The sequence below is a fragment of the Borrelia coriaceae genome (assembly GCF_023035295.1).
Lineage (GTDB): Bacteria > Spirochaetota > Spirochaetia > Borreliales > Borreliaceae > Borrelia > Borrelia coriaceae.
Genome location: NZ_CP075081.1, coordinates 1 through 48,229 on the forward strand (window position 1 = coordinate 1; position 48,229 = coordinate 48,229).

The window sequence follows — 48,229 nt, forward strand, 5'->3', positions numbered from 1 at the left end:
ATGAGGAGCATAAAAAAATCTACAAACAAACACCAACACAAATTAATCGTTTTAATATCTACACTAAATTACATGAACTTAAATCTTAAGCAGTATACCCAAAGCAACATACTTTATTACTTTAATAACAATATGAAAAAAAATGGCCAAAAACCTGTTAAACTTAAAACTCTACAAAGTTATCTCTATAAATTAGAAAAAGTATTAGGTGTTACAATTAACTATTACAAACATTTGGGCGTTAACATGGGAACTGAGGTCCATTACAAACTTAAATACAACAAAAAAGAATGTTACCGCATAATCAATAAACACTTTAGAGAAAAAAAAGAGGAAAGGTACAAAAAACGAGCTAATGCATATATTGAAAAGACTTGCATTAAAAATAGGAGTGTAGAAAAATGGGAGTGTTCTAATAATTCTTATAATAAAAAAGAAGAAAAAGAAAATGACAAAAAATCTATAGAAAAATCACAAGTAAAAAAGTACGCTAAGAAATGTAATTTTAAATCAAATGCTTTCCTTTCGATTTTAAATTTAGAGGCAGAAAAAGATTTTAAAATTGAAGCATTGAAAGCTATTAAGAAAGCTGAAAACAATAAATACAAAAGGATAAACGACATAAAACCAAATAATAGCAAACTTGAAAATAAACAAAAAGAATTAATCAGAATGTTAAATGAGATAAAAGCTAATTTAAAAAATGAGGGATATAGTAGTAAACAGTTAGAGATCAAAATACAAAATGTGTATGAACAATATAAAAACAAACCCCACTTTATCATAGAAAAAGATAAATACAGTGATCTGGAAAAAATAATAGGAAAACTTAAAAAAACAGTTGAATATACTAATAGAAGAACACAAGAAAATGAGATAGACATTAGGAATAATATATTTAGCATACTTCTTGAACAATTAAAACATAAAACAGACATGTCTGTTTTGGTACCAATATTAAAAAACTATTTAAGCAAACAGAACAAATTAGAATATAGCAAGGTATTTAGTAACCATTACTATTACGAACTTTTAGAGTTAATGGAAGATAATAAAAACTATTTACAATTAAGAGAATCTAAAAAAGTTACAAGTTAAGGATTAATTATGAAGCATGTACTAGAACGCCTTAAAAAAAAGGAATTAGAGATTAAAGATAATAAAAATAAATCTATTTTTATTAAAATAGAAGAAGCCAACAATAGAAAAATATATCATACAAAAATTGTAATGGATTTCTACGCATTTGGGGTAGACAAGAAAAAAAAGAACAGATTTTTTGTTACATTGAGAGAATTATTAAATCAAGAAAGAATAAAATCATTTAATTTATTTTTGGTAGGAGATGATGATAAATTTTTAGGCATTTATTATGGTTATAGGAAACCGATACAGAATGTGGTTAGAAGATATGAAGACAATGGAATTGTCAAAAAACATACATTTTCAAAAGTTTATTATATAGAGTTTAAATTTAAGAAAGGTAGTGTTCGCTGTTACATCAAAGGGATATCTCGTTTACTTAAAAAAGATAAAATTGACACAAAATATTACAGTTCTTTAATGACAACACTTTTAACTTTAGAGAGAGAAGTATATGAGTTTTACAATAAAAAACTGCCAGAAGGAGGCATTATAAGCAAATGGATAGAAAAAAACCTAAAGTAATTACGATCGCTTCTATTAAAGGAGGGGTTGGGAAAAGTGTTTTAACTATTATTTTCAGTTATATTTTAAAAAAAATGGATAAGAAAGTACTTTTAATAGATTTAGATCCACAAAATAGTATAACTAGTTATTTCATTGAATATATAAAAAATATAGAAGAGTTTAATATTTATGCTTTATTAAAAGAAGAGTTTAATACTAATTTTGATAAATATTTGAATAAGATAAATAACAATATGTGTATTATCGCATCTCATCCTATACTAAGAAATTTCGAACAAGAGTTAATTGAATATAAAGAATTATTGTTAGAATTTTGTTTAAATGAAAATTTATCAAATTATAATTTTGATTATGTAATTATTGATACAGCTCCAAATTCAAAGACTTTATTGTATAACGCTTTAAATATCACAGATAATCTTGTCGTTCCTATTGAAGTTGAAAGGTGGTCAGTTGAAACATTTCCACAGATTTTAAAATCAGTAAAAAAAACAGAAATTATTAAGAATAAAAAAATAGAAGTATCAATAATAAAAAATAAATTTATTAAAAATAGAAATACCTTAAAAGATATAGAAAATCTTTTAAATGAGCATTATGAAAAGCTTATTAAGGGTAAAATCCATTTTTCGAATGGAATAAGAGTTTTTATTAATGAATTGCTTGTTCCAAATGAAAGTGAGAATTATTATAAAGAAATAAAAGAAGCTTTAAGTAACATACTATTTATATAAATCAGTACACCCGGTGTACTGATTTATATAAATAGTATGTAAGGAGGTTTTATGCAAAAGAAAAATATCATTTTAAATGATAGAGAGCAAAATTTAAGTACTAAGGACAATAAGATAAAATATGAAGCTTATAAAAATCAATTAAGAGCTATTCTGTTAAATGAGATAGAAGATAGAATTAAGATAATGAAAATTTTATATGAAATTAAAGAAAATAAATTGTATAAAATTGATGGGTATATTAATTTTAATAGTTTTTTAGAAGACTTTGTCATAGCAAGGACCCAGGCTTTTAAATATTTAAAGATATATAAGGAAATATTAAAAGGAACTTTAGATTTAGAAGAGCTTAAGAAAGAGGGCATAAAAGGTGTTCTCAAGAAGATTAAGATATCTCAAAAGTCAAAAGAAAATCCAATAAAACCATTAAGATTTCAACTTAAAAGTCAGGACAGTTACGATTTTTATAAGCGAAATGCCAAGTTTACAAGCTTTTTAATGGATAAGCTTTTTTCAAATAAAAGAGATTTGATTGAAGAATTTATGAAAGAATTTAAAAGTTTAAAAGGTTGATAATAGTATAGATTATTACTTTTATTCTTGTAAACAAGTTTTTTAAATCATGTACAGTTAAAGTGTAAAAATTACGTGTATGTTAAGTTTTTTATATTTGAAATAATAGTTGATTTTATCCTAACTTTATTATATACTAATTGCCATCAGTAGTACTATCATTTAGAACTACCTGTTTTATGTTCGTTTAGGATAAGCCTTAGAGCGTGATTAAGCATTCTATTTAAGAATTCTTAATTAGGTTCTAAGGATTTTTTTAATACTTTTCATACAAAAATTACTGAAAATGCTGCAATAAAAATTGACAAATTTAGTTTTTGATAATATTATATATATTTATAACATAGAAACAGGAGTTTAATATGATAAAAAATACTATAAATGCAAAAACTAAAATGCGTAAAACGGTTAAGAAACTAAGTAAACAAGCAAAAAGAAAAGTAACAGATATAATAATAAATGATCAAAGTTCAGTAGTAAATGAAAATCAATCAAAGATAGACTTTCTAAAATCATTACACAGTCTACAAATGGGTTTAAGTGGTGTTGCTAAGAACCTTAACGGATATGGATATAAATATCAAGATTTTAATGAGATAGTAAGGGAAATTAAGAATGTTATAAAAACTAATAATTTAGATATTGGTTTTGTACAATGCCCAACTTTAAAAAGTTTTGATGGGCGTTTGATTAATGTTATTACAACAACATTTTATAGTCCTAGTAGTGGATATAGCCAGTCATTTGATACACCAATATATACAGAAGAATTAACCTCAGCAGGAGTAAAGAATCAGAATACACTTCCACAACTTGTAGGTTCATGTATAACATATTTTAAGAGGTATGCACTTGTAGCGTATCTTTCAATTGAAAGTGAAGTTGATACTGATGCATGTTCTTTAGAACATAGACAAGAAGATAATAAAGAACAAGTTAGCATTGCAAATAACACATCTATAAAAGTTGTCAAAGGAAGTAGAACTGTTAATGTTAAAAGTACTAATGCTAAAAAAACTCCTATTAAAGGATCAGTGAAAACACAATCTATTGGTTGTAAATCCGTTAGAGAGGGTGATGAGCTTCCTAAGCGTGTACCTTCTAAGTATTATTATTACAAGAACTTACTTCAAGCATCTAAGAAGATGCATTCACAATTAGAAGATACTCCTTTTGATAGTCTAGAAATGATAGATAAATTTTTATATCAATTACAAGAGGATGATGATTCTAATATACTTAATTATTTTGAGACTAAACCGGAGCTTAAAACAGTAGAATATTGGACAAGTTTACTTAATAACTATTTAACAAGGACCCAGTCTGATCCAGAAGTTGTAGAAGGGTTTTCTAAATTTTTAGTGTATAGAGAACCTAAATATGGTCAAAGTCCATTAAAACTTTTTGGATATATAGCAAGTGATGAGAATTTTAGGTATCTTTGTGAATAAAGATATACCCCTATTCTGTTAAAAGATAAGCCTTGAGGGCTTATCTTTATTTAATTTTTTAATTTCGAATACTTATTGTACACTATTTGTACAATAGGTTTAGTGACTTGAATGTACTTTTTAAACAAATTTATATTAAACATTAAATCATCAACGGTATGATTTGATTTAAGTGTAGAAGCATCAAAGTAGGTAAACTTAGGATACTTTGGGTCATTAACCTTTTTCTTTGTTCTAGTTAAAAATACTTGTAAATACATAACATAATCAGATAACTTTGCTTCATATATATTTAACTCTGTAAGAGTTTGTTCCTTAGGTGGCGTTGGTTCTTCTGTTAGTGATGCTATCGTTGTACATGATAATATCAGTGTTAAAAAAGTTAAATTTATAAGCTTTTTCAAATTAGGCCTCCTTTAACATTTTGATGTAAGTACTCATTATTTTGTTGCGTTTAGCTCTGAGTTGAGATATGTATTTTGAAAGCTCATCATACTCATCAGTAGTTTCTATTCTTTCAATATTAATTCTTAGTATTTCTTCAATTTCAGATAATAGTTTGATAGCTTCCTTTTGTTCCATTTGATATACACTAGTTTCATATAGACAGTAAAAATAATTGACTACTTTAGTAAAAATATTAATGTATGTAGCAGTGTTTTTATTTTGGTTATTGTTTTTGATGATATCTGTAAATTTGTTTAGAATCTCAACACTTGTTTTAGCAGTACTTAATTTCATTTTGTCTCCTTTTCATGATATGTAATTTGTGAAGGCAATTTCATATTATTTGGGTTGCTATTGACTTTGTCTATAAATGCTTTTATTTTGGTTTGGATAGGTTCAAGATCTAACTTTATTTGTGGAGTTAATGCATTATCTAGTATTTCCATATTTTTAGTGTAGATTTGTTCGTATTCTAAATAAAATTCACACAATAGTGAAAATGCTTTATGAGCATTCTCATTGAAACTGCCGTCTTTGAAGTTTGAAAGTGTATCAATTAAATTGGATATTGACTCTAAAGCAGTATCTAGATGTTGCTTTTCAAGTATCATAACCCCTCCTTCTCATCTTTGTCTTTTTGTTTGCATTGTGTTTTAAATTTATCTAATAAGATATTTAAAATATCTTTAAGTACTGGTTTTAATAAAAATGCAAGTCCTAAGATTAAACCTGAGATAACAAGTAACTTATTGCCATCAATACCAAGTAAAAGCTGTGTTAAATTATTTATATTTGTATCATTCATTTATGCTTTAACCTCGCTTTAAAAATTATGTAGCTACAACTATATATCAAAAAATAGTTTTTGCTATTTAATTTATAACTTTACTAAAGCAGGTACATAGCTACCACTTTTATATAAACGTTTTTGAATATACCAACCTCTAAAGAGAGGAGAATAATCATTTAAAGTCATATTGCTACCCCCACGTTCATAGATAATTGACTTTTGTGATTCACTAGAATATTTAAGATACACATATTTTTTGACACTGCTACTTCCAGCATAAATTGAAACATCAACATATATATCTAAGTAAATAGGCTTGTCATCATCAGAGCTGTAGAAAACAAGAGTTACATCTTGATTTGAATACTGTGATGTCATGTCTAATCTGTAAGCTTGCCTTCTAAGTGAAGATTCATAAATGGATGAACTTGTGGTTCCTTCTCTTGTTGAATTGAACCCTGAAGGGATTCATGTTAAGTATTCGGGTATTTTTGCTTTTTGTAGTGAACTGTAATTTGAAGTAACAAAGTAATCATCTTTGCTTAAGCTATATGTTGATAGTCCACTTCCAAGTTTATCTTTAACTTTACTATATGTATTTGAGATACTACTAGATTCATCATTTAAAAATTTGTTAAGTATTTTACTGTAAACTTGATTTATGAAATCATCATATTGTTGTAATTCTGTAGCAATAGTGCTTTTAATAATTTCTTTAAAATAAGTCAGTCCTTCACCTTTAAAAGTTTTTTCTTTAGCAGTTTTAAGAAAATTTTCAAAAGTAATAGCATTACAACTTGAAATACCATCATCGAGTAGTAATAGATCAGTATTTTTAACTGATTCAAGTCTATTTAAATCTTTAATTTGAATACAATCGTCTTGGTCACTACTCATTTATATAAACTCCTTTTAAATATTAAATTTAGCAATTTCCTTATTTTCCATGTCATATAATTTTAAGGCCCTTCCAATTGGTATTAAGTTTTTTAGGAATGTGTAAATAGACTCAGCATATCCTTTAGGAAGGAAGTGAAAAATTAAGATTTTACATTGGATATTTTCATTTTTATTTTTATAGCATAATTTGATTTTTCTATTTCTATTATTAGTAGAACTAGGTGAGATTTTAGCAGTAAAGTTTGTTTTAACAGCACCTAGTAATTTTATATTAATAACACCATCACTCGGTATTGTAATTTCAATATCAACATTAAGAAAAGTTTTAAATAACTTAGTAAAAGATGCGTCAGTACCAATGTGTTTTAAGGCATAAATAAAATCAGTTAACAAACTATAGATTTGAAGCATGGTGTAATATGAATCCCTATCTTTAGAATCTATAACTTGACTTAAAATAAATATTTGAAAATGCAAACTAAACTCATTTACATTAGAGTAAAATTCACCGCATCTTGAATTTGGTATTAATAAGTTATCTATATTTTCAAATTTAACTGCACATATATTTTCAGACTTGGTAGTGTGTTTAGAGATGTATGGATGATTATATGTATGAATTATGTCTAAGCTTATTCCTAATTTCTTAATGACTTCTTTAAAACTTTTTAGATAATCTAGTAGGCAAGTATGTATAGCCTTAATATTGAGTATCATTGGTTTATCCTATAACTAATAGAATTAAGCATGTTTGCAGTATCAATTAATGTTGATGTTGAATAAGATGATCCTTTTCTTTTTTTATATGCAATGGTTTTAGCTTGTATTTGAGGTTTTACTTTATTTGATACAACATAATTAGTGTAATAAGTAATAAAAGCCTTTGCTATGGCTTGCATACCTTTTTTAGGATTTTCCATGAAGCAATTTCTTATATAAATTGTGTCTATATAATTCTTAAATCCCATTTCATTAGCAACAGCATATAAGTGTGATCTTGAAGGTAATTTGCTATTACCAAATTCATGCATACGAGCAATTTTTGCATTTCTTTTATCAAACCAACCAATCTCAATCTCTATTTCCATTCTATTACCTTCAAAATGATAGTAAGATAGCCAATACTAGAGTCAATACTGACTATTTCATAAAACATATTAGAATCTGATATTCTATCTTTAAGTTCAAACTCTAAATTGGATGTAGTATAAAGTTTATGAAGTGACTTTATATAGCTTAAGTGTCTCTTCATTCTTAAAGTAAGAGATTACTCTTGATGCTAAGCTTGCTAGTCTAGTTCTAATACTATTATTATGTGTCATCATTTGAGGATTCCTATACAACAAGGTGGATTAGTTGTTTGGCTTTTAAGACTACTAAGTAAAGATTCAAACTGATTACAAAAGCTTGTGTTTGCATTAGCTTCATTACCAATAGGATGGTATGAAATTTCAAGATCATTAATCTTCTCATTTTTGATACGGTTAAAATCAAATTCACGTATCAGACCAGTCTGATTTAGTTTACAACCTATATAGTAATAAAGTAGTAATATCAGATGTGAGTGGGTAAGCATGTCAGCATTAATTCCTTTGGTAGTTATTATCATCTCAAGTAATTCTGTATAAGTTTCAAACTGAGTAAATGACAATACTTCTTCACTTAAATTAAGTAAACTTAATATCTTACTATGAAGTGTTTGCAATTCTGATGACATATCTAACCCCTCTTCTATTAATAATTAACTTTGCTTAATATTAACGTGTAAAATAGTATTCTGTGTTGCTATGAGGCCACCTAAAACAAAATCAATGTATGAATGTGCAATATCAGTTGAATCTTTATCAACTTGTTCATTTGGCATTGGTAACATATACTTACTTGGTTTGAATTTAATTAATTCTGAATTTAATGGATAAATTAATATCTGATTTGAGAGTAAATTAGATGTTTGAATATATACTTCTTGTCTATTATTAACAGCTTTAATAGTCTTGATAAGGAAATCTTCCCATGAATCAGTTGAAGAATAAATATGAGAGTTAGATGATGTTGATGAATCACTTGGTATTGCATATGGTTTAACTAGTTTTAAACTTGTTACGGGATCAACTAGTACCATAAATGGAGTAGAAAACTCATCACCAAGTTCTAATTTTGCAAGCCCTGCTTCAATTTTTTCAAATATCTTATCCATTTTATCTTTATTAGATGACTCAACATCTTCTTTTACTTGATCAGGCATATTAAGTAGACCATACATATTAGGAAGCATACGTTTTTGATTCTTACCATCTTTTTGAATTGAGACAGTACCGGTTAATATAAAGTGATTTATAAGTTTAATAATCTCATTACTTGCAAGTTTATATGCTTCCCTAAATGGAAGTAAATTATTATTTACATCACCTGCATAATCATTATTTTTATAAAATCCTTCAGAAGTTTGCTTTAAATGTCTAAACTTATATTGTAATTTAAGATAATTAAGTCTAACTGCTTCTGAACGAAAACCAATAGTAGCAATAGTATTAACTTCATTTACTAATGTTGTTGGATTGGCATTAAGAAATGCATCCCATTTTATTGTTTTTAAGTACCCTGTCTTTAAATCTACATCTTCAATTTGTTCACTAGAAAACCAATTATAAAATACCGGTAACTTTACTTCATTAAATATATTTGCTATCTCTTTAGCATAATAATTTTGATCATATAATTCTGACATCTTTAACCCCCTTTAACTTACTTATTAACTTGGTTTACCTTTATTACCATAAATAGCTACATGTACTATGCAAAGCTTTTTTTCAGTATCATCAAGCTCAATAGCATCTGATAATGCCATGGCATTAATTTTGCCATCACTTGAGTTAACCTTTTCAAGCTCACCATCTGAATTAAATTTAACTTTATCTTTTCTTTTTATATTGGCATCTTTTGCTACTAAATATTCTTGGAAGTTATTTGTAATAGGAATTACTGTCGCAGTTTGTGTAAATTCATCTATATCTGTACATATGCCGTAAAGGTCATCCTCACCACTAACTTCAACATGAGGTTCATAATGTGGATTATTATCTGATGTTGTGTTTACAACTAGCTTTACTCCTCTTTTATATGGATATCCTTTAAAGAAGTAATTCTCTAATTTGTCATGACGGCTAGTTACAGTACCGCCTTGATTTTGTAAATGTCTATTTTTATCCTTAAAATCAACTTTATTACTAAAAGTACTAGCATCACTAGTAGGGTTCTTCATTTGTTTTTTAAGAGCTTTAGCTTTTTCTTCATATTGCTTTACTAGTTCAGTTACATTTGTTGTTGACACTTTAACCTCCTAACCTTTTGCTTTATTTAAGAAACGACCTTATTACCATAAATGGCTATCTTTATTAAATACAGTTTATATTCATCACTATTTTTTTTAGATGTGTCATCAGTAAGGTACAAAGTATGTATACTTGATAATGCAATTGCTTTAATTGATGATTGTGAATCACCAGTTGATTTAATAACTTCTCCATCTGAATCAAAATCTAATTTATCACCAATCTGAATACTAGAAGAGCTTTTAGCAATTACATAACCTTCAAAATTATTTGTTATAGGTATTACTGTTGCTACATTAGTATGCTCATAAATGTCTATGCATATTCCATACATATTTTTACCATCAGATACTTCAACTTGAACTTCATCAGATTTTGAAGTTTCAATTTTTAATTTAACCGCACGCTTGTATGGGAATCCTATAGCAGGATATTCTTCTAACTTATCTGTACTACTTGATATAGATTGAGATATAGCATCAAATGTTAAGTTTTTATCTCTAAAATCAGTTTTAGCTTTAAATACTGACCTTTCATCATAATTAAAACTTTTAGAGTATTTTTTTAACTTTAATATAGCGTCCTTCAATGACTTACCCTCAGTAGTTTCAAGTACTGCTGCTTGCCTTTTTCTTCTACTTCGTCCTCTTGTTCTAGAAGGTTGTTGTAATTCTTCTCCTTGTTCTTCGTCTTTTTGTGCATCATCATTGTCTTCATCATCTTCTTTTATTTGTTCTTGTTGTAACTGTTGTTTTAAAGTCTCAATCAGTTCATTATCATCCATGCCAGCATACATATCGGGTTCAAGTGTTCCATGTCCCAAATTAGGTACTAAGCTTGGATTGTGATTACCCTTGTTACTCACTATGAATTAAGGCCTCTGTTCCCAAATATACTTACAAGTGCTATGTAAAGGTTATCATTGATTTTAAATGCACTTGATAAGGCAATTCCATTAATAGTACGAGAAGCTTCACTTAATAATTTATTTTCTTCTTCTAAACGCGCTTGTGACTCTGAAAGTTCTTTTGATATCCTCTCATTAATAGTTAAATTCTTACCTTCAGATTCTTTTGATGCTTTATATGCTTTATACTCTTCATATTCTTTTAAACTTAAAGTAATACTGTCTGTATTCTCTTTACTACCCTCTGTATTTTGAATTAAAGTATCTTCTTGTGTACTGGCTACGTTTTCTTGTATTTCTTGGTTCATAAACTCTCCTTCTAGCTTTCATAAAAAAATAATTTTGATCTTAAAGACTCAAGTTCACTTTTACTTAATGTATTACTTGCTTCTAATTCCTTGTATTTAAGGGTTAATTCTATAAGTTTGGAATCTCTTTCATACTTTTCTTCTTCAGTGAGAATATGCAATGAGTTAAATCTAATGTCTAAATAATAATATTTATTAAGTTTACTATTGCAATTAATTTCTAACTCTTCTTGAACACCTTTTAAAAAGTCGTAATAGTTAGATCTGTCCCCTTTACCATCACTACCAAGCCCCTTAACTTGTTCATTAAAGCTTCTAGTTAAAGGCTCCTTAGTATCAGCTCCTATCTTTGCTTTTACTAATGCTAAAGCCTCTTTTAAATAGGTTATGTCATACTTAATAACTTCAAGTGAAGCATCTGATGTACCACTATAAAATATGCCGTCATTATTTAAATTATTTCTAAGTCTATATAGTTCTCTTTCAAGTTCATTATTTACACCTTTAAACTTTCTTATATGCTCATCATCATCATTCCTTCTGAAGATATTAGTAAATAAACTTCCCTTATCAACACCCTTAGTTAAAAGATCTAGAGACGTTTTAGCATTAACTAAAGCATCTTGTAATTCTACTAATGACTCATCTTTATAAAATAAAAAATTATGACTCTCTATTCTCTTTTCTATTTCTTTATATATTTGTTCAAAAAGATATATATTAAGCAAAAAGCTTTGTGTATAACATGGACTGTATGCTTTAAGTATATAGTCATAATTAGAGTGTATTATCACTCTACTCTTATGAATCTTTATTTCCTTATAAGATATATTATCATTTTCATTTACTTTCAAATTGTATGTTATATAAGTAGCATCAGGCCCCTCATCACGAACACTGTTATAATCAAGATACATAAATCCAGTAGGGAATTCTTTATTTACTTCTAAGTGTAAATCTTGTAGTTGGTCTTCTGTTTTAACTAAAATATACCCAACACCATTGAAACGATAACTGATTATGCACTGCAATAATGTTGCTTTTAATTCTATTTTTAATGCATCTAAAGCATCTTCAATAGACAAAGAAGTTGGAATTACACTATTTAAAGTGATCCCATTCTTAAGAACGTCCTCTGCTACATTTGAGATGTAGTTTCTAAAGAATATTGAATACTTGTATAGATCTTTAGCATGAACTTTGAAATCTAATCTCATTTATTCTTCTAACCTTTAACCATAAAAAATATAACTCAATACTTAGTTTTTGCTAATTATTTTTAACAAAAAAATAATGGTTAGGAAAAAAAATTTGTTGTTTAAATATGACTTTAAGAAGGGGATACTTAATTTACATTTACTTATTTAACAATGAATAGACTATTGATATTAATGTTAATAAAATTCCTACATTAAGAGTAATAATTGTTCCAAACATCCAATTATGTAGATTAAACCTTCCTTTAAACTCAGTCACTATCTTATCTATCTTATTATCTAAATCTTTGATATCTGATTTTAATTCAGTTTTGACTGATGTGATTTCAGATCTTAAGCTACGTTCTGTCATCTCTATTTTTAAATTCAAATTACTCTCAACACTATTAATTCTGTCCTCTAATCTTTTTTCTACTCCGCTTATTTTCTCTTCTAGTTTTTCAAATCTAAAATTAAAATTATTTTCTAAATACTCAATATCTTTGTAAGTAAGTTCATTACGGTAATACCTTTTAGAAAGATCATTTGCTACAAAATCTTGCATACCCATCTTCACAAATTCTTGGTATATTATATCTTCGGTTACATGACCACTAAAAACTTGTACGCTTCCAACAGACTGTAATGATGATTCTTGCATAAACTCTCCTTATTTAATTATTATATAATATTTTATGCATTATAGGAACCTTATTTTACTAAAATGGGCTTTAAGAGAGCGCATATTTAAATTTAGTAACATATATGATGCTGAAAGACTATCTAATGAATCATCATCACTCTTACCATCCCCTTTATATTTATACATATCTGATATACTTGATTTACTTGAATAATCCAAAATACTAAGCTTTGAGCTTGCTAAAGGTTCTATTAGTGTAGCAATTCTTGTAAATTTATTACTTATAGGTTTTATCGGTGCAATCCTAAACTTATGATTCATACTTGATCTAAGTTTTACAAAGGTTTGTGTTACATTACCATGGCCTGAAATATTATCTCTATCTTCAACATAAAGGGTATGCACATTTAGATTTCCTAATATAGTTTTGATTGTGTTTAACACCTTAGGATCACCAAATGGTAATTTTTCTTGAAATAGAAATGCATAATACTTATTATCTACTCTTTCTAATACACAAAGTGCAGTATTATCACCACCAATACTGTATGCGGGGTCTAGATATGCTATTGGATTTACAAATTCATGCTCACTTGTAACATTAATATTGGTAAATATAGCATCACAAGGCGCAACCCATTCTCCTAAAAGGACTTTGGCTTTATATGTGGGCTTGTTCTTATAAATTTCTTCTTGTGTTTTAATAAATTCTTTTGAAATTAGATTATTATCATAAGTTGTAAAGTTATATGTAGAATAAGTATTAGTATTATCAATATAATCAGTTTTAAAAAAGTGGTCAGGACTGTCGGGATTAGTATCAAAGATAATTGTTTGCATACCCACTCTAAGTCTTTTTAAACATTCTATTAATGTTTCTTTATGTAGAGTTGTTGCTTCATTTACATATATAAGAGCTGAGTTGCTTCCTCTAAATCTTTCAAAATCACTGGACTTATCTCCACCATAAAGGTTAACCCTTAATGAATCAAGTTCAAAATATGATGTATTAGAAAACTTAGGTAAAAATGGGATATTTAGCATATTAGCAAGCTTTTCAAATTGGCCTAAAACATTAATCTCTAATGATTTTTGTGAATTACCCAATATAAAATTATTGGTATCTTGTTTATATAAATTTCTATTCCTAAGTAAAACTTTTAAGAACAAATAACATGCTAAAAAGGTTTTTCCACTTGCAATGCCACCACTTAAGATAATTTTACTTTGATTATTTCTTTCTATACTGCGTATTACTTCAAGCTGTTTTTTAGTTAAATATTTACTCTCAAACCCTTTAAAATCAACTTCTACTTCTTTAAACTTAATATACTTTAATATATCAATCCCAAATTCACGTTTATAATCCCTTTGCATTTCTTTAAACATTGGTAATTTATATATATCCATTTCTTAACCTTTAAACTTGAAATTTAAAACGTGACTCTACATCTGTTGCTTTTAGCTTTTGCAGCATCTCATAATACAACTGCATTTTCTTAACTTCCCTTTCTTTTTTAAGTTGTGACAGTTGAAGTGTTAAGTCTTCATTACTATTTTCTTCTTGTGAATGTTCACACTCTTTAGAAAGACTTATAATTTTAGACTCTATTTTATCTATTTGATCATCATGAGTTTTAAGTTCTAACTCTACATATCTACTAAATGAATTTACAAATTCTATTCCTAGAAGGCTACGAGCCATACTAAACTGACTCTTTAGATCACGTGCCTGCGCATTACTACTTGTCGCATGAAGTAAGATATTAGTTAGAGTAGCTTCATGAATAGTAAGTTTATTGTCCCTAACATATTCAGAATTGTCTTTAACCGATTCCCATTTGTGTCTCATTTTACTTACATTTGCTTTAGAAACACCCATTTCCTTTGCAATATTACTGTCACTAAGCTTTCCTTCTTTAAAATACACAATATAATCATCAAATGATTTCTTTAGCCTTCCCATACTCTTTAACACAAGTTAACAAAAATATAATTAATTAACATAAACTTTATAACAAAATAACATACTTTACAAAAACAATGAGTAATCATCAATTATATAGACTGGTTACAAAGGAATAATCTATAATAACTTAGATTATATATAAAGATTAAAAAAGGAGAATATTATATGAATAAATATATAAAATCAATAATACTTTATCACACATTGCTTTTATACTGTTGCAGTGAATATAAATTGAATACAGGCTCTAAACCCGGTAATTTATACAATGCCCAAATACCAAAAAAACCAACAACCGAAGTTCAAGAGAATAGAAATGTAGATGAATCAGATACTACACTTGAACCTGATACATCTACACATAATGCCCAAATACCAAAAAAACCAACAACCGAAGTTCAAGAGAATAGAAATGTAGATGAATCAGATACTGCACTTGAATCTGATTTATCTACAATTTTTAGTTTAACTGCTGACGAAGAAACCAAATTTAATACTTTTGAACTTGCTTTGAATGAAATTAAGACAATCTATAAGAATATATTAGACTATCCAAAACAAGAGGTTAGGTACGCACAATTATATAGTCAACCAGATGCCGCCCCAAATGAATATACTGAAAAAGGCTACAAACTTGCAAAAGAACATCTAGCAAAAGCAAGAGTTCTCTACTCTCAATACGGTCAAGATTATAAAAGGATAATAAATGAATACACTAACCTGATGAAATGGATTAAAGACAAACCTCAACAGAAACAAAAGTTAGTACAAGCTTTTGCCCCTGCTTATGATTTTTTAGAAACTAAAAGACAAGAAAATTCACCTTCTGAAAATATTAATCAATATATAAGCAGTGCTATTACATGGTATGGAAAATCTCATTGGAAAAAAGAAAGTGACATTTTCGATGTTAGCAGAAATGGTATGTATGGTAAAAATTCAGAAAACTGCATATATAAATTCTTTAAATCTATTATGAATCGTTCTTTCTCATTTTATGACGCAAATGAGATGACAGAAGAGAAATTGAATGAAAGTTTAATTGATAAAATCGTATGGGAGCTTACGTCATGTGGTTGGGCTAGAATAAATCCCAACCACATACCCATACTCCGAGCATGGGGTGAAGATACAGACGATCTACAATGTAGCAAATAAAGTAACTACGTATTATGAGCAATTAAAATAAATTTTTGCATTACACATTTTTTTGTGTAATGCAAAAAGACAATTTCAAAGATAAAACAAATGTTTAATCATACAAACAAAGTAAGTGAATAAAATAAGTTAAAGTGATTACAAAAATGGCAAGTGGAACAAAAAAGTTAACTTGAGGTTAACTGATAGTAAGAAGTTAAAATTTGTTATACATAAATGCATCACCGTAAAATGCGAAGTTATTAAAAGAGATAATAGAATAGATATAGAGTAAATAGTTTAGTATTTGTAAATAAGAACAAGAAGTACGTAAGAGATATATTGTTCTTATCTCTAAAAACAATTTAAAATCTTGAAATACATATCCTACAACAAGAATTTTATATGCAATGATAAGTCTCTAAATTTGACTTTAAGAAAAAGTATTTGCTACTATTGTTATAGTTAAATTTATATATTTTTAATGTGTTTAGTTAACTTTTAAAGTATATGGAAAGAGAACATTTAATTAATAAGTTAATGAATGAAAATATACAATTAAATAAAGATACAATAACCAATCCTAATGATAAAAAGTCTAAGCAAACAAGAAGTATTCCTATAAGATTTTATCTTAATGATAAGATAATAAGACTAGTAAAGAGATGTATAGAAAAACTTAAAGAAAAAGATCCAATCTCAGGATGGTTTGTACACTTACTCTCAATTACTGGTTGTAGAGGTGTTGAGATTCAAAATGTAAAACTTACTGATATCTCTAAAGAGAGGAGTAATGATGGTGAAGTGTTTTACTCTATTCGTGTAAATGTAGCTAAAAAGAAAAGTAGTATCTGTATAAGAGAAGTAGTAATTAGCAAATCTGAATTCAACTCTATAATGCAAGCGCATCAAAACTACTTTTTAGCTAAAGGCAAAGACACAAGACGTACATATCTCTTTCAAAAGAGTAAAATTAAATTTAGAGACAATAAGATTAATATAAATGAAATTGCAATTAGGTTTAAAGCATTACTAGTTAAAGCAGGATTTAAATATCGCAAGTCATTACATATATGCCGTAATATATTTATAGCATCACTTAAAGCTAAAGGATACAATTCATTTGAAATCAAAGAACTCATGAAATACTCATCCACTTCTGAAATTGATAATGTCTATGGCCTATCCAGTGCTAGTAAGATACAAGCTTACAAAGATATCAAAAATAGCTTAAAATAACTATTAGTTTTTGTTAAAATATTGTATAATATTAACAAATGAAAAACTAAACAAGCAAAATTTTACTTCATATAAAAACTAAGAGGCTTTAAGTCTCTATTTTTTTTATATAGAACTTACAAATATAAATTAACCCTTATATACTAAACATTTCTTTTTGAATATACCTAGTGTTTTTTTGATTTACTAGTTTTGTATGAAATTGCTATATCTCGTATTTAGTATGACCAAAAGTATTAGTATCTATACTTACTTCCTTCTCTATTTAATAATTTCAAATTTTATTAAATACCCTTTTTGATGTAATTTGGTATTCCTTACCTTTTCCATCAAGACACAATGAATCATAACACACTAAGGAATTATTAGTTGCCATAAAATGGTAACCCTCAATACCTTTGATTTTAACTTCACTTATTTCAAATTCATTCAATTTACATTTATAAGAATGGTGTTCCCATCTTACATCACTATTAATACCATAGTGTTTAAGTATTTTGCATGGATTTAAAATAAAACAATTACATTTCATATATCCTAAATCAACAAACTTGTGATAATTAGTATTAATATCATTGATACTAAACTGTAATTTCTTAAAGCTTGCTATGTAATAATGAAGAGATAAAAAGTAACATCCCCAGCGCTGTATCTGAAGAACTAGCTTAGGATCATCTTGTTTTACACACATCTTTAACCTTTAACCTCCTTATTAAAAACTTAAGCTATCTCTATAGAAAACCCTAAACTTAAAACCTCATTAAAAAAATACAACATCCGATCTAAAAACATAGATAATTTAAATGACTTATTTACAAAAAGACTCTTCTTATTAATCTTGGTGATTCCACATTCAAAAGCTTCTTCATAATCTTCTTTGCAAAATCCCAAAAATAAATCGAGACACCACTTAGCATTGCTTACAGTAAACCCTTGCTTATTAAGATTTTCAAACATAATGTCTCCATCATCATCTTTCCTATTAAATAAAACATCTTCAAAATCATTACTATTCCTAATCATTTCTTTTAAAATCTCACGTTTAAAGATAACCTTACCCAAATTAAACTCCTTGGCTTCTAATCATTAAAATGGAATATCTTCATAAAACTCTTCTTTAGAGTTAATATAACTAGTTTTTTCAACATTATTATGTGAGGTTAAAACTTGAATCTCATCAACTAAAATACTGTACTTACTTTTATTCTCACCAGTACGCTTACAAGACCAACTCTCATGACGCAATGATCCAGTAATTACAACTTGTGTTCCCTTAGTAAGAAGCTGAATTAAACTCTCAGACCTCTTACCAAATAAAACACAATCAAAAAAGTGAGAATGGTTAGTAAATTTATCATCTTTCTTAAATCCCCTATTATTAGCTAAAGTAAACTTTAAAGCAGGAATTTTATTACCAAAATAAGCAAATTCACAGTCCCTAGTTAAACGACCCGACATACTTAAACAATTAATATCAAACATTAGAATTTTCCTTATCATTTAATCTACTTAGCATTTCCATGCGTATTAAGTCACGTTCGAATCGTTTTAGGTCTGCTAAAAATTCTTGTCTTGAACATAGATTATAAACAACTCTTTCTATAATCCTTTTGCAAAGCCCACACAAGAACTTTATAAATTTATAAGATATAAATAAGGATAATACTATCATCAAGCCCATGTGTTTCCTCTCCTAAACAGCACTTATACTAGATGTAGACCAATCATTATCTAAATCTAAACTATCAAAATTGAAGTTAATATCACCACCTAAAGACTTAAATCTATCCTTAATAGCTCTCTTAGTTGTATCTATAGAGAATAGATTGCCTTCAAGATAATAATGTATATGTTCAAGTAAAGAGAATTCTCCTAAAACTGAGTTTATACATAATTTAAGCTTATCTTTAATAGGCTTTGTTATCTTATCTAACTCTAACTTATGTTTTTTTTTAGTATCATTCTCTACTTTGTCAATTTTACATTGTAAATCACTAATCTCTAATAAGCATCCCTTTAAACGTTGATTTTCATAAGAATTAGTATCCAAATCAACAGACTTTACAAAATCTAAAAAATCAATCTTGTAATTTGATTTAGATAATTCATTATATAAGCAACTAGACTTAAAGAAATTATCTATAAGAGTAATTAATGCGTCTAAATTAATATTTTTGACATCACAATTTTGTTTTAAATATCTAGCAATACGATTAACTTCCACTTCAAGTTTTTCAATACCAAACATTACCTTACTAATAAAAGCATCATTTCTATCTATTACACAGTTAATAGCATCATTACCTATGATGAAGAACAAATTACCCTTGCTTAACCCAGTACATGCAAGCTGCATTTGAACTTGAACATAATATTTAAAGAAATATTTATTTTCTAGGAAATTACCAGTTTTATTATATTCAATAACAGCACTTTTCAAATCAATAGAATCACTGCATTTAATCTCAAGTAATTCTGATTCACCTTCTTTATTTATAAACCAACCATCAATTGTAGAACCTATTAAATTGTCTTCCTTACCATACTTTTTGAAGTAATTATACTTATCTATCCCATTAGCATATTTGTTTTTGTATAAAACCTATATGTTATCAGAATATATACGTATAAATTCATCAAATGCTAAATTTTCTAATACCTTACCCTTTCGCATGCTTAAATTATCTTTAAATGGGATTTCCCTATCTAAAGATTTTAAAATCCTTTCAATAGCAAGTCTTGACACATGATCAGTACCAATAAACATGCTTCCAACTTCACTAGCACCTATACGTCTTAAAGATTGTCTTTGAATACTAAAATCAACTTCACTATTAAACTTAAAATATTCATTCTTAGAAATTTTTGGTAATTTACGACCTATTTTGTTTATTTTATTTTGATTACTTTGATTAGATAAACTAAGATGTTTCACTTTAACCCCATCTCCATTTTTTGTTATTTCATTTTTTAATATTTTACGTTTCATAATTTCAGCTCCTCTAATGTTACTAATAAATATATATCAAAAATTGTTTTTGTCAAAAGTTTTGATATATTTATTTTTTACAAAAATTTTTTATCAAAGTAGTTTACTTTTATTGAGTATTGCATTACTATAAGTAACAGTAATACATTAAAGGAGTTTAAATTGGAATCAACAAAATGTAAAAATAAACATCAACACAAATTAATCGTTTTAATATCCACAATCAATTACATAAATCTTAATCTTAAGAGATATACTCAAAGTGACATACTTTATTATTTCAATAAGAACATGAAGAAAAATGGATACAAAGAAATTAAACTTAAAACATTACAAAATTATCTTTATAAACTTGAAAAAGTATTTAAAGTAACTAATAACTACTACAGACATTTAGGTATTAACATGGGTACTGAGGTTCACTATGAACTCAGATACTCTAAAAAAGAATGTTACCGCATAATCAATAAACACTTTAGAGATAAAAAAGAAATAAGGCACAAAAACCGTACTAATACATACTTTCAAAACAAATGTACTAAAAATAGGAATGTAGAAAGAGGGGAGTGTATTTATAATACTTATAATAAAAAAGAAGATAAGAACAAGACAAAATACATAGAAAGACTGCAAATAAAGAAATACGCAAAAAAAAGCAAAATCAAACCTCATGTACTTTCTTCTGTCTTAAATTTAAATCTCAATAAAAAAGCTGCAATTGAGATATTCAAAGCAACAAAGAAATATGAAAATGAATCTAAACGAAAGGCTAAAAACAGAATTAAAACAAAACAAAAACATTTAAAAGCAATATTGAAACATACAAAGAATCAACTAATAACTGAAGGTTACTGTGAAGAAGAATTAACAAAAAAAATAAACGTGATATATGATAAATATCAACACAAACCACACTTTATCATACAAAATAGCAAATACAACGATTTAGATAAGATAATAAAAAATCTTAAAAAGTCAGTTGAACGCATTAAAGAAAGTACTGATGAAAACAAAAAGGATATTAGGAATAACATATTTAGCATACTACTTGATCAATTAAGGCATAAAGCAAGCAATGAAGTGTTAATCCCAATATTAAAAGATTATTTAAATAAACAGAATGAACTACATTATGGTAAGGTATTTAATAACTATTATTATTACGATCTAATGAACATAATAGAGGGTGATCAAGATTATTTAGAAAAGGTGGACTTTAAAAAAATAACTAGTTAGGGATTAATAATGGACAATATATTAGAAAGGCTTAAAGGTAAAAAATTAGAGGTTGAAGAAAAAATAAAAAAATCTATTTTTGTTAAAATAGAAAAGAAAAACAATAGAACATTATATCATACAAAAATTATGCTAAATTTGTATGCATTTGGAATAAACAAAAAATATAAACATAAGTTCCTTATTGTATTTAGGAAAATTCTTAATCAAGAAAAAATTAAGGCTTTTAACTTGTTTGATTTAAGAGAGGATGATGAATTTTTTGGCATTCATTACGGTCGTATAAAGCCTATAAAGAATCTGGTTAGGAGATATGAAGAAAATGGCGTCATGAAAGCATCTACATATTCAAGAGTTTGTTATATAGAGTTTAGGTTTAAGAAGGGGAGTGTATTTTGTTATCTTGTAGGAATTTCTTACTTACTTAGAAAAGAAAAATCTCATAAAAAATATTACACTTCGTTAATTCAAAGGATTTCAGAGTTAGAAACCCAAGTATATGAGTTTTATGGAAAAAAATTACCTAATGGAGGGCATATAACTAAATGGATAAAAAAGAATGCAAAGTAATTGCTACTTAATCAATTAAAGGTGGTGTAATGTAAGGAAAAATATCAAAAAATTAAGATTTAAGTACAAGAATATATAAAAATTTTAGTAAGTTTATATTATAAATAAAAGCTGGTTCGCAGAAGCGGGATAGCTTTGTAATTTGGAATTACATATAGAAATAATTAGGTTAATTATGGGAAACAAGTGGAGGTTTTTGATGAAGGATATTACAACAAATGATCCAGTTATAACTAATACTGATCTATCAATTGAACAACAAAATGACGACTCAATGAATCGTTATGGTTTATTAAAAGAACAGTTAAAGACTAGCTTTAGCAATGAAGTCTACAATAGAGTACAGACTATGAAAATATTAAAGGAAATTAGAGATAATGAGTATTATAAGATTGATGGCTATAAAACCTTTGATGCCTTTATAAAAGATTATAAATTAGCTAAAACACAAGTTTATGATTATTTAAGAGTAGCAGCTGCTATAGAAGATGGTGTAGTTGAAGAAGATTATTTATTAAAGCATGGGTTTAAAAATACTGTGATGCTCTTAAGAAATAAAAGTTCAAAAACGATAAGAAGATCTAAAATAAATCCAATAAAACCATTAAGATTTCAACTTAAAAAGAAAGATAGTTATGATTTTTATAAGAAAAATGCAAGACTTACGAGTTTCATTTTAGATGAAATTTTTCAAAATAGAAAAGATTGGCTTGATATACTTGTAGATCAGTTTAACTCATTGAAATGATTTTGAATAAGTAATAATTTAATTATTAGCAAAATTAAAGATGATTGATTTTATTTGAAAATTGTTGTATTTTGATTATTATCGTAGCATTTGTTGTTTCTCAATAGGCTACCTTTAATGTTCGCTATAGGTGTACTTTTAGAGCTTAACTAGGTATTTTATTCAAGAATGCTTAGTTAAGCTCTAAATGTTTACCCATAAATTTAACAAAAAACCATTTAAATAATTGACAAAAACAATTTTTGATATATATTTATTAGTAATATTAGAGGAGCTGAAATTATGAAAAACAAAATGGGTAAAGCAAATAAAAACTTAAAAAGAGAAGAGGTTAAAGATACAGTAACAAGCAGTCAAAATATAGTAACAAATGAAAATCAAGCAAAGATAGACTTTCTAAAGTCATTACACAGTCTACAAATGAGTTTAAGTGGTGTAGGTAAGAATCTTAATGGGTATAGATATCAGAATTTTAATGAAATCATAAGAGAAATTAAGCATGTTATAAGAGACAATAATTTAGATATTGATTTTACACAATGTCCAACTTTAAAAAGTTTTGATGGACATTTGATTAATGTTATTACAACAACATTTTATAGTCCTAGCAGTGGGTATAGCCAGTCATTTGATACACCAATATATACAGAGGAATTAACCTCAACTGGAGTAAAGAATCAGAATACACTTCTACAACTTGTAGGTTCATATATAACATATTTTAAAAGGTATGCACTTGTGTCTTATCTTTTAATTGAAAGTGAAGTTGATACTGATGCATGTTCTTTAGAAAGTCTTCAAGGTGATGGTAATGAAGGCCAGCTTAATGGTGTGGGTGGGGGTTCTGTAGAAGGTTTTAAAGGAAATAATAATGCTAGTTTTAAAGGAACCAGTGCTAAAAGACCAACTGCTAAGAGAGTAGCAAAGACTCAGTCTGTTAGGGAAGGTAATAAGCTTCCTAAATGTGTACCTATTAAATATGCTTATTATAGGAATTTACTTCAAGCATCTAAGAGAATGCATTCACAATTAGATAATACTCCTTTTGATAGTCTAGAAATGATAGATAAGTTTTTACATCAATTACAAGAAGAAGATGATTCTAATATACTTAATTATTTTGAAAACAAACCAGAGCTTAAAACAGTAGGGTACTGGACACGATTATTAAATTGTTATTTAAAAAAAACAGAGTCTGATCCAGGAGTTGTAGAAGGGTTTTCTAAATTTCTAGTGTGTAGAGAACCTAAATATGGTCAAAGTCCATTAAGGCTTTTTGGATCTATAGCTAGTGATGAGAATTTTAGTTACCTATGTAAATAGGGTGTGTAATTTTAACCTCTATTTATTATAAAGATAAGCCTTCAAGGCTTATCTTATTATACTTATTTAGTTTTTTAATTTCGAATACTTGTTGTACACTATTTGTACAATAGGTTTAGTGACTTGAATGTATTTTTGAAACAAGTTTATATTAAACATTAAATCATCAGTTGTGTGGTCTGATTTAAGTGTGGAAGCATCAAAATAAGTAAACTTGGGATAATTTGGGTCATTAACCTTTTTCTTTGTTCTAGTTAAAAATACTTGTAAATACATAACATAATCAGATAATTTAGCTTCATATGCATTTAACTCTGTAAGAGTTTGTCCTTTAGGTGGTGTTGGTTCTTCTGTTAGTGATGCTATTGTTGTACATGATAATATCAGTGTTAAAAAAGTTAGATTTATAAGTTTTTTCATATTAAGCCTCCTTTAACATTTTGATGTAAGTACTCATTATTTTGTTGCGTTTAGATCTAAGTTGAGATATGTATTTTGAAATCTCTTTAGAATCATCAGTAGTCTCTATTATTTCAATATTGATTCTTAGTATTTCTTCAATTTCAGATAGTAGTTTTATAGCTTCCTTTTGTTCCATTTGATATATACTGGCCTCATATAGACTGTAAAAGTAATTGACTACTTTAGTAAAAATATTAATGTATGTGACAGTATTCTTGTTTTGATTATTGCTTTTAATCATATCTGTAAATTTATTTAAAATCTCAACACTAGTTTTAGCAGTGCTTAATTTCATTTGTTCTCCTTATCATTTTTGTCTTTATCATTTGTTTTTATCTTATTTGCTATGATATTTAGCATATCTTTAATTGTTGGTTTGAAGATTAAACCAATACCTAAGATAAAAATACCAATAATAATTAATTTCACTTCATTGACACTTATCAGCTGAAGTAAAAAGTCTAATAAATTGTTATTGACTTCATTCAAGTTATCACCTCTCATTTAATATTTAAAATTGGTAAGCTACAACTATACATCAATATAGCAAAAACAAAAGTTAAAAAATCAAAAAATTGTAAATTACAATTTAACAAGCAAAGGGGTACCACTGACGTTCTTTTGCATGTACCAACCTTCTAAGATGTTCCCATGAAAACCCACACCCCCGTTTACACTTGAAAGCCTAAATAAACCTCTTTTTTGAGAAGAAGAAGAATATCTATATTTAATGCTTACTATTTTATTCGCTTCTCGATGTGAACTAGATATTGCTTCAACCTTGACAATTAAATATATGGGTTTATCATCATCAGAACTATCTGCTTCTATAATAATCTCAGCATGTTGATTTCTTTTATCTGAATCCTCAAAATCAAAAATGTAACGACCGTATTTTAGACTAGACATGGATACAGTGTTTCTATAATATCCATCACCACTACTATAACTAGGTGGTTTGATTGTAGTAGTACTATTTATATTAAAGCTACTGCTAAGGCCAGTAAGGTGTTTTTGTACTTTTATTTTTTTAAAGGATGAATAGCCATAGAGAGTTATGAATGAATGATCATCAGTTAAAGATGATTCTTGAGATAAACTATCTGTAAAAGCATCTTTAGCTTGTGATTTGATAGTATCCATAACACCCGATTCATTTTATTTCAATTTATTCGTAACTTTTTGATAAACTTGGTCTATAAATGATTGATCTTCTAATAGTTCTTTAGCAATAGTATTTTTAATGATTGTTTTAAAATAATCAAGTCCTGTTTTTTCAAAGGTTTCTTTATTAAAATTTGTAAGAAAATTTTTTATAGTAATAGCATTACAAGCTGAAAATCCATCATCTAATACTAAAAGGTCAGTAAGTTCAAATTTGCTTACTCTATTAAGGTCTTTGATTTCAATAGCATCATCATACTGTATAACATCTTGTTGTTCTTGATTTGGCATAAAATCTCCTTTTTGTTATGTTTTAAATTGCTTTATATATTGATTTTTATGGTTTTGTATCCTTAATACCCTTCCAATTGGAATAAGCTTTTTAATGAATGCGTAAATTGAATTCTCATAACCTTTAGGAAGCAATCTTATAGTCCAATATTTTCTTACAATCTGTCCATTCTTTTTAGTTCTGAAAATAATTCTTTTATGTGGATATCCCCCTTTTTAGTACTACCTACAATTAATACAATGAAATTAGTTTTAATGTGATTTTTAAGTTTGATATTAATAACACCGGGTGCTGTAGTAGTAGGTTCAACATCAACATTAAGAAATGCCTTAAATAGCCTTATAAATGACTCATGAGTTCCAATATGACGAAGAGCAAAGATTACACTGTCAATATTATTGGCAAGCATTTCAAGTGATTGGCTTCTTGAATAAATGATTTGTAATATATCACATAACCAAAATGCTATAAATCTTGAATTTAGATATTGGCTAGCATTAATATCTTCAAAATTAGCAATAAGGTCTTTAACTTCTGTAATGACTTGGTTTATAAATGCAATTTCAGTATCTATTATTTTTTCAACTTGACTATCTTTAAGAAATGACGGTGTTTTGATCATATAATTTCCTTTTTTTATGAAGTAATATCAATTAAGAGCCTATCAGCAGTGAAATCTAAATCAAGGATTTCATTTGGTTTAATTTGTATATCCTTATTTGTTTTAAAATGGCTTTTACTAATCTCATTAATTTTTGTATTCAAATTGTTTTTTATTGCAATAGAAACATCAATACAGTGCATACCCTTAATTTCATTAACGGGAGCAAAAAAATCTTGATATTCAAAGCTAATACCCATATCTCCATAATTATTATTTTTAATTCGAGTATAAATTTCCCTAATTCTAGAATCAATGTTTAGATAAATGTGATTTTCAAGCCTTACTTTATATTTACTCTTAAGATAAGCATATTTGCGTTTACCAATTGATATTTTGTAATCAATTTTTTGATTATTTTCATTCATTCCATCTATGAGAATATTGCCTTGAAAGACAGTACCAACGGGACATGTAAAATAAAGTGCTTCCCAAATTTGAGCTTTAAGATTAGAGTCTGTGATTTGATTTTTCCTTGAATTTGTAAGTGAATCATCTAATATCACGTAAATATTAGCTTTACCAGCTTCACTTGTAATATTTACATTATAAATCCCATTAATCTTAAGTAATGCACTCTTTACAGCCTCATAAGTAGTACTTTTAATACTTATGTGTTTTTGTATATCATTCCAATAAGGGGGGTCTGGCTTTAGCAAATTGAATAGTTTGTTAACTTAATTCATTAACTCATATTCTTTTAAAGAAAGGGATATTGCAATAATGTTGTAAATAGAAGATGGGTCATCATTAATTACAATTCCATATGTATCTCTTAAGTATTCACGCTTCATATCAATTATTTGTTGTATTTCTTGTTTTGAAAAACCATAATCAGAATCAAATAATATGCTCATATTGCAATCTCCATATCCAAAGTGTCATTTGGAAAATAAAATGTAATGTTCATTGCGTTTTTTAAGATAATTGTTTTGATTTTGATAACATCAATTTTAAGTTCTTGTATGATACTTGAGAAGTAAGTTTCAATTTGTAATAGAGAACTTGTCTTTGCAAACTTTGTGAAGAATACATAATCAAATCCCCAACTTGGGGCATATTGAAGACTACCTTTTGGTGTCTTTAGAAAAAGGAATAAACGTTGTTTTTGTTCATTTATCCCATTAGTTAACACTAGATCATTTTTGAAAAGTAAATTAAATTGATTATCGATCTGTATATCCAATCTTTAACCCTCAATCTATGAAGTATATTCCTTTTTTAGCAAAAACTTTATTTTAATAACATGTTTATTTTAGTTGTAATATTTGGGATATTAGTATAAAAACTAGGTTCTACTGTAGCCTGCCCAGTGACTCTTAAATTGTATAGACACGAAACAATTTCTTCTAATACTTCTCTTAAACTTGTATTGTTAGCTTTAATATCAATGGGGTTTTGTATGTCAATTTCAAAGTCATTAACCTTAATGGCAGCATTTTGCATATCAACTGGTCTTAGAATGTAGAAGTAGTTTTTATCAAAGTAATTGTCATCATTTTCATCAAAAAGGTTAATACTACTTTGAAGAAGTATAACTTTGTCATCTTCTTTAAGATTAAAATGCATATTGGATATATTACGTGTCTTAATCTCTAAGTCATCATATCCAGTTAATAAAACAATACCGTCTTGAGTAGAGATGTTAAATGATTTGATAATTCCTATTTTAGATATGAATATATTTTTATAAGTCCATAGTTTTATCTCTTCTTGTGTTAATGCTGATCCTTTCATTTGGCTATTCATTCTGTATAATTCATAATTAATATGCATTTATTTAGCTTCTCCTTTAATATTTAAATAATTAGAATCATCATAAAGCTTAAGAAAAAGTGAACACTTACCATTATTGCTTAACGTAGCATTAGTCTGTAGGATACTTGTCTTGATTTCTTTGCCAAGTCCATCAATAAATTTAACTTTATTCCCAACTTGAAGTTTATGTGTGTACATAATCTTTGCATTCCAATATATAAGTCTTATATTCCTAGTACTTCCAATAGTAATTTCTTGTTGTGGGATGAATTCAAGTCCAAAATCTTCAAGTGATAAGTACTGTGTAGCTTGTTCTTGAGGTGTAGCATTAGTAAAAATGTAATTGCATTCAACATGACTGATTCCCAAAGCTGCTTCTTTAATAAGTTGTTCATGCCCTTTAATTCCAATATCTGTTCTAACACTTTGTACATACTTTTTAGTTATTTTTTCAATAAACTCAAGAGGGGTGTTTGCATTAAAACTTTCAGTTAGAATTTGATTTCTATCCTTATAACTCATATTGATGATATTTCTATTAGGAAAAGCTTTCTTAATTGCATTTTCTACAGTCATTCCTTGAAACTGATTTATTTCAAGCTTACGATTGAAATAGTTACTCTTTGTTGCTAAATGAATTTCAAGATCAACACTAAAATCACCACTGGTGTAATCAGTGCTCATTGGAACACCAAGATAGCCTGCCATGATAAAATCATAATCTTTAGAATCCCAAAACTTTTTATAAGATATTCTTACAATATCTCCTTCATTTACATTTTCAGTAAAATCTATGTTTAAGTTCCAAATAGTTAGTTTGCCTTTTTTTCCACATACATAGTTATTACTTGAATAAGTATCAGATATTGATATGTCGATATATATTCCATCTTCAGTTAAAATTACAATTTTGGGTTTTTCTTCTGATTTAGCATTTTCATTTTCATTTGGATTTGTAGGATCATTAGGCTGGGCTTTATGTTTATTAGGCTGAACTGTAGGTTTATTAGGCTTATTTGTAGGATCATTAGGCTGAGCTTTATTTGAACTAAAGAATTCAATTTTAAAATCATATTTGATAAGTCTAGATTCCATAATATCATCCCTTATATACTTGAAATGTTTTAAGAACTTCTAATGTAAGACTAATTTCAACCTCATCAAGGTATACTGTGTCTCTAAGTGTAAGAGATGTAATGGCAACTACGCCTCTAAATCCTAAAGATGGGCTGTACAGAGTAAATGGTACACTTGCTTCAACTCTATTAATAAGTTGTTGTTTTGATAAATTACTAGTATGTGGAAAAATTGACCTGCCCGATGCGTTATTAACTGACCATTCAAGCATTTCTTTATATGCACTGGTTAGTATTCCATTATTTAATGTGATAATTTCACCAGTGAAAATTGGATTGTAGCTTACATATCCTGCTTTGCGTGTGTAGTAGTCAATTACGGGCCTTTTAGAGCATGTTGTACTATAGCTTGAACTTATCAGTTCAGTTTTAGGTAAAATAAAAAAACCTTGTGGTACGTATCCAAGTCCCTTAAAGTCCATTCTTGGACATAGAATTAAGAAATTATATGCCATAAACACACTAGAAAACTCATTAAATGTTTCTTTAAGAATACTTGTCACTTGAGATGGCGTGAGATTTAAGAAATCTAGTGTTGCCTTTACTGGTGATGCGTCTTTATATTGATGAATAAAATCTGTTGTAAATTGTGATATCATACTTCTATCCTGGTGTTTTTATACTTGCGTCTGTTTCTAATTTTGTTTCAGTATCAGTACTTGAGAGTGGTGAATGGCTATGATCTGTTTCATCATCGCTTCCAAAAAATGATTTGTAAACCCAACTAGGTAATACTAATTTAAGCATTTTCATTGTCATCTTTTTTAGCCATTCGTTTATATTACCGAAAAAACTTTTTAGTGATTCGATTAAAGGATCTGAAATATGAGTTTTAAATGAAAAACCTTCAGCCCATTCTACTATCTTAAGTACAGCATCAAGTAATGGTTGTAAAGCCTTCGAAGTAAGTTCTGAAACTTTTTCCTGCGTCTTTTTTATGCTGGATTTAGTCTTTTCCGTTGTACTTGTGTAGTTAGGAATCCCTAGTAAATTCCAATCCTTAATTACTTCTTTTAGTTGATCCACTCTATACTCAAGAGCTTGACTTGTTGCTAGTGTGTTATATTCCATTTTGGATTGTTCATTATATTTATTAGTAAATTCTTTAAATGAGCTCATAATATCATAAAGAGGCCCGCTTTTTCCTTGTAGGAATTCAACTACTGCTGTAACAGCAGAACTACTATCCTCAACAACCCCAGTAGATTTAAGCCTAGCAGCAAACATTACTGCACTTTGAAGATTCTGTTGAGTATTCTGACCTAAGAATTGTAATTCTTTTCTAAGAACCCCAGCTGCATTTAAGAATTCTTCTCTTTCTAAATCACCTTCAAATCCTGAGAGGTCTTTGAGATTTTGATCAATTAAGCTTTTTTCACCTTTTGTAAATAGTCTTGAAGTAACTGCTCCTAACTTACTTACTTTTGCTTTTTTTTCTAACGCTCCAAGGGCGAAATCAAATGCGCCTTGAGCGACCATTGCAGCAGCACCACCCACTGCAGCTCCAAGGGCAGTTCCAAGCGCAATGCCACCAACACCCGGCCCACCACCAGCACTCATACGTTTTTTCATAGCTTTACGAAGCGCTGCGTCTTTATGCTTTCCACTTTTCATTTCTTCATATTCCAATTGTCTCATATCTTTATCAGACATGAGTGAACGCTTGAATGCTTTTTTCCTAGCATCTTCAAATTTGTATCCTAGCTTAACAAGTTTTTTAGTTTCTTTAAGTCTAAATTTTTCTACATTTTCTCTTAAGCGTTCATATTTTGTTTGTTTGGATAGTTCAGTTTTCTTTTGAGATAAGTTATGTTTTAATATGTCTTTTGTACTTCCAAGGGATGTTCTTTTGGGTTTAATTAACTTTTCAAGTTTAGCTATGTCTTGTTCTAAGGCCTTACGAGTTATTGCATGATCAAGTACACCCTTAAATTTAATTGTGAAGTTTGTATCATTCATAATATACCTTTACTAAGAAACATTTCAAATATTTGTTTTTCAAGTTTAAGTTCAGATATTTTATTAACTTCCATTAAATCTTTATAATTTAATTTTTTTACTTCATTGACACTACAAATACCCATGATAATTGGAAAAAAATATTTGTTCTTTTTTATCTTTTCAAGTAGATTAAAATATGAATGCTTAGTTTCATTGAATAGTTTCATATATTCATTACTATTGCTTTTCATAAGTTTTAAACATCCTTATATTTTGATATTTTTGATATTCTGTATTATCTGTTCATAATTCCAACTATCATCAATGTAATCAAATTGTACAAACCCATCAGCATTATTTAGATAATGACTTAAGTAAACAAATGATGGTTTTTTAAAATCGGGATCTAATTTGAATGTATCAAACTGAATTGAGTAAAGTATTGCAGTAAGATAATCTTTGTAGTAAGCAATGTATTTTCTATTTTCATTTAAAATGAAGTAAAACTCATCTAAAAAGTTAGGTTTAATCATAAGATCTGTTATTGCTTTTAGGTATTCAAGTTCATTAAGTTTTTCAAGACCATAATTTTGTGAAAATCCTAATATAGAATCCCACTTGTAAACCGGCAGCACTTTTACTTCAAATGTGTGAGTTTGATCCTTGGTTAATATATTCATTTTATATCTTGTAATCATAAAGCCTCCTTAATTATTGTTGGGAGCATCAACTGTACAGTTAACTGCTCTTATTTCAAAAGTAACTTTTTCAGCTTCAGCTGAGTAATTTCTAGATGGTTCTTCTGAAAAGAATGCATATTGAGATATGATTTTGATGTCTTGTAAATCATTGAATGCTAAAGATAACATCTTTGCATTTTTACTTTTACTAATATCATAAAATTGGTCTTTTGCAAGCTTTGTTAGCAGTTTGTACTCATAAGATCCAATTGTAACTTCTATGTTGAATATAAAAACAATTGTTCTAGGGTCTCTAAAGCTAATTACAGGAAAACCTCTGTCTTCACTACTAGCTACTGCTCTTGTTGTAGGTTCACTTGTGAGTTCTAATTTCCCACCTTGAATTTCAACCCCACCAATGAAAAAAACTATATTTGATAAATCATAATATTGTGACATTTCTAAACCCCCTCTAGGCTATTTATATAACTTTGTATATCTTCAGCCGTAATGTTTAAAACAACAGAATTCATGGAGTAGTTATAAGTAATCTCTATTGATAAGCAAAGCTTTAATTGAGGTATTGGTGATATTTCAATTTTAAGGTTAGAATAAGAGACAATTATATGTTTATCAATGAAACCTTTAAGCATGCATTCAATAGCAGCACTGTAAGCATTGTCTTTTTCACCCGATAATTGTAAAGCTGATAATTTACTGTTTTGTCTATTATTAACATTCCATACTCTAATAAGTTCAGATGTGAGCTCATATTTGATATAGTGATAAGTAAATAATTCATCAATTGCAGTTCCTTGAAGAGTTACACCTTCTTTAAAAGCTTTAACCCCATCAAGTCCCGTTTCATTAAGCAATGAGTAAAAGTTAATGTTAGCTTTTCTAAGTTTACTAATCTCATTATCATCAGTAATAGGATCTACACCATTAAAATTAAGTCCATAAGGATTTACAGCATGAAACATATTAGCTTCATGTAAGTATTTAGATATAAATCTTAAATGTAACTGTTCTTCTTTTTTGGAATGAATAACAATAATTTTTTCTTTGGAATTAGTATTAGAGTTAAATAATTTGTTTATTTCAGAGTCTTTAGTTGCAAATACAAAAAAGTGCTTATCATCTTTAAAATTTGTATAGTCTTTTTCATAAATAGCAAGGCCATCATCACCATTAGTATCTTTATAAGTATTTATAAGAACAACAAAAGTATATCTATGTTTTTTAAGTTGGTTTTTAATTTCCTTTGATTCTGTACCCTCTTTATATATGAGGAGTTTAACTGATTTTAATCCTTGATCCCTTGAAGAGAAGAATGCTTCTATTGCTTTATTTAGATATTCCTTTTCTTTGTCAAAGTCTTCATCACCATTTTTACCGTCTTTTTCAAGTGCATTAATTTGCTTTTCAAAATTATTTATATTCAAATTTAGTATCTTAACTTTAAGTTGTGAACCTTTTTCTTCTGCTTTAATCTTTGAACATTTATATACTAACAATGGATTGTAATAATTTACATGTTTTATATCTAAGGCTTGACGAGTTAAATTGACATTAATGGTGTCTTGTGGCATTTTTGTTCTCCTTTAACTTTTCTATAATCTGTGCATTAGCTTTAAAGTTTTGACTACAACAATAAGCAGCATTGCTATAATTGGAATCAATTTTAATAAGTCCATTGTTTTGCATATTTGTTGTAGGATAGATATATAAGTTAACCCTAATTGAGTATTTATCATCATCTTCTTGTTCTAGTGTTAACTTACAAGTATTTTCATGAATAAAATCAGTTAACAAACTATAGATTTGAAGCATGGTGTAATATGAATCCCTATCTTTAGAATCTATAACTTGACTTAAAATAAATATTTGAAAATGCAAACTAAATTCATTTACATTAGAGTAAAATTCACCGCATCTTGAATTTGGTATTAATAAGTTGTCTATATTTTCAAATTTAACTGCACATATATTTTCAGACTTGGTAGTGTGTTTAGAGATGTATGGATGATTATATGTATGAATTATGTCTAAGCTTATTCCTAATTTCTTAATGACTTCTTTAAAACTTTTTAGATAATCTAGTAAACAAGTATGTATAGCCTTAATATTGAGTATCATTGGTTTATCCTATAACTAATAGAATTAAGCATATTTGCAGTATCAATTAATGTTGATCTTGGGTAAGATGACCCTTTTCTTTTCTTATATGCAATGGTTTTAGCTTGTATTTGAGGTTTTACTTTATTTGATACAACATAATTAGTGTAATAAGTAATAAAAGCCTTTGCTATGGCTTGCATACCTTTTTTAGGATGTTCCATGAAGCAATTTCTTACATAGTTTGTATCTATATAATTCTTAAATCCCATTTCATTAGCAACAGCATATAAGTGTGATCTTGAAGGTAATTTGCTACTACCAAATTCATGCATACGAGCAATTTTTGCATTTCTTTTATCAAACCAACCAATCTCAATCTCTATTTCCATTCTATTACCTTCAAAATGATAGTGAGATAGCCAATACTAGAGTCAATACTAACTATTTCATAAAACATATTAGAATCTGATATTCTATCTTTAAGTTCAAACTCTAAATTGGATGTAGTATAAAGTTTATGAAGTGACTTTATGTCATAAAGATTAGTATCAGATAAATTGGTAAGTTCATCTGATACTATACTAAAAAATACGCCTTTAAACTGCTCAAAGTTGTTCTTATCATATGTCAATTGATAATCTGATAAGTCTTCTGAATAAGAATATGAGCCTTTATAGAGTTTGAGTGTCTCTTCATTCTCAAAGTAAGAGATTACTCTTGATGCTAAGCTTGCTAGTCTAGTTCTAATACTATTATTATGTGTCATCATTTGAGGATTCCTATACAACAAGTTGGATTAGTTGTTTGGCTTTTAAGACTACTAAGTAAAGATTCAAACTGATTACAAAAACTTGTGTTTGCATTAGATTCATTGCCAATAGTAGGATAATATGAAATTTCAAGCTCATTAATCTTCTCATTTTTGATACGGTTAAAATCAAATTCACGTATAAGACCAGTCTGATTTAGTTTACAACCTATATAGTAATAAAGTAGTAATATCAGATGTGAGGAGGTAAGCATGTCAGCATTAATTCCTTTGGTAGTTATTATCATCTCAAGTAATTCTGTATAAGTTTGAAATTGGGTAAATGATAATACTTCTTCAGTTAAATTAAGTAAACTTAGTATTTTACTATGAAGTGTTTGCAATTCTGATGACATATTTACCCTCTCCTTACTAATCTTACTTTTGCTTAATATCAACCTTTAAAATAATATTCTGTGTTGCTATGAGGCCACCTAGTACAAAATCAATGTATGAATGGGCAATATCAGTTGAATCTTTATCAACTTGTTCATTTGGCATTGGTAACATGTATTTACTTGGCTTTAATTTAATTAATTCTGAATTTAATGGGTAAATTAATATCTGATTTGAGAGTAAGTTAGATGTTTGGATATATACTTCTTGTCTATTATTAACAGCCTTAATAGTCTTGATAAGGAAATCTTCCCATGAATCAGTTGAAGAATAAATATTAGATGATGGAGGTTCACTTGATACTGAATAAGGTTTAACTAGTTTTAAACTTGTTACGGGATCAACTAGTACCATAAATGGAGTAGAAAACTCATCACCAAGTTCTAATTTTCCAAGTCCTTCTTCAATCTTTTCAAAGATCTTATCCATTTTATTTTTATCACCATTACCTACTTCTTCTTGAATTTGGTTAGGCATATTAAGAAGGCCATACATATTAGGAAGCATACGTTTTTCATTCTTACCATCTTTTTGGATTGAAACAGAACCAGTTAATATAAAGTGATTTATAAGTTTAACAATCTCATTACTTGCTAACTTATATGCTTCTTTAAATGGAAGTAAATTGTTATTTACATCACCCGCATAATCATTATTTTTATAAAATCCTTCAGAACCTTGTTTTAAATGTCTAAACTTATATTGTAATTTAAGATAGTTAAGTCTAACTGATTCTGAACGGAACCCAATAGTAGCAATAGTATTAACTTCATTTACTAATGTTGTTGGATTAGCATTAAGAAAGGCATCCCATTTTATTGTTTTTAAGTAACCTATCTTGATATCTACATCTTCAATTTGGTCATTAGAAAACCAATCATAGAATGCTGGCATTTTTACTTCATTAAATATATTTGCTATTTCTTTAGCATAATAATTTTGATCATATAACTCTGACATCTCTAACCCCCTTTAATTTGCTGCTTTGCATTTATTTCCATAAATAGCTACATGTACCATGAAAAGCTTTTGATCAGTACCATCAAGTGAAATTGAATCTGATAAAGCTATGGCATTAATTTTGCTACTATTTGAATCATCTTTTTCAAGCTGACCATCTTCATTGAATTTAAGCTTGGATTCTTTCTTAACCTCACCATCTTTTGCTACTAAATACCCAGTAAAGTTATTTGTAATAGGAATTACTGTAGCAGTCTGTGTAAACTCATCTATGTCTGTGCATATACCATAAAGGTCATCACAACCCCCGGCCTCAACATGAGGTTCATAGTGTGGTTGATTTTCTTCTTCTTTATCTACAACTAGTTTTACTCCTCTTTTATATGGATAGCCTTTAAAGGAGTAATTTTCTAATTTGTCATTCTTACTAGTTAGAGTCCCACCTTGATTAGAGAAGTGTAAATTTTTATCTCTAAAATCAACCTTATTACTAAAAGTACTAGCATCACTAGTAGGGTTCTTCATTTGCTTTTTTAGATCTTTTGCCTTTTCTTGATATTCAGTTACTAACTGAGTTATATTTGACACTTTAACCTCCTTAGCCAATTAATTCATTCTAAAGATCGCATTTACTACCATAAATGGCTATTTTTATTAAATACAGCTTATAATCCTCTTGATCTTTTTTAGATATGTCATCAGTAAGATTTAATGTAAATACATTTGATAATGCAATAGCTTTAATTGGTACTTGTGAATCATAAGATGATTTAATAACTTTTCCATCTGAATCAAAATCTAACTTATCACCAATAGAAATACCATCAGAACTTCTAGAAATTACATATCCTTGGAAATTATTTGTTATTGGTATGACTGTAGCAGTTTTTGTAAACTCATCAATATCAATGCATATACCATACAAATCATCACAACCCCCGGCTTCAACACAAGGTTCACTACCATCTTCAAAAGATAACTTAACACCACGTTTATATGGGTATCCTTTAACGGGATAATTTTCTAATTTGTCAACACTGCTAGTTAGAGTACCACCTTGATTAGAGAAGTGTAGATTTTTATCCTTAAAACCTATATCTACATGAAAAAGCCCAGCATCTCTATTAGGATTTTTCATTAGATCTTGTATCTCTTTTACCTTTTTATCATATTCTTCTTTAAGTTTAGCTATATTTTCTTGTGGCATATATACTCATCTCCTTAAGCAGTTTTTTGTTTTCTAGATTTGTAAAATTGATTTCTTCTTTCTTTATAAGCATTAGCAATAGAAATACTAAACTCACTAAAGTTTTGAGGAGTAAAATTAGAATCTAATAGTGATATATCCTCATTTGTTAAGGCTAGTTTAATCTCACCTTTTGAATTGACACTTGTAGATTGGATTCTTTTCTTTATATTTACTTTAGCAAGGTTTACAAGTTGTTCAAGTAATTCACCATCTAAGTGACTAGTATCTCTTACCTTAGAAATGGCATAAATTTCTTCAATGGGCACATATTTTCTAACAAGTTCCCTACGCTGTGCTTGCATTATGTCTTTTAATAAGTATCCCTTAGCAAGTAATGTCTCTTTATTAAAATGACTACTTAAATGCTTACGAGCTAAATTATCAATCTCATTAATACGAGAAGCTTCACTTAATAATTTATTTTCTTCTTCTAAACGCGCTTGTGACTCTGAAAGTTCTTTTGATATCCTTTCATTAATAGTTAAATTCTTACCTTCAGATTCTTTTGATGCTTTATATGCCTTATACTCTTCATATTCTTTTAAACTTAAAGTAATACTGTCTGTATTCTCTTTATTACCCTCTGTATTTTGAATTAAAGTATCTTCTTGTGTACTAGCTACATTTTCTTGTATTTCTTGGTTCATAAACTCTCCTTCTAGATTTCATAAAAAAATAATTTTGATCTTAAAGACTCAAGTTCACTTTTACTTAATGTATTACTTGCTTCTAATTCCTTGTATTTAAGGGTTAATTCTATCAGTCTAGAATCTCTTTCATACTTTTCTTCTTCAGTAAGAATATGCAATGAGTTAAATCTAATGTCTAAATAATAGTATTTGTTAAGTTTACTGTTACAACTAATTTCTAATTCTTCTTGAACACCTTTTAAAAAGTCATAATAATTAGATCTGTCCCCTTTACCATCACTACCAAGCCCCTTAACTTGTTCATTAAAGCTTCTAGTTAAAGGCTCCTTAGTATCAGCACCTATCTTTGCTTTTACTAATGCTAAAGCCTCTTTTAAATAGGTTATGTCATACTTAATAACTTCAAGTGAAGCATCTGATGTACCACTATAAAATATACCTTCATTATTTAAATTCCCTTTAAGTCTATATAATTCTCTTTCAAGTTCATTATTTACACCTTTAAACTTGCTTACATGATGCTCATCATTACTTCTAAATATATTAGTAAATAAACTTCCCTTATCAACACTTCTAGTTAGAAGATCTAGAGATGTTTTAGCATTAACTAAAGCATCTTGTAATTCTACTAATGCTTCATCTTTATAAAATAAAAAATTATGATTCTTGATTCTCTTTTCTATTTCTTTATATATTTGTTCAAAAAGATATATATTAAGCAAAAAGCTTTGTGTATAACATGGACTGTATGCTTTAAGTATATAGTCATAATTAGAGTGTATTATCACTCTACTCTTATGAATCTTTATTTCCTTATAAGATATATTATCATTTTCATTTACTTTCAAATTGTATGTTATATAAGTAGCATCAGGCCCCTCATCACGAACACTATTATAATCAAGATACATAAATCCAGTAGGAAATTCCTTATTTACTTCTAAGTGTAAATCTTGTAGTTGGTCTTCTGTTTTAACTAAAATATACCCAACACCATTGAAACGGTAACTGATTATGCACTGCAATAATGTTGCTTTTAATTCTATTTTTAACGCATCTAAAGCATCTTCAATAGACAAGGAAGTTGGAATTACACTATTTAAAGTGATCCCATTCTTAAGAACATCCTCTGCTACATTTGAGATGTAATTTTTAAAGAATATTGAATACTTGTATAGGTCTTTAGCATGAACTTTGAAATCTAATCTCATTTATTCTTATAACCTTTAACCATATAAAATATACTGCAATACTCAGTTTTTGCTAAGTATTTTTAACAAAAAAAATAAGGGTTGTGGAAAAAAGTTTGTTGTTTAAATATGACTTTAAAAAGGTGATAATTAATTTACATCTTATTTAAAAATAAATATACTGATAGTGATATTAATACTGTTACTAAAATAATGATTATATCAGTACCAATATCTGATCTTGATCTATTCCTTAAATTGTTTATCTTTACATTTAGATTATTATCTACATTATCTATCTTATTATTTAAATCTTTAATATGTGATCTTAATTCATTCATTACATTCTCTATCTTTACATCAAGATTATTTTCTGCTACAACTACGCATTGACCTCTTTTTTCCTCAGTCAATACCAAAGCAGACTTATCATCAGCTGGTCTATAATAATAAGTAGCAAAAACTTTAGTATTAATTCCCAACAAAATAATAAACATACTAATATTGGGAATTCTTTTAATCATTATGTTAGATAAAAATAAAAAACTGTTCTTAATCATAAGTATTAAAAATCCTTCTCCATTAAAATTTGTTAAACCTAGCAAACCACATACCATTAATTAATGGACATGATAATAACTAATTAACATTAGCTTGATCACAATAATTTGCATTATTAACTACCCTACTTAAATATCAAAGTTAATAATATTCCTAAACACATAGTAATAATTGTTCCTAACATCCAATCATGCACTCTTAACGTACTCTTAAGTTCCATCTTATTAAGGTCTATCTTGTTATCTAATTCATTAAACTTAGTATCTATCTTATTATCTACATTATCTATCTTATTATCTAACTCCATCTTGTTAATGTCTATCTTATTAGAGAGCTCATTAAATTTACTATCTATCTTTACATTTAAATTATTCTCTACATTATCTATTTTATCTTCTAGTTTCTTCTCTACATTATCTATTTTATCTTCTAATCTTTTTTCTACACCATTTATTTTGTCTTCTAATCCCTTCTGTACACCATTTATTTTGTCTTCTAATCCCTTCTGTACACCATTTATTTTGTCTTCTAATCCCTTCTGTACATCATTTATTTTATCTTTTACACCATCAATCTTCTGTTCTAATCTCTTCTCTACACCATCAATCTTCTCTTCTAGTTTTTCAAATCTAAAATTAAAATTATTTTCTAAATACTCAATATCTTTGTAAGTAAGTTCATTATGGTAATATCTTTTAGAAAGATCATTTGCAATAAACTCTTGCATTCCAAGCCTTATAAATTCTTGATAGATCATATCCTCAGTTATATGACCATTAAATATTTGTACACTTCTAACAGACTGTAATGATGATTCTTGCATATAATCTCCTTATTTAATTATTATATAATATTTTATGCATTATAGGAACCTTATTTTACTAAAATGGGCTTTAAGAGAGCGCATATTTAGACTTAACAACATATATGATGCTGAAAGACTATCTAATGAATCATCATCACTCTTACCATCCCCTTTATATTTATACATATCTGATATACTTGATTTACTTGAATAGTCTAAGATACTAAGCTTTGAGGTTGCTAAGGGTTCTATTAGTGTAGCAATTCTTGTAAATTTATTACTTATAGGTTTTATAGGTCCAATTCTAAACTTATGATTCATACTTGATCTAAGTTTTAAAAAGGTTTGTGTTACATTCCCATGGCCTGATATATTATCTCTATCTTCAACATAAAGGGTATGCACATTTAGATTTGCTAATATAGTTTTAATTGTGTTTAACACCTTAGGATCACCAAATGGTAGTTTTTCTTGAAATAGAAATGCATAATACTTATTATCTACTCTTTCTAATACACAAAGTGCAGTATTATCACCACCAATACTGTATGCGGGGTCTAGATATGCTATTGGATTTACAAATTCATGCTCACTTGTAATATTAATATTGGTAAATATAGCATCACACGGAGCAACCCATTCACCTAAAAGGACTTTGGCTTTATATGTGGGCTTGTTCTTATAAATTTCTTCTTGTGTTTTAATAAATTCTTTTGAAATTAGATTATTATCATAAGTTGTAAAGTTATATGTAGAATAAGTATTAGTATTATCAATATAATCAGTTTTAAAAAAATGATCTGGACTATCTGGATTAGTATCAAAAATAATTGTTTGCATACCCACTCTAAGTCTTTTTAAACATTCTATTAATGTTTCTTTATGTAGAGTTGTTGCTTCATTTACATATATAAGAGCTGAGTTGCTTCCTCTAAATCTTTCAAAATCACTGGCCTTATCACCACCATAAAGGTTAACCCTTAATGAATCAAGTTCAAAATATGATGTATTAGAAAACTTAGGTAAAAATGGGATATTTAGCATATTAGCAAGCTTTTCAAATTGACCTAAAACATTAATCTCTAATGATTTTTGTGAATTACCCAATATAAAATTATTGGTATCTTGTTTATATAAATTTCTATTCCTAAGTAAAACTTTTAAGAACAAATAACATGCTAAAAAGGTTTTACCACTAGCAATGCCACCACTTAAGATAATTTTACTTTGATTATTTCTTTCTATACTGCGTATTACTTCAAATTGTTTTTTAGTTAAATATTTACTTTCAAACCCTTTAAAATCAACTTCTACTTCTTTAAACTTAATATACTTTAATATATCAATCCCAAATTCACGTTTATAATCACTTTGTATTTCTTTAAACATTGGTAATTTATATATATCCATTTCTTAACCTTTAAACTTGAAATTTAAAACGTGATTCTACATCTGTTGCTTTTAGCTTTTGCAGCATCTCATAATACAACTGCATTTTCTTAACTTCTCTTTCCTTTTTAAGTTGTGATAGTTGAAGTGTTAAGTCTTGATTACTATTTTCTTCTTGTGAATGCTTACACTCTTTAGAAAGACTTGTGATCTTGGTTTCTATTTGGTCTATTTGATCATCATGAGTTTTAAGTTCTAACTCTACATATCTACTAAATGAATTTATAAATTCTATTCCTAGAAGGCTACGAGCCATACTAAACTGACTCTTTAAATCACGGGCTTGAGCATTACTACTTGTAGCATGAAGTAAGATATTAGTTAGAGTATCTTGATGAATAGTAAGTTTATTATTGTTAACATATTCAGAATTGTCTTTAACCGCTTCCCATTTGTGTCTCATTTTACTTACATTTGCTTTTGAGACACCCATTTCCTTTGCAATATTAGTGTCATTAAGCTTTCCTTCTTTAAAATACACAATATAATCATCAAATGATTTTTTGAATCTACTCATACTCTTTAACACAAGTTAACCATTAAGTTAACATAAACTTTATAACAAAAAAATAAACTTTACAAAAACAGTAAATACTTATAACAACTGAAATATAACAATCAAAATTGAGATAAATTTCTACAATCATGATGATAAGGAGAGTTACATGAGTAAAATTAATCTTATTTTTGTTTCATTACTACTAATGGGTAGTTGTTACAAATATGATCTTACAAACAAACCCAAAAGTAGAAGTACAAGAGAAGTACAAGAAGAACAAACAGAAGATATACAAGAAAAACCCGAAGCAGTATTAAGATCAAAATTAAATGATACTGAAAAATCAAGTCTAGATTTCTTAAAACAAGCTTTAGGTAATGATGCTAAATTTAATAAGTTTGTATTGTTAAATGAAAGCAAAGTTAAAAATGCACTTAAACACATACAAACTGAACTTGAAAAGTGTACTGAAGAACGTAAACAAACTTTCAAAGAAGTAGTTAAAGGATACTTTTCTGATAAAATGGATGAAAGCAAACTAGATGGTTTTTCAAATGGCGCAGTAAGCACATGTAATTAACAATAAAGCTAGTATATATCAAAAAACATAGTATATTGATAAGTAAGATCTTAAATAAATAATCATCTTTACTCAAAACAAATAAAAGCACGACTCATATCAAAGTTGTGCTTTTTTAATAATAAAGATGTTAATAGAGAGTAGTAATTGTAAATGAAAAAAAGAATAAATTAAACTCATTACAAAAATGGTAAAGGGAACAAAAAAGTTAACCACAAGTTAACTGATAGTAAGAAGTTAAAATTTGCAAGCATAAACACACCACTGCAACACATTAACTTATTAAAAGAAATCATAAAGTAGATACAAAGTAAATAGTTTAGTATTTGTAAATAAAAACAAGAAGTATGTATAGATATTTCTTGGCCTTATGTCTTTAAATAGTTTTTAATCTTTAAATAGATACTCTAAAAGAAATATTTTACATACAATGCTAAGCATCTAAATTTGACTTTAAGAGTAAGTATTTGCTACTATTTTTATAGCTAAATTTATATATTTTTAATGTGTTTAGTTAACTTGTAAAGTACATGCAAAAAGAACATTTAATTAATAAGTTAATAAAGCAAAATACACAATTAAATGAAGAACTCGGTCTACTAAAAACCAAGCTTAAAGATAAAAAAACCAAGCAAATAAGAAGTATTCCTATAAGATTTTATCTTAATGATAAGATAATAAGACTAGTAAAGAGATGTATAGAAAAACTTAAAGAAAAAGATCCAATCTCGGGATGGTTTGTATACTTACTCTCAATTACTGGTTGTAGAGGTGTTGAGATTCAAAATGTAAAACTTACTGATATCTCTAAAGAGAGGAGTAGTGATGGTGAAATGTTTTATTCTATTCGTGTAAATGTAGCTAAAAAAAGAAATAGTATATGTATAAGAGAAGTAATAATTAGCAAATCTGAATTCAACTCTATAATGCAAGCGCATCAAAACTACTTTCTATCTAAAGGAAAAGACTCAAGGCGTACATATCTCTTTCAAAAAAGTAAAATTAAATTTAGAGACAATAAAATTAATATAAATGAAATTGCAATTAGGTTTAAAGCATTACTAGTTAAAGCAGGCTTTAAATATCGCAAGTCATTACATATATGCCGTAATATATTTATAGCATCACTTAAAGCTAAAGGATATAATTCATTTGAAATAAAAGAACTTATGAAATACTCATCCACTTCTGAAATTGATAATGTCTATGGCCTATCCAGTGCTAGTAAGATACAAGCTTACAAAGATATCAAAAATAGCTTAAACTGACTTCTATTTTTTTATAAAATATAATAGCATTACCTATATAATTCAATTTCCTACAATTTTAACCAACTTTTCTTTCAAAATAATAAATACCTAAAACCAAACTGGGTATTCATTATTTTGAGGATTTACTTTTTGTTAAACTATAGTTTTTGATAAAAAAATAGTGTATAATAATTATAAATGAAAAGCTATACAAGTAATTGATGACTTAAAGTCTCTATTTTTTTATATATAACTTCTCCTTATAACTCTGTCATAAATAATTGCTTCTCTTATACCTCTGTAAAGCAAATCAGGCTCTTGTTTTAAAAAATAAAAAAGCTTGTATATAAACTTAGAATTATCAGTGAGTATGATATAACAAGCTAATAGTTTTGCAAAAAATATAAATCCAGTACCAAAAAATCCTTCGATATATAAAGTATGTTTAGGAAAAAGACTTATAATGTTGGCTTTGTACCTATACTTACTTCCTTCTCTATTTAATAATTTCAAATTTTATTAAATACCCTTTTTGATGTAACTTGATATTCCTTACCTTTTCCATCAAGACATAATGAGTCATAACACACTAAGGAATTATTAGTTGCCATAAAATGATAACCCTCAATACCTTTGATTTTAACTTCACTTATTTCAAATTCATTCAATTTACATTTATAAGAATGGTGTTCCCATCTTACATCACTATTAATACCATAGTATTTAAGTATTTTGCATGGATTTAAAATAAAACAATTGCATTTCATATATCCCAAATCAACAAACTTGTGATAATTAACATTAATATCATTGATACTAAACTGTAATTTCTTAAAGTTTGCTATGTAATAATGAAGAGATAAAAAGTAACATCCCCAGCGCTGTATCTGAAGAACTAGCTTGGGATCATCTTGTTTTACCCACATCTTTAACCTTTAACCTCCTTCTTAGAAACTTAAGCTATCTCTATAGAAGTCCCTAAACTTAAAGCCTCATCAAACAAACACAACATTCGATCTAAAAACATAGATAATTTAAATGATTTATTTACAAAGATACTATTCTTATTAATCTTGGTTATTCCACATTCAAAAGCTTCTTCATAATCTTCTTTGCAAAATCCCAAAAATACATCTAGACACCACTTAGCATTTCCGATAGTAAACCCTTGCTTATTAAGATTTTCAAACATAATGTCTCCACACTCATCTTTTCTATTAAATAAAATATCTTCAAAATCATTACTATTCCTAATCATTTCTTTTAAAATCTCACTCTTAAAGATAACCTTACCCAAATTTAAACTCCTTAACTTTTAATCATTAAAACGGAATATCTTCATAAAACTCTTCTTTAGAATTAGTATCACTAGTTACTTGGATATTATGATGAGAACTTAGAACTTGAATCTCATTAACTAAAATACTGTACCTGGTTTTATGCTCACCAGTACGCTTACAAGACCAACTCTCATGACGCAATGACCCATTAATTACAACTTGTGCTCCTTTGGTAAGGAGTGAAACTAAACTCTCAGCTCTCTTACCAAATAAAACACAATCAAAAAATTGAGTATGATTAGTGAATTTATTATCTTTCTTAAATACCCTATTATTAGCTAAAGTAAACCTCAAAATAGGAATTTTATTACCAAGGTAAGCAATTTCACAGTCCCTAGTTAAACGACCCGACATACTTAAACAATTAATATCAGACATTAGAATTTTCCTTATCATTTAATCTATTTAACATTTCCATACGTATTAAATCATGTTCGAATCGTTTTAGGTCTTCTAAAAATTCTTGTCTTGAGCATAGATTATAAACTACTCTCTCTATAAACCTTTTGCAAAGTCTACATAGGAACCCTACTAGCTTATAAAATATAAATAAAAACACTATCATACAGCCCATGTGCTTCCTCTCCTAAACAGCACTTGAAATAAATGTAGACCAATCATTATCTAAATTAAAACTACTAAAATTGAAATTAATATCACCACCTAAAGACTTAAATCTATCCTTAATAGCTCTCTTAGTTGTATCTATAGAGAATAGACTACCTTCAAAACAATAATGTATATGTTCAAGTAAATAAAAGTCCCCTAAAACTGAATTTATGCATAATTTAAGTTTATCTCTAATAGGCTTTGTTATCTTATCTAACTCTAACTTATGTTTTTCCTTAGTTGCATTCTCTACTCTGTTAATCTCACACTGCAAAGCACTAATCTCTAATAAGCATCCTTTTAAACGTTGATTCTCATCATAATCAATCTCTAGATCAACAGACTTTACAAAATCTAAAAAATTAATCTTATAATTAGACTTAGATAATTCCTTATATATTTCACTAGCTTCAAATAAATTCTGTATAAGAGCACTTAACGTGTCTAAGTCAACATTTTTAATATCACAATTTTGTTTTAAATATCTAGTAATACGACTAACTTCCACTTCAAGTCTTTGAAGATCAAACATTACCTTACTAATAAAAGCATCATTTCTATCTATTACACAGTTAATAGCATCATTACCTATGATGAAGAACAAATTACCCTTACTTAAACCAGTACATGCAAGCTGAACCTGAACTTGAACATAGTATTTAAAGAAATACTTATTTTCTAGGAAATTACCTGTTTTATTATATTCAATAACAGCACTTTTTAAATCAATGGAATCACTGCATTTAATCTCAAGTAATTCTGCTTCACCTTCTTTATTTATAAACCAACCATCAATTGTAGAACCTATTAAATTGTCTTCCTTACCATACTTTTTGAAATAATTATACTTATCTATCCCATTAGCATATTTGTTTTTGTATAAAACCTCTATGTTATCAGAATATATACGTACAAATTCATCAAATGCTATATTTTCTAATATCTTACCCTTTCGCATGCTTAAATTATCTTGAAATGGAATTTCCCTATCTATAGATTTTAAAATCCTTTCAAGAACAAGTTTTGAAACATGATCAGTACCAATAAACATGCTTCCAACTTCACTTGCACCCATACGCTTTAAAGATTGTCTTTGAACACTAAAATCAACTTTACTATTAAACTTAAAACATTCATTCTTACCAATTCTTGATAGCTTGCGACATATTTTGTTTATTTTACTGGTGTTATTTTGTTTGCCTTTAACCTGTTCTTGAATTTGATACGCAAATGTTTCAAAACCTTCAAACATTTTTTGACTGTATAAACCAAGATTATTCACCTTAACCTCTACCTTCTCTTTGTTTACATTTATCATATTGAAACTCCTGTTTTTATGTTATAACAAAAAATAATATAGCAAAAAATTGTTTTTGTCAAAATTTTTGATATATTAATTTTGTTAAATTAAATAAAAAAACATTTTTATTAAAAGAAAAGTTTACTTTATAGTGACAATTGCGTTATCATGAATAACAACAATTCACATAAAACAGGAGATTTAG

70 protein-coding genes and 2 pseudogenes are annotated in these 48,229 nt (G+C 27.7%); 13 read left to right on the forward strand and 59 right to left on the reverse strand.

Annotation, left to right across the window (positions count from 1 at the left end):
* From bcCo53_RS05160 to bcCo53_RS05180, 5 genes are all read left to right on the forward strand, one after another.
* On the forward strand, nt 1–1,098 hold the full coding sequence (locus tag bcCo53_RS05160) for a plasmid maintenance protein (RefSeq protein WP_025408678.1): 1,098 nt from the start codon (nt 1–3) through the stop codon (nt 1,096–1,098).
* A 9-nt stretch (nt 1,099–1,107) separates the two neighbouring features.
* The gene (locus bcCo53_RS05165) at nt 1,108–1,668 is read left to right on the forward strand and encodes a DUF226 domain-containing protein (RefSeq protein WP_028328296.1); all 561 of its coding nucleotides are present in this window, start codon (nt 1,108–1,110) and stop codon (nt 1,666–1,668) included.
* Nucleotides 1,644–2,405: a ParA family protein gene (locus tag bcCo53_RS05170; protein ID WP_025408679.1), complete on the forward strand. Its 762-nt coding sequence runs from the start codon at nt 1,644–1,646 to the stop codon at nt 2,403–2,405. The genes bcCo53_RS05165 and bcCo53_RS05170 overlap by 25 nt, the downstream gene beginning before the upstream one ends.
* Before the next feature lie 51 nt (nt 2,406–2,456).
* Complete coding sequence (locus bcCo53_RS05175; protein ID WP_025408680.1) at nt 2,457–2,978, forward strand: chromosome replication/partitioning protein; 522 nt, start codon at nt 2,457–2,459, stop codon at nt 2,976–2,978.
* Nucleotides 2,979–3,340: 362 nt separating this feature from the next.
* The gene (locus bcCo53_RS05180) at nt 3,341–4,429 is read left to right on the forward strand and encodes an ERF family protein (RefSeq protein ID WP_025408681.1); all 1,089 of its coding nucleotides are present in this window, start codon (nt 3,341–3,343) and stop codon (nt 4,427–4,429) included.
* Nucleotides 4,430–4,479: 50 nt separating this feature from the next.
* On the opposite strand, the gene bcCo53_RS05185 is transcribed toward bcCo53_RS05180, so the two are convergent.
* The 17 genes and pseudogenes from bcCo53_RS05185 to bcCo53_RS05265 form a co-directional block, all read right to left on the reverse strand.
* Nucleotides 4,480–4,833, reverse strand: a complete 354-nt coding sequence (locus bcCo53_RS05185) for a BBA14 family lipoprotein (protein ID WP_025408682.1) — start codon at nt 4,831–4,833, stop codon at nt 4,480–4,482.
* 1 nt (nt 4,834) lies between these two features.
* Nucleotides 4,835–5,170, reverse strand: coding sequence for a BlyB family putative holin accessory protein (locus bcCo53_RS05190; RefSeq protein WP_041178840.1), 336 nt, complete (start codon nt 5,168–5,170; stop codon nt 4,835–4,837).
* Complete coding sequence (locus bcCo53_RS05195) at nt 5,167–5,487, reverse strand: BlyB family putative holin accessory protein (RefSeq protein ID WP_025408683.1); 321 nt, start codon at nt 5,485–5,487, stop codon at nt 5,167–5,169. The genes bcCo53_RS05190 and bcCo53_RS05195 overlap by 4 nt, the downstream gene beginning before the upstream one ends.
* The gene (locus bcCo53_RS05200) at nt 5,484–5,681 is read right to left on the reverse strand and encodes a hypothetical protein (protein ID WP_025408684.1); all 198 of its coding nucleotides are present in this window, start codon (nt 5,679–5,681) and stop codon (nt 5,484–5,486) included. The genes bcCo53_RS05195 and bcCo53_RS05200 overlap by 4 nt, the downstream gene beginning before the upstream one ends.
* A gap of 72 nt (nt 5,682–5,753) precedes the next feature.
* Nucleotides 5,754–6,563: pseudogene (locus bcCo53_RS05205) on the reverse strand (DUF685 domain-containing protein).
* Between the two features lie 15 nt (nt 6,564–6,578).
* Nucleotides 6,579–7,283, reverse strand: coding sequence for a DUF735 family protein (locus bcCo53_RS05210; RefSeq protein ID WP_025408685.1), 705 nt, complete (start codon nt 7,281–7,283; stop codon nt 6,579–6,581).
* On the reverse strand, nt 7,280–7,654 hold the full coding sequence (locus bcCo53_RS05215) for a hypothetical protein (RefSeq protein ID WP_025408686.1): 375 nt from the start codon (nt 7,652–7,654) through the stop codon (nt 7,280–7,282). The genes bcCo53_RS05210 and bcCo53_RS05215 overlap by 4 nt, the downstream gene beginning before the upstream one ends.
* Entirely contained in the window at nt 7,645–7,818 is a 174-nt protein-coding gene (locus bcCo53_RS05220; protein WP_081751678.1) for a DUF1506 family protein, read from the reverse strand. Before bcCo53_RS05220 ends, bcCo53_RS05215 begins: the two co-directional genes overlap by 10 nt.
* Before the next feature lie 69 nt (nt 7,819–7,887).
* Nucleotides 7,888–8,283: a DUF3890 domain-containing protein gene (locus tag bcCo53_RS05225; RefSeq protein WP_025408687.1), complete on the reverse strand. Its 396-nt coding sequence runs from the start codon at nt 8,281–8,283 to the stop codon at nt 7,888–7,890.
* A gap of 24 nt (nt 8,284–8,307) precedes the next feature.
* Nucleotides 8,308–9,294, reverse strand: coding sequence for a hypothetical protein (locus tag bcCo53_RS05230; RefSeq protein ID WP_025408688.1), 987 nt, complete (start codon nt 9,292–9,294; stop codon nt 8,308–8,310).
* Nucleotides 9,295–9,318: 24 nt separating this feature from the next.
* A complete protein-coding gene (locus bcCo53_RS05235; protein ID WP_025408689.1) occupies nt 9,319–9,897 on the reverse strand; it encodes a DUF228 domain-containing protein in 579 nt (192 codons plus the stop codon).
* A gap of 26 nt (nt 9,898–9,923) precedes the next feature.
* On the reverse strand, nt 9,924–10,763 hold the full coding sequence (locus bcCo53_RS05240; protein WP_025408690.1) for a DUF228 domain-containing protein: 840 nt from the start codon (nt 10,761–10,763) through the stop codon (nt 9,924–9,926).
* Nucleotides 10,763–11,113, reverse strand: coding sequence for a DUF1357 family protein (locus tag bcCo53_RS05245; protein WP_025408691.1), 351 nt, complete (start codon nt 11,111–11,113; stop codon nt 10,763–10,765). Before bcCo53_RS05245 ends, bcCo53_RS05240 begins: the two co-directional genes overlap by 1 nt.
* 11 nt (nt 11,114–11,124) lie before the next feature.
* A complete protein-coding gene (locus bcCo53_RS05250) occupies nt 11,125–12,330 on the reverse strand; it encodes an anti-CBASS protein Acb1 family protein (protein ID WP_246938414.1) in 1,206 nt (401 codons plus the stop codon).
* Between the two features lie 139 nt (nt 12,331–12,469).
* On the reverse strand, nt 12,470–12,970 hold the full coding sequence (gene bdr, locus bcCo53_RS05255) for a Bdr family repetitive protein (protein ID WP_051480087.1): 501 nt from the start codon (nt 12,968–12,970) through the stop codon (nt 12,470–12,472).
* 39 nt (nt 12,971–13,009) lie between these two features.
* Nucleotides 13,010–14,362 (reverse strand): PBSX family phage terminase large subunit, encoded by a 1,353-nt coding sequence (locus bcCo53_RS05260; RefSeq protein ID WP_025408883.1) that lies wholly within the window; start codon nt 14,360–14,362, stop codon nt 13,010–13,012.
* A 10-nt stretch (nt 14,363–14,372) separates the two neighbouring features.
* The gene (locus bcCo53_RS05265; protein ID WP_025408884.1) at nt 14,373–14,918 is read right to left on the reverse strand and encodes a DUF603 domain-containing protein; all 546 of its coding nucleotides are present in this window, start codon (nt 14,916–14,918) and stop codon (nt 14,373–14,375) included.
* A 168-nt stretch (nt 14,919–15,086) separates the two neighbouring features.
* Here bcCo53_RS05265 and bcCo53_RS05270 point away from each other — a divergent pair, with 168 nt between their 5' ends.
* Both bcCo53_RS05270 and bcCo53_RS05275 read left to right on the forward strand, forming a co-directional pair.
* Nucleotides 15,087–16,079: an Mlp family lipoprotein gene (locus bcCo53_RS05270; RefSeq protein WP_025408885.1), complete on the forward strand. Its 993-nt coding sequence runs from the start codon at nt 15,087–15,089 to the stop codon at nt 16,077–16,079.
* 489 nt (nt 16,080–16,568) lie between these two features.
* A complete protein-coding gene (locus bcCo53_RS05275; protein WP_051480088.1) occupies nt 16,569–17,297 on the forward strand; it encodes a tyrosine-type recombinase/integrase in 729 nt (242 codons plus the stop codon).
* A gap of 274 nt (nt 17,298–17,571) precedes the next feature.
* Here bcCo53_RS05275 and bcCo53_RS05280 read toward each other — a convergent pair whose 3' ends face one another.
* Genes bcCo53_RS05280 through bcCo53_RS05305 form a run of 6 tightly spaced genes read right to left on the reverse strand, consistent with a single transcriptional unit; the run spans nt 17,572 to nt 20,286 of the window.
* Nucleotides 17,572–17,988: a DUF261 family protein gene (locus tag bcCo53_RS05280; RefSeq protein ID WP_025408886.1), complete on the reverse strand. Its 417-nt coding sequence runs from the start codon at nt 17,986–17,988 to the stop codon at nt 17,572–17,574.
* Between the two features lie 29 nt (nt 17,989–18,017).
* Nucleotides 18,018–18,359: a hypothetical protein gene (locus tag bcCo53_RS05285; RefSeq protein WP_246938415.1), complete on the reverse strand. Its 342-nt coding sequence runs from the start codon at nt 18,357–18,359 to the stop codon at nt 18,018–18,020.
* A 24-nt stretch (nt 18,360–18,383) separates the two neighbouring features.
* On the reverse strand, nt 18,384–18,779 hold the full coding sequence (locus bcCo53_RS05290; RefSeq protein ID WP_246938416.1) for a single-stranded DNA-binding protein: 396 nt from the start codon (nt 18,777–18,779) through the stop codon (nt 18,384–18,386).
* A complete protein-coding gene (locus bcCo53_RS05295) occupies nt 18,772–18,969 on the reverse strand; it encodes a hypothetical protein (RefSeq protein ID WP_246938417.1) in 198 nt (65 codons plus the stop codon). Before bcCo53_RS05295 ends, bcCo53_RS05290 begins: the two co-directional genes overlap by 8 nt.
* 21 nt (nt 18,970–18,990) lie before the next feature.
* Nucleotides 18,991–19,869, reverse strand: a complete 879-nt coding sequence (locus tag bcCo53_RS05300) for a DUF244 domain-containing protein (RefSeq protein ID WP_081751683.1) — start codon at nt 19,867–19,869, stop codon at nt 18,991–18,993.
* Nucleotides 19,870–19,899: 30 nt separating this feature from the next.
* Nucleotides 19,900–20,286 carry a hypothetical protein gene (locus tag bcCo53_RS05305; protein ID WP_051480081.1) on the reverse strand — a complete coding sequence of 129 codons (387 nt, stop codon included), beginning with the start codon at nt 20,284–20,286 and terminating at the stop codon, nt 19,900–19,902.
* 162 nt (nt 20,287–20,448) lie between these two features.
* Between bcCo53_RS05305 and bcCo53_RS05310 the strand changes: the two genes are divergently transcribed.
* The 4 genes from bcCo53_RS05310 to bcCo53_RS05325 all read left to right on the forward strand — a co-directional run bounded on the left by bcCo53_RS05310 (nt 20,449) and on the right by bcCo53_RS05325 (nt 24,163).
* On the forward strand, nt 20,449–21,522 hold the full coding sequence (locus tag bcCo53_RS05310) for a plasmid maintenance protein (protein ID WP_025408756.1): 1,074 nt from the start codon (nt 20,449–20,451) through the stop codon (nt 21,520–21,522).
* Between the two features lie 9 nt (nt 21,523–21,531).
* Nucleotides 21,532–22,092 (forward strand): DUF226 domain-containing protein, encoded by a 561-nt coding sequence (locus bcCo53_RS05315; RefSeq protein ID WP_025408757.1) that lies wholly within the window; start codon nt 21,532–21,534, stop codon nt 22,090–22,092.
* A gap of 199 nt (nt 22,093–22,291) precedes the next feature.
* Entirely contained in the window at nt 22,292–22,840 is a 549-nt protein-coding gene (locus bcCo53_RS05320; protein WP_025408758.1) for a chromosome replication/partitioning protein, read from the forward strand.
* A gap of 282 nt (nt 22,841–23,122) precedes the next feature.
* Nucleotides 23,123–24,163 (forward strand): ERF family protein, encoded by a 1,041-nt coding sequence (locus bcCo53_RS05325; protein ID WP_025408759.1) that lies wholly within the window; start codon nt 23,123–23,125, stop codon nt 24,161–24,163.
* A gap of 66 nt (nt 24,164–24,229) precedes the next feature.
* Here the strand turns inward: bcCo53_RS05325 and bcCo53_RS05330 are convergent, their stop codons facing one another.
* The 30 genes and pseudogenes from bcCo53_RS05330 to bcCo53_RS05470 form a co-directional block, all read right to left on the reverse strand.
* Nucleotides 24,230–24,583 carry a BBA14 family lipoprotein gene (locus bcCo53_RS05330; RefSeq protein WP_028328260.1) on the reverse strand — a complete coding sequence of 118 codons (354 nt, stop codon included), beginning with the start codon at nt 24,581–24,583 and terminating at the stop codon, nt 24,230–24,232.
* A 1-nt stretch (nt 24,584) separates the two neighbouring features.
* Complete coding sequence (locus bcCo53_RS05335) at nt 24,585–24,920, reverse strand: BlyB family putative holin accessory protein (protein ID WP_025408760.1); 336 nt, start codon at nt 24,918–24,920, stop codon at nt 24,585–24,587.
* Nucleotides 24,917–25,129 carry a BlyA family holin gene (locus tag bcCo53_RS05340; protein WP_081725096.1) on the reverse strand — a complete coding sequence of 71 codons (213 nt, stop codon included), beginning with the start codon at nt 25,127–25,129 and terminating at the stop codon, nt 24,917–24,919. The genes bcCo53_RS05335 and bcCo53_RS05340 overlap by 4 nt, the downstream gene beginning before the upstream one ends.
* Nucleotides 25,130–25,207: 78 nt before the next feature.
* Nucleotides 25,208–25,768 (reverse strand): hypothetical protein, encoded by a 561-nt coding sequence (locus bcCo53_RS05345; RefSeq protein ID WP_025408762.1) that lies wholly within the window; start codon nt 25,766–25,768, stop codon nt 25,208–25,210.
* 15 nt (nt 25,769–25,783) lie between these two features.
* Entirely contained in the window at nt 25,784–26,080 is a 297-nt protein-coding gene (locus tag bcCo53_RS05350) for a DUF685 domain-containing protein (protein WP_025408763.1), read from the reverse strand.
* A 15-nt stretch (nt 26,081–26,095) separates the two neighbouring features.
* The gene (locus bcCo53_RS08730) at nt 26,096–26,272 is read right to left on the reverse strand and encodes a DUF735 family protein (RefSeq protein WP_338390681.1); all 177 of its coding nucleotides are present in this window, start codon (nt 26,270–26,272) and stop codon (nt 26,096–26,098) included.
* Nucleotides 26,236–26,703 carry a DUF735 family protein gene (locus tag bcCo53_RS05355; protein ID WP_277813761.1) on the reverse strand — a complete coding sequence of 156 codons (468 nt, stop codon included), beginning with the start codon at nt 26,701–26,703 and terminating at the stop codon, nt 26,236–26,238. Before bcCo53_RS05355 ends, bcCo53_RS08730 begins: the two co-directional genes overlap by 37 nt.
* 14 nt (nt 26,704–26,717) lie before the next feature.
* A pseudogene (locus bcCo53_RS05360) lies at nt 26,718–27,599 on the reverse strand (DUF276 domain-containing protein).
* Nucleotides 27,596–27,928, reverse strand: a complete 333-nt coding sequence (locus bcCo53_RS05365; RefSeq protein ID WP_025408764.1) for a contractile injection system sheath initiator — start codon at nt 27,926–27,928, stop codon at nt 27,596–27,598. Before bcCo53_RS05365 ends, bcCo53_RS05360 begins: the two are co-directional and overlap by 4 nt.
* A 47-nt stretch (nt 27,929–27,975) precedes the next feature.
* Nucleotides 27,976–28,518, reverse strand: a complete 543-nt coding sequence (locus bcCo53_RS05370; RefSeq protein ID WP_025408765.1) for a DUF777 family protein — start codon at nt 28,516–28,518, stop codon at nt 27,976–27,978.
* Complete coding sequence (locus bcCo53_RS05375) at nt 28,519–29,595, reverse strand: DUF693 family protein (protein ID WP_025408766.1); 1,077 nt, start codon at nt 29,593–29,595, stop codon at nt 28,519–28,521.
* A 4-nt stretch (nt 29,596–29,599) separates the two neighbouring features.
* Nucleotides 29,600–30,235 (reverse strand): DUF792 family protein, encoded by a 636-nt coding sequence (locus bcCo53_RS05380; RefSeq protein ID WP_025408767.1) that lies wholly within the window; start codon nt 30,233–30,235, stop codon nt 29,600–29,602.
* 4 nt (nt 30,236–30,239) lie between these two features.
* On the reverse strand, nt 30,240–31,595 hold the full coding sequence (locus tag bcCo53_RS05385; RefSeq protein ID WP_025408768.1) for a DUF759 family protein: 1,356 nt from the start codon (nt 31,593–31,595) through the stop codon (nt 30,240–30,242).
* Nucleotides 31,592–31,828 carry a DUF1322 family protein gene (locus bcCo53_RS05390; RefSeq protein ID WP_025408769.1) on the reverse strand — a complete coding sequence of 79 codons (237 nt, stop codon included), beginning with the start codon at nt 31,826–31,828 and terminating at the stop codon, nt 31,592–31,594. The genes bcCo53_RS05385 and bcCo53_RS05390 overlap by 4 nt, the downstream gene beginning before the upstream one ends.
* A 15-nt stretch (nt 31,829–31,843) precedes the next feature.
* Entirely contained in the window at nt 31,844–32,275 is a 432-nt protein-coding gene (locus bcCo53_RS05395; RefSeq protein ID WP_025408770.1) for a DUF1473 family protein, read from the reverse strand.
* Nucleotides 32,276–32,284: 9 nt separating this feature from the next.
* On the reverse strand, nt 32,285–32,716 hold the full coding sequence (locus bcCo53_RS05400) for a DUF1463 family protein (RefSeq protein ID WP_025408771.1): 432 nt from the start codon (nt 32,714–32,716) through the stop codon (nt 32,285–32,287).
* 2 nt (nt 32,717–32,718) lie between these two features.
* Nucleotides 32,719–33,849, reverse strand: a complete 1,131-nt coding sequence (locus bcCo53_RS05405; protein ID WP_025408772.1) for a DUF787 family protein — start codon at nt 33,847–33,849, stop codon at nt 32,719–32,721.
* On the reverse strand, nt 33,830–34,396 hold the full coding sequence (locus bcCo53_RS05410) for a DUF764 family protein (RefSeq protein ID WP_025408773.1): 567 nt from the start codon (nt 34,394–34,396) through the stop codon (nt 33,830–33,832). Before bcCo53_RS05410 ends, bcCo53_RS05405 begins: the two co-directional genes overlap by 20 nt.
* The gene (locus bcCo53_RS05415) at nt 34,393–34,767 is read right to left on the reverse strand and encodes a hypothetical protein (protein ID WP_025408774.1); all 375 of its coding nucleotides are present in this window, start codon (nt 34,765–34,767) and stop codon (nt 34,393–34,395) included. Before bcCo53_RS05415 ends, bcCo53_RS05410 begins: the two co-directional genes overlap by 4 nt.
* A complete protein-coding gene (locus bcCo53_RS05420; RefSeq protein ID WP_051480082.1) occupies nt 34,758–35,147 on the reverse strand; it encodes a DUF1506 family protein in 390 nt (129 codons plus the stop codon). Before bcCo53_RS05420 ends, bcCo53_RS05415 begins: the two co-directional genes overlap by 10 nt.
* On the reverse strand, nt 35,144–35,542 hold the full coding sequence (locus tag bcCo53_RS05425) for a DUF3890 domain-containing protein (RefSeq protein ID WP_051428627.1): 399 nt from the start codon (nt 35,540–35,542) through the stop codon (nt 35,144–35,146). Before bcCo53_RS05425 ends, bcCo53_RS05420 begins: the two co-directional genes overlap by 4 nt.
* A gap of 22 nt (nt 35,543–35,564) precedes the next feature.
* Nucleotides 35,565–36,542 carry a hypothetical protein gene (locus bcCo53_RS05430; protein WP_025408777.1) on the reverse strand — a complete coding sequence of 326 codons (978 nt, stop codon included), beginning with the start codon at nt 36,540–36,542 and terminating at the stop codon, nt 35,565–35,567.
* A 12-nt stretch (nt 36,543–36,554) separates the two neighbouring features.
* On the reverse strand, nt 36,555–37,130 hold the full coding sequence (locus tag bcCo53_RS05435) for a DUF228 domain-containing protein (protein ID WP_025408778.1): 576 nt from the start codon (nt 37,128–37,130) through the stop codon (nt 36,555–36,557).
* A 28-nt stretch (nt 37,131–37,158) separates the two neighbouring features.
* Nucleotides 37,159–37,749, reverse strand: a complete 591-nt coding sequence (locus bcCo53_RS05440) for a DUF228 domain-containing protein (RefSeq protein ID WP_025408779.1) — start codon at nt 37,747–37,749, stop codon at nt 37,159–37,161.
* Between the two features lie 14 nt (nt 37,750–37,763).
* A complete protein-coding gene (locus bcCo53_RS05445; protein ID WP_051428626.1) occupies nt 37,764–38,438 on the reverse strand; it encodes a DUF1357 family protein in 675 nt (224 codons plus the stop codon).
* Nucleotides 38,439–38,449: 11 nt separating this feature from the next.
* Entirely contained in the window at nt 38,450–39,652 is a 1,203-nt protein-coding gene (locus bcCo53_RS05450; protein WP_025408666.1) for an anti-CBASS protein Acb1 family protein, read from the reverse strand.
* Nucleotides 39,653–39,786: 134 nt separating this feature from the next.
* Nucleotides 39,787–40,191, reverse strand: coding sequence for a hypothetical protein (locus bcCo53_RS05455; protein ID WP_028328250.1), 405 nt, complete (start codon nt 40,189–40,191; stop codon nt 39,787–39,789).
* 125 nt (nt 40,192–40,316) lie between these two features.
* On the reverse strand, nt 40,317–41,015 hold the full coding sequence (bdr, locus tag bcCo53_RS05460; protein ID WP_025408668.1) for a Bdr family repetitive protein: 699 nt from the start codon (nt 41,013–41,015) through the stop codon (nt 40,317–40,319).
* A gap of 39 nt (nt 41,016–41,054) precedes the next feature.
* Entirely contained in the window at nt 41,055–42,407 is a 1,353-nt protein-coding gene (locus bcCo53_RS05465; RefSeq protein WP_025408669.1) for a PBSX family phage terminase large subunit, read from the reverse strand.
* 10 nt (nt 42,408–42,417) lie between these two features.
* The gene (locus tag bcCo53_RS05470; protein WP_025408670.1) at nt 42,418–42,963 is read right to left on the reverse strand and encodes a DUF603 domain-containing protein; all 546 of its coding nucleotides are present in this window, start codon (nt 42,961–42,963) and stop codon (nt 42,418–42,420) included.
* Nucleotides 42,964–43,111: 148 nt separating this feature from the next.
* Here bcCo53_RS05470 and bcCo53_RS05475 point away from each other — a divergent pair, with 148 nt between their 5' ends.
* Both bcCo53_RS05475 and bcCo53_RS05480 read left to right on the forward strand, forming a co-directional pair.
* A complete protein-coding gene (locus tag bcCo53_RS05475) occupies nt 43,112–43,525 on the forward strand; it encodes an Mlp family lipoprotein (RefSeq protein WP_025408671.1) in 414 nt (137 codons plus the stop codon).
* Nucleotides 43,526–44,055: 530 nt separating this feature from the next.
* The gene (locus tag bcCo53_RS05480) at nt 44,056–44,793 is read left to right on the forward strand and encodes a site-specific integrase (RefSeq protein ID WP_041178839.1); all 738 of its coding nucleotides are present in this window, start codon (nt 44,056–44,058) and stop codon (nt 44,791–44,793) included.
* 225 nt (nt 44,794–45,018) lie between these two features.
* Here the strand turns inward: bcCo53_RS05480 and bcCo53_RS05485 are convergent, their stop codons facing one another.
* Genes bcCo53_RS05485 through bcCo53_RS05510 form a run of 6 tightly spaced genes read right to left on the reverse strand, consistent with a single transcriptional unit; the run spans nt 45,019 to nt 48,042 of the window.
* Nucleotides 45,019–45,288, reverse strand: a complete 270-nt coding sequence (locus bcCo53_RS05485; protein WP_025408672.1) for a DNA adenine methylase — start codon at nt 45,286–45,288, stop codon at nt 45,019–45,021.
* Nucleotides 45,285–45,701, reverse strand: a complete 417-nt coding sequence (locus bcCo53_RS05490) for a DUF261 family protein (protein ID WP_025408673.1) — start codon at nt 45,699–45,701, stop codon at nt 45,285–45,287. The genes bcCo53_RS05485 and bcCo53_RS05490 overlap by 4 nt, the downstream gene beginning before the upstream one ends.
* A gap of 29 nt (nt 45,702–45,730) precedes the next feature.
* A complete protein-coding gene (locus bcCo53_RS05495) occupies nt 45,731–46,072 on the reverse strand; it encodes a hypothetical protein (RefSeq protein WP_025408674.1) in 342 nt (113 codons plus the stop codon).
* A gap of 25 nt (nt 46,073–46,097) precedes the next feature.
* On the reverse strand, nt 46,098–46,493 hold the full coding sequence (locus bcCo53_RS05500) for a single-stranded DNA-binding protein (RefSeq protein WP_025408675.1): 396 nt from the start codon (nt 46,491–46,493) through the stop codon (nt 46,098–46,100).
* Nucleotides 46,486–46,680, reverse strand: a complete 195-nt coding sequence (locus tag bcCo53_RS05505; protein ID WP_246938413.1) for a hypothetical protein — start codon at nt 46,678–46,680, stop codon at nt 46,486–46,488. The genes bcCo53_RS05500 and bcCo53_RS05505 overlap by 8 nt, the downstream gene beginning before the upstream one ends.
* Before the next feature lie 21 nt (nt 46,681–46,701).
* Nucleotides 46,702–48,042: a DUF244 domain-containing protein gene (locus bcCo53_RS05510; RefSeq protein WP_025408677.1), complete on the reverse strand. Its 1,341-nt coding sequence runs from the start codon at nt 48,040–48,042 to the stop codon at nt 46,702–46,704.
* Between the last annotated feature and the right edge of the window lie 187 nt (nt 48,043–48,229).

Coding starts and splice junctions, on each gene's coding strand:
- bcCo53_RS05160 (WP_025408678.1), top strand. CDS start 1: ATGAGGAGCATAAAAAAATCTACAAACAAACACCAACACAAATTAATC.
- bcCo53_RS05165 (WP_028328296.1), top strand. CDS start 1,108: ATGAAGCATGTACTAGAACGCCTTAAAAAAAAGGAATTAGAGATTAAA.
- bcCo53_RS05170 (WP_025408679.1), top strand. CDS start 1,644: ATGGATAGAAAAAAACCTAAAGTAATTACGATCGCTTCTATTAAAGGA.
- bcCo53_RS05175 (WP_025408680.1), top strand. CDS start 2,457: ATGCAAAAGAAAAATATCATTTTAAATGATAGAGAGCAAAATTTAAGT.
- bcCo53_RS05180 (WP_025408681.1), top strand. CDS start 3,341: ATGATAAAAAATACTATAAATGCAAAAACTAAAATGCGTAAAACGGTT.
- bcCo53_RS05190 (WP_041178840.1), bottom strand. CDS start 5,170: ATGAAATTAAGTACTGCTAAAACAAGTGTTGAGATTCTAAACAAATTT.
- bcCo53_RS05195 (WP_025408683.1), bottom strand. CDS start 5,487: ATGATACTTGAAAAGCAACATCTAGATACTGCTTTAGAGTCAATATCC.
- bcCo53_RS05200 (WP_025408684.1), bottom strand. CDS start 5,681: ATGAATGATACAAATATAAATAATTTAACACAGCTTTTACTTGGTATT.
- bcCo53_RS05210 (WP_025408685.1), bottom strand. CDS start 7,283: ATGATACTCAATATTAAGGCTATACATACTTGCCTACTAGATTATCTA.
- bcCo53_RS05215 (WP_025408686.1), bottom strand. CDS start 7,654: ATGGAAATAGAGATTGAGATTGGTTGGTTTGATAAAAGAAATGCAAAA.
- bcCo53_RS05220 (WP_081751678.1), bottom strand. CDS start 7,818: ATGAAGAGACACTTAAGCTATATAAAGTCACTTCATAAACTTTATACT.
- bcCo53_RS05225 (WP_025408687.1), bottom strand. CDS start 8,283: ATGTCATCAGAATTGCAAACACTTCATAGTAAGATATTAAGTTTACTT.
- bcCo53_RS05230 (WP_025408688.1), bottom strand. CDS start 9,294: ATGTCAGAATTATATGATCAAAATTATTATGCTAAAGAGATAGCAAAT.
- bcCo53_RS05245 (WP_025408691.1), bottom strand. CDS start 11,113: ATGAACCAAGAAATACAAGAAAACGTAGCCAGTACACAAGAAGATACT.
- bcCo53_RS05250 (WP_246938414.1), bottom strand. CDS start 12,330: ATGAGATTAGATTTCAAAGTTCATGCTAAAGATCTATACAAGTATTCA.
- bdr (WP_051480087.1), bottom strand. CDS start 12,970: ATGCAAGAATCATCATTACAGTCTGTTGGAAGCGTACAAGTTTTTAGT.
- bcCo53_RS05260 (WP_025408883.1), bottom strand. CDS start 14,362: ATGGATATATATAAATTACCAATGTTTAAAGAAATGCAAAGGGATTAT.
- bcCo53_RS05265 (WP_025408884.1), bottom strand. CDS start 14,918: ATGGGAAGGCTAAAGAAATCATTTGATGATTATATTGTGTATTTTAAA.
- bcCo53_RS05270 (WP_025408885.1), top strand. CDS start 15,087: ATGAATAAATATATAAAATCAATAATACTTTATCACACATTGCTTTTA.
- bcCo53_RS05275 (WP_051480088.1), top strand. CDS start 16,569: ATGGAAAGAGAACATTTAATTAATAAGTTAATGAATGAAAATATACAA.
- bcCo53_RS05280 (WP_025408886.1), bottom strand. CDS start 17,988: ATGTGTGTAAAACAAGATGATCCTAAGCTAGTTCTTCAGATACAGCGC.
- bcCo53_RS05290 (WP_246938416.1), bottom strand. CDS start 18,779: ATGTTTGATATTAATTGTTTAAGTATGTCGGGTCGTTTAACTAGGGAC.
- bcCo53_RS05295 (WP_246938417.1), bottom strand. CDS start 18,969: ATGATAGTATTATCCTTATTTATATCTTATAAATTTATAAAGTTCTTG.
- bcCo53_RS05305 (WP_051480081.1), bottom strand. CDS start 20,286: ATGAAACGTAAAATATTAAAAAATGAAATAACAAAAAATGGAGATGGG.
- bcCo53_RS05315 (WP_025408757.1), top strand. CDS start 21,532: ATGGACAATATATTAGAAAGGCTTAAAGGTAAAAAATTAGAGGTTGAA.
- bcCo53_RS05320 (WP_025408758.1), top strand. CDS start 22,292: ATGAAGGATATTACAACAAATGATCCAGTTATAACTAATACTGATCTA.
- bcCo53_RS05325 (WP_025408759.1), top strand. CDS start 23,123: ATGAAAAACAAAATGGGTAAAGCAAATAAAAACTTAAAAAGAGAAGAG.
- bcCo53_RS05330 (WP_028328260.1), bottom strand. CDS start 24,583: ATGAAAAAACTTATAAATCTAACTTTTTTAACACTGATATTATCATGT.
- bcCo53_RS05335 (WP_025408760.1), bottom strand. CDS start 24,920: ATGAAATTAAGCACTGCTAAAACTAGTGTTGAGATTTTAAATAAATTT.
- bcCo53_RS05340 (WP_081725096.1), bottom strand. CDS start 25,129: ATGAGAGGTGATAACTTGAATGAAGTCAATAACAATTTATTAGACTTT.
- bcCo53_RS05345 (WP_025408762.1), bottom strand. CDS start 25,768: ATGGATACTATCAAATCACAAGCTAAAGATGCTTTTACAGATAGTTTA.
- bcCo53_RS05350 (WP_025408763.1), bottom strand. CDS start 26,080: ATGCCAAATCAAGAACAACAAGATGTTATACAGTATGATGATGCTATT.
- bcCo53_RS05355 (WP_277813761.1), bottom strand. CDS start 26,703: ATGATCAAAACACCGTCATTTCTTAAAGATAGTCAAGTTGAAAAAATA.
- bcCo53_RS05370 (WP_025408765.1), bottom strand. CDS start 28,518: ATGCATATTAATTATGAATTATACAGAATGAATAGCCAAATGAAAGGA.
- bcCo53_RS05375 (WP_025408766.1), bottom strand. CDS start 29,595: ATGGAATCTAGACTTATCAAATATGATTTTAAAATTGAATTCTTTAGT.
- bcCo53_RS05380 (WP_025408767.1), bottom strand. CDS start 30,235: ATGATATCACAATTTACAACAGATTTTATTCATCAATATAAAGACGCA.
- bcCo53_RS05385 (WP_025408768.1), bottom strand. CDS start 31,595: ATGAATGATACAAACTTCACAATTAAATTTAAGGGTGTACTTGATCAT.
- bcCo53_RS05390 (WP_025408769.1), bottom strand. CDS start 31,828: ATGAAAAGCAATAGTAATGAATATATGAAACTATTCAATGAAACTAAG.
- bcCo53_RS05395 (WP_025408770.1), bottom strand. CDS start 32,275: ATGATTACAAGATATAAAATGAATATATTAACCAAGGATCAAACTCAC.
- bcCo53_RS05400 (WP_025408771.1), bottom strand. CDS start 32,716: ATGTCACAATATTATGATTTATCAAATATAGTTTTTTTCATTGGTGGG.
- bcCo53_RS05405 (WP_025408772.1), bottom strand. CDS start 33,849: ATGCCACAAGACACCATTAATGTCAATTTAACTCGTCAAGCCTTAGAT.
- bcCo53_RS05410 (WP_025408773.1), bottom strand. CDS start 34,396: ATGATACTCAATATTAAGGCTATACATACTTGTTTACTAGATTATCTA.
- bcCo53_RS05415 (WP_025408774.1), bottom strand. CDS start 34,767: ATGGAAATAGAGATTGAGATTGGTTGGTTTGATAAAAGAAATGCAAAA.
- bcCo53_RS05420 (WP_051480082.1), bottom strand. CDS start 35,147: ATGATGACACATAATAATAGTATTAGAACTAGACTAGCAAGCTTAGCA.
- bcCo53_RS05425 (WP_051428627.1), bottom strand. CDS start 35,542: ATGTCATCAGAATTGCAAACACTTCATAGTAAAATACTAAGTTTACTT.
- bcCo53_RS05430 (WP_025408777.1), bottom strand. CDS start 36,542: ATGTCAGAGTTATATGATCAAAATTATTATGCTAAAGAAATAGCAAAT.
- bcCo53_RS05440 (WP_025408779.1), bottom strand. CDS start 37,749: ATGCCACAAGAAAATATAGCTAAACTTAAAGAAGAATATGATAAAAAG.
- bcCo53_RS05445 (WP_051428626.1), bottom strand. CDS start 38,438: ATGAACCAAGAAATACAAGAAAATGTAGCTAGTACACAAGAAGATACT.
- bcCo53_RS05450 (WP_025408666.1), bottom strand. CDS start 39,652: ATGAGATTAGATTTCAAAGTTCATGCTAAAGACCTATACAAGTATTCA.
- bcCo53_RS05455 (WP_028328250.1), bottom strand. CDS start 40,191: ATGATTAAGAACAGTTTTTTATTTTTATCTAACATAATGATTAAAAGA.
- bdr (WP_025408668.1), bottom strand. CDS start 41,015: ATGCAAGAATCATCATTACAGTCTGTTAGAAGTGTACAAATATTTAAT.
- bcCo53_RS05465 (WP_025408669.1), bottom strand. CDS start 42,407: ATGGATATATATAAATTACCAATGTTTAAAGAAATACAAAGTGATTAT.
- bcCo53_RS05470 (WP_025408670.1), bottom strand. CDS start 42,963: ATGAGTAGATTCAAAAAATCATTTGATGATTATATTGTGTATTTTAAA.
- bcCo53_RS05475 (WP_025408671.1), top strand. CDS start 43,112: ATGAGTAAAATTAATCTTATTTTTGTTTCATTACTACTAATGGGTAGT.
- bcCo53_RS05480 (WP_041178839.1), top strand. CDS start 44,056: ATGCAAAAAGAACATTTAATTAATAAGTTAATAAAGCAAAATACACAA.
- bcCo53_RS05490 (WP_025408673.1), bottom strand. CDS start 45,701: ATGTGGGTAAAACAAGATGATCCCAAGCTAGTTCTTCAGATACAGCGC.
- bcCo53_RS05500 (WP_025408675.1), bottom strand. CDS start 46,493: ATGTCTGATATTAATTGTTTAAGTATGTCGGGTCGTTTAACTAGGGAC.
- bcCo53_RS05505 (WP_246938413.1), bottom strand. CDS start 46,680: ATGATAGTGTTTTTATTTATATTTTATAAGCTAGTAGGGTTCCTATGT.
- bcCo53_RS05510 (WP_025408677.1), bottom strand. CDS start 48,042: ATGATAAATGTAAACAAAGAGAAGGTAGAGGTTAAGGTGAATAATCTT.